This is a genomic window from Escherichia sp. MOD1-EC7003 (assembly GCF_002965065.1).
GTDB lineage: Bacteria > Pseudomonadota > Gammaproteobacteria > Enterobacterales > Enterobacteriaceae > Escherichia.
This window is the reverse complement of sequence record NZ_PTRE01000012.1, coordinates 1-57,671: the sequence shown is the minus strand read 5'-3', so window position 1 is coordinate 57,671 and position 57,671 is coordinate 1. Positions and strand designations below refer to the sequence as shown.

Below are 57,671 nucleotides of genomic sequence, written 5' to 3'. Positions count from 1 at the left end.
CCGCGTTATGAACAGCGTCGCTTCGATGCCGTACAGGGCAAACAACTGGTGCTCTCGCCGGATGCGCGCGACGGTTCGCTGAAAGTGCATCAGGATATGGAACTGTACCGCTGGGCGCTGGTGAAAGATGAGCAGTCGGTGCATCAGATTGCCGCTGAGCGCCGCGTCTGGATCCAGGTGGTGAAAGGCGATGTCACTATTAACGGCGTGAAAGCCTCGACCAGCGATGGTCTGGCTATCTGGGATGAGCAGGCAATTTCCATCCACGCTGACAGCGACAGCGAAGTGTTATTGTTCGATCTGCCGCCGGTTTAACACCCAACGCCATCTTTGAAGACTGCTTTTTTGCAGGCTTCCTCGCTCGCTCCGGTCGCGTGCTGATGTTCGCTTCCGGGGTTTGCCGCGTCGTTAGCAAATGCGATTTAATGGTCTAATAATTGTCAACAAGCACCGTTTTCTCCGGGAAGGTTCTGATGCGTCCGTGTTAAACTAAGAGAATCTATCTCTTTTGTACCTTCAGGACGATGAAAAAGAAAAGACCCGTACTTCAGGATGTGGCTGATCGTGTCGGCGTGACCAAAATGACGGTCAGCCGTTTTTTACGCAACCCGGAGCAGGTTTCCGTCGCTCTACGCGGCAAGATTGCCGCCGCTCTTGATGAACTGGGCTATATTCCCAATCGTGCGCCCGATATCCTTTCAAACGCCACCAGCCGGGCGATTGGCGTCCTGTTACCTTCTCTCACCAACCAGGTTTTCGCGGAAGTATTACGCGGAATCGAAAGCGTCACTGACGCGCAAGGTTATCAGACGATGCTGGCGCACTACGGTTATAAACCGGAAATGGAGCAAGAACGTCTCGAGTCGATGCTCTCCTGGAATATTGATGGCCTGATCCTCACCGAACGTACCCATACGCCGCGTACATTAAAGATGATTGAAGTGGCGGGGATCCCGGTAGTGGAGTTGATGGACAGCAAGTCGCCGTGCCTTGATATCGCCGTCGGGTTTGATAACTTTGAAGCGGCACGCCAGATGACCACCGCCATTATTGCTCGCGGGCATCACCATATTGCCTATCTCGGCGCACGTCTCGACGAACGTACTATCATCAAACAGAAGGGATACGAGCAGGCGATGTTGGATGCAGGCCTGGTGCCGTATAGCGTGATGGTTGAGCAATCTTCTTCTTACTCTTCCGGTATTGAACTGATTCGCCAGGCGCGGCGGGAATATCCGCAGCTGGATGGCGTGTTCTGTACTAATGATGACCTGGCGGTCGGCGCGGCGTTTGAATGTCAGCGTCTGGGGTTAAAAGTTCCTGACGATATGGCGATTGCCGGTTTCCACGGTCATGACATTGGCCAGGTGATGGAGCCACGACTGGCAAGCGTGCTGACGCCGCGTGAGCGGATGGGCAGTATTGGCGCTGAACGCCTGTTGGCGCGTATTCGTGGCGAATCTGTGACACCGAAAATGTTAGATTTAGGTTTCACCTTGTCACCGGGTGGATCTATTTAAGCCCACAAATTTGAAGTAGCTCACACTTATACACTTAAGGCACGGATGGATATTGCTTCTGATATTGTCCGGCTGGACAATGTTACCCATAACAGTTACCCGTAACATTTGTAATTTTTGTATTGTGGGGGCACCACTTTGAGCACGACTAACCATGATCACCACATTTACGTTCTGATGGGCGTATCGGGCAGCGGCAAATCTGCGGTCGCCAGTGAAGTGGCGCATCAACTTCATGCCGCGTTTCTTGATGGCGATTTCCTCCATCCGCGCTGCAATATCGAAAAAATGGCTTCCGGCCAACCGCTGAATGACGACGATCGCAAACCGTGGTTACAGGCGCTGAACGACGCCGCGTTTGCTATGCAGCGTACCAATAAAGTGTCGCTGATTGTCTGTTCCGCACTGAAAAAACACTATCGCGACCTGCTACGCGTGGGTAATCCGAATCTCTCTTTCATCTACCTGAAAGGCGATTTTGATGTGATTGAAAGCCGCCTGAAAGCGCGTAAAGGCCATTTCTTTAAAACCCAAATGCTGGTGACGCAGTTTGAAACGCTGCAGGAGCCGGGTGCGGATGAAACCGATGTATTGGTGGTGGATATCGATCAACCGCTGGAAGGTGTTGTGGCAAGCACCATTGAGGTTATTAATAAAGGCAATAAGTCGTGACTACATTAACGCTTGTTTTAACAGCTGTAGGGTCTGTTTTACTGTTGCTGTTTTTAGTCATGAAGGCGCGTATGCACGCTTTTCTGGCTTTGATGGTGGTGTCTATGGGGGCTGGCCTTTTTTCCGGTATGCCGCTCGATAAAATCGCAGAGACGATGGAAAAAGGGATGGGAGGCACCCTCGGCTTCCTGGCGGTGGTTGTCGCCCTGGGGGCCATGTTTGGCAAGATCTTACATGAAACCGGCGCAGTCGATCAGATTGCCGTCAAAATGCTCAAGTCTTTCGGTCACAGCCGCGTGCATTATGCCATCGGCCTTGCGGGGCTGGTCTGTGCACTACCGCTGTTCTTTGAAGTGGCGATTGTTTTGCTGATTAGCGTTGCTTTCTCAATGGCGCGCCACACCGGTACGAACCTGGTGAAGCTGGTAATCCCATTATTCGCAGGTGTGGCGGCAGCGGCAGCGTTCCTGGTGCCGGGGCCAGCGCCAATGCTGCTGGCATCGCAGATGAACGCCGACTTTGGCTGGATGATCCTGATTGGCTTGTGTGCGGCAATTCCGGGAATGATTATTGCCGGGCCGCTGTGGGGTAATTTCATCAGTCGCTATGTGGAGCTGCATATTCCTGACGACATCAGCGAACCGCATCTCGGCGAAGGCAAAATGCCGTCCTTCGGATTCAGCCTGTCGCTGATCCTGCTGCCGCTGGTGCTGGTGGGGTTGAAAACTATTGCCGCGCGTTTTGTGCCGGAAGGGTCTACCGCTTACGAATGGTTTGAATTTGTCGGTCATCCGTTTACCGCGATTCTGGTTGCTTGTCTGGTCGCAGTTTATGGTCTGGCGATGCGTCAGGGTATGCCAAAAGACAAAGTGATGGAGATTTGCGGTCACGCGCTGCAACCGGCGGGGATCATTCTGCTGGTAATTGGTGCAGGCGGCGTGTTCAAACAGGTGCTGGTTGACTCCGGCGTAGGTCCGGCACTTGGCGAAGCGTTAACCGGCATGGGCCTGCCGATTGCCATCACCTGCTTCGTGCTGGCAGCTGCAGTGCGCATCATTCAGGGGTCTGCCACCGTTGCCTGTTTAACGGCTGTGGGACTGGTAATGCCGGTTATTGAACAGTTGAACTACTCTGGTGCGCAAATGGCAGCGCTGTCGATTTGTATCGCCGGTGGTTCGATTGTTGTCAGCCACGTTAACGACGCCGGTTTCTGGTTGTTCGGTAAATTTACTGGCGCGACCGAAGCCGAAACGCTGAAAACCTGGACCATGATGGAAACCATCCTCGGCACTGTCGGTGCCATCGTTGGGATGATTGCGTTCCAGCTGTTGAGTTAAATTTATTCGCCCGGTAGTTCTGACGCGACCGGGCTCTTTTCGAAAAATGCTCCTCGTTACCCCTTCATCCACATTCGAATGCCGTCGAGGAACATCTGGGTTGCCATCATCACCAGAATCAATCCCATCAGGCGTTCAAGTGCGTTCACCCCTTTCTCTCCCAGCAGACGCAAGAACAGCGAAGACTGTAGCAGGATGACAAAGGTGCCGCCCCAGGCCAGCAGCAGAGCAATCACCAGATGTCCCATCTGATTGGGGTACTGATGCGACAGCAACATCAGTGTGGCGAGAATAGTTGGCCCGGCGACCAGCGGAATTGCCAACGGCACGATAAACGGCTCTTCACCTGCCGGAAGCCCGCTACTGTTTCCCGAGGCGCTGGGAAAAATCATCTTAATGGCGATCAGAAACAGAATGATACCGCCAGAAATGGAGACGGTTTCTGCCCGCAGATTAAGAAATGCCAGAATTTTTTCACCCGCAAACAGGAACACCAGCATCACCAGGAGAGCAATAAGCAACTCTCGCACCATGATTGCCCGCCGTCTTTTCGGTTCAGTATGTTTCAGTACGGACATGAAAATAGGTAGGTTTCCGAGCGGATCCATAATCAGGATCAATAAAACTGCTGCAGAAATGATTTCATTCATAACTCAAATTCCCTGATAATTGCCGCGGACTTTCTGCGTGCTAACAAAGCAGGATAAGTCGCATTACTGATGGCTTCGCTATCATTGATTAATTTCACTTGCGACTTTGGCTGCTTTTTGTATGGTGAAAGATGTGCCAAGAGGAGACCGGCACATTTATACAGCACACATCTTTGCAGGAAAAAACGCTTATGAAAAATGTTGGTTTTATCGGCTGGCGCGGTATGGTCGGCTCCGTTCTCATGCAACGCATGGTTGAAGAGCGCGACTTTGACGCCATTCGCCCTGTCTTCTTTTCTACTTCTCAACTTGGTCAGGCTGCGCCGTCTTTTGGCGGAATCACTGGCACACTTCAGGATGCCTTTGATCTGGAGGCGCTAAAGGCCCTCGATATCATTGTGACCTGTCAGGGCGGCGATTATACCAACGAAATCTATCCAAAGCTTCGTGAAAGCGGTTGGCAAGGTTACTGGATTGACGCAGCATCATCTCTGCGCATGAAAGATGACGCCATCATCATTCTTGACCCCGTCAATCAGGACGTCATTACCGACGGATTAAATAATGGCATCAGGACTTTTGTTGGCGGTAACTGTACCGTAAGCCTGATGTTGATGTCGTTGGGGGGGTTATTCGCCAATGATCTTGTTGATTGGGTGTCCGTTGCAACCTACCAGGCCGCTTCCGGCGGTGGTGCGCGACATATGCGTGAGTTATTAACCCAGATGGGCCATCTGTATGGCCATGTGGCAGATGAACTCGCGACCCCGTCCTCTGCTATTCTCGATATCGAGCGCAAAGTCACAGCCTTAACCCGTAGCGGTGAGCTGCCGGTGGATAACTTTGGCGTCCCGCTGGCGGGTAGCCTGATTCCGTGGATCGACAAACAGCTCGATAACGGTCAGAGCCGCGAAGAGTGGAAAGGGCAGGCAGAAACCAACAAGATCCTCAACACCTCTTCCGTCATTCCGGTAGATGGTTTATGTGTGCGTGTCGGGGCATTGCGCTGCCACAGCCAGGCATTCACGATTAAACTGAAAAAAGATGTGTCTATTCCGACCGTGGAAGAACTGCTGGCTGCACACAATCCGTGGGCGAAAGTGGTTCCGAACGATCGGGAAATGACGATGCGTGAGCTAACCCCAGCTGCCGTTACCGGCACGCTGACCACGCCGGTAGGCCGCCTGCGTAAGCTGAATATGGGACCAGAGTTCCTGTCTGCTTTTACCGTGGGCGACCAGTTGCTGTGGGGTGCCGCAGAGCCGCTACGTCGGATGCTTCGTCAACTGGCGTAATCTTTATTCATTAAATCTGGGGCGCGATGCCGCCCCTGTTAGTGCGTAATACAGGAGTAAGCGCAGATGTTTCATGATTTACCGGGAGTTAAATAGAGCATTGGCTATTCTTTAAGGGTGGCTGAATACAAGCGTATTCACAGCCTTACCTGAAGTGAGGACGACGCAGAGAGGATGCTTAGAGTGCTGCGCCGTTCAGGTCAAAAAAATGTCACAACCAGAAGTCAAGAATTCAGTTGGATGGGGTGACACAATAAAACAGGAAGACAAGCATGTCCGATCGTATCGATAGAGACGTGATTAACGCGCTAATTGCAGGCCACTTTGCGGATCCTTTTTCCGTACTGGGAATGCATAAAACCGCCGCGGGACTGGAAGTCCGTGCCCTTTTACCCGACGCTACCGATGTGTGGGTGATTGAAACGAAAACCGGGCGCAAACTCGCAAAACTGGAGTGTCTCGACTCACGTGGATTCTTTAGCGGTGTCATTCCGCGACGTAAGAATTTTTTCCGCTATCAGTTGGCTGTTGTCTGGCATGGTCAGCAAAATCTGATTGATGATCCTTACCGTTTTGGTCCGTTAATCCAGGAAATGGACGCCTGGTTATTATCTGAAGGTACTCACCTGCGCCCGTATGAAACCTTGGGCGCACATGCAGATACTATGGATGGCGTCACCGGTACGCGTTTTTCTGTCTGGGCTCCAAACGCCCGTCGGGTCTCGGTGGTTGGGCAATTCAACTACTGGGATGGCCGTCGGCACCCGATGCGCCTGCGTAAAGAGAGCGGCATCTGGGAACTGTTTATCCCTGGGGCGCATAACGGTCAGCTTTATAAATACGAGATGCTTGATGCCAATGGCAACTTGCGTCTGAAGTCCGACCCTTATGCCTTCGAAGCGCAAATGCGCCCGGAAACCGCGTCTCTAATTTGCGGGCTGCCGGAAAAGGTTGTACAGACTGAAGAGCGCAAAAAAGCGAATCAGTTTGATGCGCCGATCTCTATTTACGAAGTTCACCTTGGCTCCTGGCGTCGTCACACTGACAACAACTTCTGGTTGAGCTACCGCGAGCTGGCCGATCAACTGGTGCCTTATGCTAAATGGATGGGCTTTACCCACCTCGAACTGCTGCCCATTAACGAGCATCCGTTCGATGGCAGTTGGGGTTATCAGCCAACCGGCCTGTATGCACCGACCCGCCGTTTTGGTACCCGCGACGACTTCCGTTATTTCATAGATGCCGCACACGCAGCTGGTCTGAACGTGATTCTCGACTGGGTGCCAGGCCACTTCCCGACCGATGACTTTGCGCTTGCCGAATTTGATGGCACGAACTTGTATGAACACAGCGATCCGCGCGAAGGCTATCATCAGGACTGGAATACGCTGATCTACAACTATGGTCGCCGTGAAGTCAGTAACTTCCTCGTCGGTAACGCGCTTTACTGGATCGAGCGTTTTGGTATTGATGCACTGCGCGTCGATGCGGTGGCGTCGATGATTTATCGTGACTACAGCCGCAAAGAGGGTGAGTGGATCCCGAACGAATTTGGCGGGCGCGAGAATCTTGAAGCGATTGAATTCTTGCGTAATACCAACCGTATTCTTGGTGAGCAGGTTTCCGGTGCAGTGACAATGGCTGAGGAGTCTACCGATTTCCCTGGCGTTTCTCGTCCGCAGGATATGGACGGTCTGGGCTTCTGGTACAAGTGGAACCTCGGCTGGATGCATGACACCCTGGACTATATGAAACTCGACCCGATTTATCGTCAGTATCATCACGATAAACTCACCTTCGGGATACTCTACAACTACACTGAAAACTTCGTCCTGCCGTTGTCGCATGACGAAGTGGTCCACGGTAAAAAATCGATTCTCGACAGAATGCCTGGCGATGCATGGCAGAAATTCGCTAACCTGCGCGCCTACTATGGCTGGATGTGGGCATTCCCGGGCAAGAAACTGCTGTTCATGGGGAACGAATTTGCCCAGGGCCGCGAGTGGAACCATGACGCCAGCCTCGACTGGCATCTGTTGGAAGGCGGCGATAACTGGCACCACGGTGTCCAGCGTCTGGTGCGCGATCTGAACCATACCTACCGCCACCATAAAGCGATGCATGAACTGGATTTTGACCCGTACGGCTTTGAATGGCTGGTGGTGGATGACAAAGAGCGCTCGGTGCTGATCTTTGTGCGTCGCGATAAAGAGGGTAACGAAATCATCGTTGCCAGTAACTTTACGCCGGTGCCGCGTCATGATTATCGCTTCGGCATTAACCAGCCGGGCAAATGGCGTGAAATCCTCAATACCGATTCCATGCACTATCACGGCAGTAATGCAGGCAATGGCGGCGCGGTACACAGTGATGAGATTGCCAGCCACGGTCGTCAGCATTCACTAAGCCTGACGCTACCACCGCTGGCCACTATCTGGCTGGTTCGGGAGGCAGAATGACACGACTCGCCATTGGCAAACCCGCTCCCCTCGGCGCGCATTACGACGGTCAGGGCGTCAACTTTACACTTTTTTCCGCTCATGCCGAGCGGGTAGAGCTGTGTGTCTTTGACGCCAATAGCCAGGAACATCGCTATGACTTGCCAGGGCACAGCGGTGACATTTGGCACGGTTATCTGCCGGATGCGCGCCCGGGTTTGCGTTATGGTTATCGCGTTCATGGCCCCTGGCAACCCGCCGAGGGGCATCGCTTTAACCCGGCGAAGTTGTTGATTGATCCTTGCGCGCGGCAAATTGACGGGGAGTTTAAAGATAACCCGCTGCTGCACGCCGGTCATAATGAACCTGACTATCGCGACAACGCCGCCATTGCGCCAAAATGCGTAGTGGTGGTTGATCACTATGACTGGGAAGATGATGCCCCGCCGCGCACGCCGTGGGGCAGCACCATCATTTATGAAGCCCATGTTAAAGGATTAACGTACCTGCACCCGGAGATCCCGGTCGAGATCCGTGGCACTTATAAAGCCCTCGGGCATCCGGTGATGATCAACTATTTGAAACAATTGGGCATTACCGCGCTGGAACTGCTGCCAGTGGCGCAGTTTGCCAGTGAACCACGTCTGCAACGCATGGGGCTAAGTAACTACTGGGGTTACAACCCGGTGGCGATGTTTGCGCTGCATCCGGCGTATGCCTGCTTGCCAGAAACGGCGCTGGATGAGTTTCGCGATGCAATCAAAGCACTGCATAAAGCGGGTATCGAAGTCATTCTTGATATCGTGCTCAACCATAGTGCGGAACTGGACCTCGACGGCCCGTTATTCTCGCTGCGTGGGATCGACAACCGTAGCTATTATTGGATAAGAGAAGACGGCGATTATCACAACTGGACCGGTTGCGGCAACACGCTCAATTTGAGTCATCCGGCGGTGGTGGATTATGCCTGCGCCTGCCTGCGTTATTGGGTAAAAACCTGCCACGTCGATGGTTTCCGCTTTGATCTGGCGGCAGTCATGGGCCGTACGCCAGAGTTCCGTCAGGATGCGCCGTTGTTTACCGCTATCCAGAACTGCCCGGTGCTCTCGCAGGTGAAGTTAATTGCTGAACCGTGGGATATCGCTCCTGGTGGTTATCAGGTGGGAAATTTCCCGCCGCTGTTTGCCGAGTGGAACGATCATTTCCGCGATGCTGCCCGTCGTTTCTGGCTTCATTATGATTTGCCTCTGGGGACGTTTGCCGGGCGTTTTGCTGCCTCCAGCGATGTTTTTAAACGTAATGGTCGTCTGCCGAGTGCCGCGATTAATCTCGTCACCGCGCATGACGGTTTTACGCTTCGCGACTGCGTTTGCTTCAACCATAAACATAATGAAGCAAACGGAGAAGAAAATCGCGACGGGACCAACAACAATTACAGTAACAATCATGGTAAAGAAGGGTTAGGCGGTACTCTTGACCTGGTTGAACGGCGTCGCGACAGCATTCACGCCCTGTTAACAACGTTGTTGCTCTCCCAGGGTACGCCGATGTTACTGGCTGGTGACGAACATGGTCACAGCCAGCATGGCAATAACAATGCCTACTGTCAGGATAACCAATTAACCTGGTTGGACTGGTCGCAGGCAAGCAGTGGTTTAGCCGCATTTACCGCCGCGTTAATCCATCTGCGCAAGCGCATTCCCGCTTTGGTGGAGAATCGCTGGTGGGAAGAAGGCGACGGCAATGTCCGTTGGCTAAATCGATATGCTCAACCTTTAAGCACGGATGAGTGGCAAAACGGGCCGAAACAGCTGCAAATTCTGCTCTCGGATCGCTTTTTGATCGCAATTAACGCCACGCTTGAGGTAACAGAGATTGTTTTACCTGTTGGGGAGTGGCACGCCATTCCCCCATTCGCTGGAGAGGATAACCCAGTGATTACGGCTGTCTGGCAGGGACCTGCACACGGATTGTGTGTGTTCCAGAGATGATAAAAAAGGAGTTAGTCATGGTTAGTTTAGAGAAGAACGATCACTTAATGTTGGCGCGCCAGCTGCCATTGAAATCTGTTGCCCTGATACTGGCGGGAGGACGTGGTACCCGCCTGAAGGATTTAACCAATAAGCGAGCAAAACCGGCCGTACACTTCGGCGGTAAGTTCCGCATTATCGACTTTGCGCTGTCTAACTGCATCAACTCCGGGATCCGTCGTATGGGCGTGATCACCCAGTACCAGTCCCACACTCTGGTGCAGCACATTCAGCGCGGCTGGTCATTCTTCAATGAAGAAATGAACGAGTTTGTCGATCTGCTGCCAGCACAGCAGAGAATGAAAGGGGAAAACTGGTATCGCGGTACCGCAGATGCGGTCACCCAAAACCTCGACATTATCCGCCGTTATAAAGCGGAATACGTGGTGATCCTGGCGGGCGACCATATCTACAAGCAAGACTACTCGCGTATGCTTATCGACCACGTCGAAAAAGGTGCTCGTTGCACCGTTGCTTGTATGCCAGTACCGATTGAAGAAGCCTCCGCATTTGGCGTTATGGCGGTTGATGAGAACGATAAAATTATCGAATTCGTTGAAAAAACTGCTAACCCGCCATCAATGCCGAACGATCCGAGCAAATCTCTGGCGAGTATGGGTATCTACGTCTTTGACGCCGACTATCTGTATGAACTGCTGGAAGAAGACGATCGCGATGAGAACTCCAGCCACGACTTTGGCAAAGATTTGATTCCCAAGATCACCGAAGCCGGTCTGGCCTATGCGCACCCGTTCCCACTCTCTTGCGTACAATCCGACCCGGATGCCGAGCCGTACTGGCGCGATGTGGGTACGCTGGAAGCTTACTGGAAAGCGAACCTCGATCTGGCCTCTGTGGTGCCGGAACTGGATATGTACGATCGCAATTGGCCAATTCGCACCTACAATGAATCATTACCGCCAGCGAAATTCGTGCAGGATCGCTCCGGTAGCCACGGGATGACCCTTAACTCACTGGTATCCGGCGGTTGTGTGATCTCCGGTTCGGTGGTGGTGCAGTCCGTTCTGTTCTCGCGCGTTCGCGTGAATTCATTCTGCAACATTGATTCCGCCGTATTGTTACCGGAAGTATGGGTTGGCCGCTCGTGCCGTCTGCGCCGCTGTGTGATCGATCGCGCTTGTGTTATTCCGGAAGGCATGGTGATTGGTGAAAACGCAGAGGAAGATGCACGTCGTTTCTATCGTTCAGAAGAAGGCATCGTGCTGGTAACGCGCGAAATGCTACGGAAGTTAGGGCATAAACAGGAGCGATAATGCAGGTTTTACATGTATGTTCAGAGATGTTCCCGCTGCTTAAAACCGGCGGTCTGGCTGATGTTATTGGGGCATTACCCGCAGCACAAATCGCAGATGGCGTTGACGCTCGCGTACTGTTGCCTGCATTTCCCGATATTCGCCGTGGCGTGACCGATGCGCAGGTGGTATCCCGTCGGGATACCTTCGCAGGGCATATCACGCTGTTGTTCGGTCATTACAACGGGGTTGGCATTTACCTGATTGACGCGCCGCATCTCTATGATCGTCCGGGAAGCCCGTATCACGATACCAACTTATTTGCCTATACCGACAACGTATTGCGTTTTGCGCTACTGGGGTGGGTTGGGGCAGAAATGGCCAGCGGGCTTGACCCATTCTGGCGCCCTGATGTGGTGCATGCGCACGACTGGCATGCGGGCCTTGCGCCTGCGTATCTGGCGGCGCGCGGGCGTCCGGCGAAGTCGGTGTTTACTGTGCACAACCTGGCCTATCAAGGCATGTTTTATGCACATCACATGAATGACATCCAATTGCCATGGTCATTCTTTAATATTCATGGTCTGGAATTCAACGGACAAATCTCTTTCCTGAAGGCTGGTCTGTACTATGCCGATCACATTACGGCGGTCAGTCCAACTTACGCTCGCGAGATCACTGAACCGCAGTTTGCCTACGGTATGGAAGGTCTGTTGCAACAGCGTCACCGCGAAGGACGTCTTTCCGGCGTACTGAACGGCGTGGATGAGAAAATCTGGAGTCCAGAGACGGACTTACTGTTGGCCTCGCGTTACACCCGCGATACGTTGGAAGATAAAGCGGAAAATAAGCGCCAGTTACAAATCGCAATGGGGCTTAAGGTTGACGATAAAGTACCGCTTTTTGCAGTGGTGAGCCGTCTGACCAGCCAGAAAGGCCTCGATCTGGTGCTGGAGGCCTTACCGGGCCTTCTGGAGCAGGGCGGGCAGCTGGCGCTACTCGGCGCGGGCGATCCGGTGTTGCAGGAAGGTTTCCTTGCGGCGGCAGCGGAATACCCCGGACAAGTGGGCGTTCAGATTGGCTATCACGAAGCATTTTCGCATCGCATTATGGGCGGCGCGGACGTCATTCTGGTGCCCAGCCGTTTTGAACCGTGCGGCTTAACGCAACTTTATGGATTGAAGTACGGTACGCTGCCGTTAGTGCGGCGCACCGGAGGGCTTGCTGATACGGTTTCTGACTGTTCTCTTGAGAACCTTGCAGATGGCGTCGCCAGTGGGTTTGTCTTTGAAGATAGTAATGCCTGGTCGCTGTTACGGGCTATCCGACGTGCTTTTGTTCTGTGGTCCCGTCCTTCACTATGGCGGTTTGTGCAACGTCAGGCTATGGCAATGGATTTTAGCTGGCAGGTCGCGGCGAAGTCGTACCGTGAGCTTTACTATCGCTTGAAATAGTTTCAGGAAATGCCTATATGAATGCTCCGTTTACATATTCATCGCCCACGCTTAGCGTAGAAGCTCTTAAGCACTCTATCGCTTACAAGCTAATGTTTACGCTTGGAAAGGACCCGGTCGTCGCCAATAAACATGAATGGCTGAACGCAACGTTATTTGCTGTGCGCGATCGTCTCGTGGAGCGCTGGTTACGTTCGAACCGTGCCCAGCTATCGCAAGAAACTCGACAGGTTTACTACCTGTCGATGGAATTTCTGATTGGCCGCACGCTCTCGAATGCGATGCTGTCTTTGGGGATTTATGAAGATGTGCAAAAAGCTCTGGAAGACATGGGGTTGGATCTCGAAGAGCTGATTGATGAAGAAAATGATCCAGGCCTTGGTAACGGTGGCCTGGGACGTCTGGCGGCTTGCTTCCTCGATTCTCTGGCGACGTTAGGGTTGCCGGGGCGCGGTTACGGCATTCGCTATGACTACGGTATGTTCAAGCAGAACATCGTTAACGGTAGCCAGAAAGAGTCGCCAGACTACTGGCTGGAATACGGTAACCCGTGGGAATTCAAACGCCACAACACGCGCTATAAAGTCCGTTTTGGCGGTCGTATTCAGCAGGAAGGTAAAAAAACGCGCTGGATCGAAACCGAAGAGATACTGGGAGTGGCATACGATCAGATTATCCCAGGTTACGACACCGACGCGACCAACACGCTGCGTTTGTGGAGTGCGCAAGCCAGTAGCGAAATTAACCTCGGTAAATTCAACCAGGGCGACTACTTCGCGGCAGTGGAGGATAAAAACCACTCCGAGAACGTATCTCGCGTACTGTATCCGGACGACTCCACCTACTCCGGGCGTGAACTGCGTCTGCGTCAGGAATACTTCCTGGTTTCCTCGACCATTCAGGACATTTTAAGCCGCCATTATCAATTGCATAAAACCTACGATAACCTGGCAGATAAAATTGCGATTCACCTCAACGACACCCATCCGGTGCTGTCGATTCCAGAACTGATGCGCCTGCTGATTGATGAGCACCAATTTAGCTGGGACGACGCCTTTGAAGTGTGCTGTAAGGTTTTCTCCTACACCAATCACACACTGATGAGTGAGGCGCTGGAAACCTGGCCGGTGGATATGCTGGGTAAAATTCTGCCTCGTCACCTGCAGATCATCTTTGAAATCAACGACTATTTCCTGAAAACCTTGCAGGAACAGTATCCGAACGATACCGATCTGCTGGGACGGGCGTCGATCATTGATGAATCCAACGGTCGTCGTGTGCGTATGGCCTGGCTGGCGGTTGTGGTGAGCCACAAAGTTAACGGTGTATCGGAATTGCACTCTAACCTGATGGTGCAATCGTTGTTTGCCGACTTTGCGAAAATCTTCCCGGGTCGTTTCACCAACGTGACTAATGGTGTGACCCCGCGTCGCTGGCTGGCAGTAGCGAACCCGTCGCTTTCTGGTGTACTGGATGAACACCTTGGCCGTAACTGGCGTACAGACCTTAGCCTGCTTAATGAGCTGCAACAACACTGTGATTTCCCAATGGTTAATCACGCTGTGCATCAGGCGAAGCTGGAGAACAAAAAGCGTCTGGCAGAGTATATCGCCCAGCAGCTGAATGTGGTGGTGAATCCGAAGGCACTGTTCGATGTGCAAATCAAACGTATTCACGAATACAAACGTCAATTGATGAATGTATTGCACGTGATCACCCGCTATAACCGCATCAAGGCCAACCCGGATGCGAAGTGGGTACCGCGCGTGACTATTTTTGGCGGTAAGGCGGCTTCGGCTTATTACATGGCGAAGCACATTATCCATTTGATCAATGACGTAGCGAAAGTGATCAACAACGATCCGCAGATTGGCGACAAGCTGAAAGTGGTGTTCATCCCGAACTACAGCGTTAGCCTGGCGCAGCTGATCATTCCGGCGGCTGATCTATCTGAACAGATTTCGCTGGCGGGGACGGAAGCCTCCGGCACTAGTAACATGAAGTTTGCGCTTAACGGCGCGCTGACTATCGGTACGCTGGACGGTGCGAATGTCGAGATGCTGGAGCATGTCGGTGCTGACAATATCTTTATCTTTGGTAACACAGCGGAAGAAGTGGAAGAACTGCGTCGTCAGGGCTACAAACCGCGTGAATACTACGAGAAAGATGAGGAACTGCATCAGGTGCTGACGCAAATCGGCAGCGGTGTATTTAGTCCGGAAGATCCGGGTCGCTATCGCGATTTGGTTGATTCGTTGATCAACTTTGGCGATCACTACCAGGTACTGGCTGATTATCGCAGCTATGTAGATTGTCAGGATAAAGTCGACGAACTCTACGAGCGTCAGGAAGAGTGGACCGCAAAAGCGATGCTGAACATCGCCAATATGGGCTACTTCTCTTCTGACCGTACTATTAAAGAGTACGCCGAGCATATCTGGCATATTGATCCAGTGAGATTGTAAGTTCACTAATAAATAGAACGGGGCCAAAGGGTCCCGTTTTTTTTCGCCATTATTTCGGAAAAATGTCCAGAAGGGGCGAGGATACTGGAGGAGTATAATTTCGCCATTCAGAAAGAATGGAAAGAATAATGCAAAACAGAAAATGGATTTTGACCTCGCTGGTAATGACTTTTTTCGGCATCCCCATACTGGCGCAGGTTTTAGCGGCGGTTACTGCCATGCTGGGTGTCGGGCTTGCCGCTATTCTTGATGTTTGCAATTTACTCGTTACACCAACAAGTTATCTTCCACTCAACATCTTCATGCAGGCGCTGGGCGCTATGGTGATGTTTTTCTCTGGTCGAGTATGGGCGGGCGATAGTGCACCAGAAAAAAGAGAAATAGCCATCTGGCGACAATGTCTTTTTTTAGTACCCGCATTATTAACCCTGGTTGGCTGGATAATCGCGCTACATCTGGCAGATTATCAATTTCGCCAGATGGGATCGGGCTGGTTAGCAAACCTTATGCTTCCCTGGCTGGGCGTTTTGTTAGTCTCATTAGTGGGTGGTGAGTACTGGTGGGTGGTCATTATTCCCGTTGGCGCACATATCAGTTTTTCGCTGGGATACGCCTGGCCGACCAGATATCCTTTAACCGGTACGTTTGGGCTACGTTGCCGTAATTCCCTCCTGTTTATACTTCTCTTATTGGGAGGTGTTGCTGGCTATCAGGTTTATTTATATAAACAGCTTAATCCTGGCGTCGGTGTTCGCGAAAATATTAATACCCGGGCCATGCGACCCGATAAACTCAATAACCAACTGACGCCACTGCGTGGCAAACCACAAATTCAGTTCACGCAAAACTGGCCGCGACTTGATGGCGCTACGGCGGCGTACCCAATTTATGCCTCTGCATTTTATGCATTAAGCGTTATACCGGAAGATTTCCACACCTGGGAATATCTGCATAACTCCCGCACGCCAGAAGCGTATAACAAAATCATTAAGGGCGATGTCGATATTATTTTCGTGGCGCAACCCTCCGGTGGGCAGAAAAAACGCGCAAAGGAATCGGGCGTCACTTTGAACTATACCCCTTTCGCCCGTGAAGCATTTGTTTTCATCGTCAATGCGGATAACCCGGTTAATTCCCTGACAGAACAACAGGTGCGTGACATCTTCAGCGGTGCAATTACCAACTGGCGCACGGTTGGCGGTAATGATCAGGAGATCCAGACCTGGCAACGCCCGGAAGATTCGGGTAGTCAGACAGTGATGCAATCACGAGTAATGAAAAATGTACGCATGATCTCGCCGCAGGAAACAGAAGTTGCAAGCGTGATGGAGGGAATGATTAACGTCGTTGCCGAATACCGTAATACAAATAACTCAATTGGTTACACCTTCCGTTATTACGCCACGCAAATGAACGCTGACAAGAATATAAAATTTTTAGCGATTAACGGTATTGCGCCGACTACGGAAAACATTCGCAACGGTAAATATCCGTATATCATCGATGCATTTATGGTAACGCGGGAAAATATTATGTCAGAAACACAAAAATTGGTTGACTGGTTTTTAATTCCACAAGGTCAACAATTAGTACAAGATGTGGGATATGTGCCGCTGTATAAAACGTTATCAGATATTAAAAAATAAAGCAAATAGTGGGGGTAGGTATGAAGGTCAATATTATGCTTTTCGTTGCCCGGATGTGGAGAATCAAGTAACAGGATCATCAACTGCTATTTTGTTGAGATTCCAATATTTCTACATGGCATAAGTGAATGTGTAAAAGGATTTCATATGAAATTAATATTTAAAACTGATAATTTCTTCTTTATAAAGCTAGTTTCGGTATTTTCGCTTTTACTAATGAGTACTTCCTTGCATGCTAAAAATCCATGTGAAGGGCTTAACGGTGATTTGCCCGCGGCACAATTAATACCACTAAAGAAAAATATAGCCAGACAATTAAATTCAGAAATGGAGCAGATAGTCGAAGTCAATAAAATTGAAATATTGTCTTTCGATACTTTACATGAATGGTCAGTTGTTGGTGTCGCTACCGGAGTATCTGATGACGCATTGTTAATTTATAAGGGAAATATTACTAATACTGATTATGTGGCTTTATTCGCTGGTGCTGTAAGCGTTGACGATGACATGATTAAATGGATTAACCAGCAAGCCCCAGGGATTCCAGACTCGTTGGCACAATGTTTCGCGTGGGGAGCTGCATATGGTGGCGTGGTGATTGATAATTAAAGGACAACCAAATGGAATTAGTTGATACATTATTTGCAAGCCTTGCCGGTACTGATCCCTTTACGGGGGTGGATATTACAATTGCTAAATGCAAATCTGCATACTGGGATGAAGGCATTGTTCCACAGCTCATTAACCAGGTCCTGGACGAAGGGGAAAAGTTCGTTGGTGCTGCCGGTCTTGAGGGATTGCTTCGATATGATGTCACATTAAATATTGGCTTAACGTCCAGCAATGTATGGCCGGGATTTTCCCTCGATACCGCCACGATCAGTCGTCTTTGTGCCTGTGGTGCTGATTTTGGATTTGACCCCTATATCAGTGATGTACCAGATGTTCAATGTGACCTGAACACGACAAATGACTTCACCGTTCATTTTACGGCGATGTTAAACCCGGATGAGCGGGTGATCATAGCAAAGCGTCCGCTTAAGAAATGCAACTCATGGATTGAGGATGTTTATATTTCTCAGGTTTTCAAAGAAGCCTTGAAATTTCATAATAATAACAGCTTACAAGGATTTCGAGATAAGCAGGTGGAACTGAAACTCTACGTTCGTCATTACAGCGTGGAAAACTGTGCTGAAGAAAGCTGTCGAGATTGTAATTTTTGCACCCGTCCCAGCTTTTCCCTCTCGCGTAGCGCTATTATTCGCCTGAATGCAGCGAATGCTCGTTTTGTTTATCAACCATTTACACGCGACCAGCGGGCGAGGGGATAATTATGCAACCCAGCTCCGCCATGCAGGCATTAATTGAGCAGATTTATCATATTTTTCGTCGTTATCCAGTGCCATCGAGATTTCATGTTTGTTGTCCTTACTGCTTTAGCGAAGAAAAGCAACAAGCCTTAAGAGTGGTTTCACTGCGTGCCTTGATGCCATTATGTCCATTTCCGGTTACTGGCCGACAGTGGTTGCGCTGGCTGCTTGTGTTATCACATTGAGTTTTCTGGGGGAGATACTGCTCTCAATCCCGCTTATGAACAGGCGTATTTCCCTTTTGGAATTACAAATTTGGTTATCGGCTGAATATACGCTTGTTTTCTGTGCAATGGTGGGTGTTGGTTGGCAATTTGCGCGCAGAACGCCACCTGAACTGAAAAGCAGACTGCATTGTTGGCTGGTATTTGCACCAGTTTATTTCTGGTTGCTTCTGTGGAATATCATTTTCTATATCGGGCCAGCGCAAATTGCTTTGCTGGAAAATATGCGCAATTTCTTTCTGACAGTTGTCTGGCTCCCACTGAATTTTTCGCCACTTTGGTCCCAACCGTGGACCGACTTTGTCGGTCCGATAAGTGCCCAGCTTGGGTTTGCGTTAGGATATTACTGCCATTGGTGCAGCAAAAATAGAAGCCAGAGGCTGAAGTGGGGTGAGTGGGGAACGTGCCTGAGTTTTGTTACGCTGGGTATGATGGCTCGGGCTTTGCGGTAATTCCCTGAATCAAAAAGTCGGTCAGATTATTGACAAAGTGCGCTTTGTTCATGCCGGATGCGGCGTAAACGCCTTATCCGGCCTACAAGACCATGCAAATTCAATATATTGCATAAACCAGGTAGGCCTGATAAGCGTAGCGCATCAGGCAATTTTTGTGTTTGTCATCAGTCTCAGGCCAGATTGAAATCTGACCTGACCACCTTACATTAATTTACGACGCCAGCGACAACTTTTGCTGCGTATACTCCCCCAGCCACTGACTCACACGGGATTGTTGATCCGCATTCAGCCACATTCCCTGTTTTGTTCTGCGCCACAGGGCATCGTCGGCACGGCGTACCCATTCGTGGTCGACCAGATATTTCAGCTCCGCTTCGTAGAATTCATGCCCGAAATCTTCCCCGAGCTCGCCTATTGCCCCCGTATTGTCAAGCAGCAGCTCACTGTTGCTGCCGTAAGTGCGCGCGTAATGACGTGCCAGCGATTCGGTCAGGAACGGGTAACGGCGGCGCAGGCTGGCGGCGTAATCGTCGCGGTCGCCTTCGATGGCTCCACCCGGTAGCACGCTCTCTTTGGTCCATGCCGGGCCAATGCCCTGATAATACGGCGTTAGTTTTTCCAGCGCGTGCTCTGCCAGTTTGCGGTAGGTGGTCAGTTTGCCGCCGAAGACCGACAACAGCGGCGCTTTACCGTTTTCGTCGTGAATATCAAGCGTGTAATCGCGGGTGATCGCCTGCGGTGAGTCAGATTCGTCATCGCACAATGGGCGTACACCGGAATAAGTCCAGACGATATCGTCACGGCTTAACTGCTTTTTAAAGTGCGTGTTATACACTTTCAGCAGGTAATTGATCTCACTCTCTTCAATCTTCACCGCTTTCGGATCGCCTTTGTACTCCACATCGGTGGTGCCGATGATGGAAAACTCATCCATCCACGGGATCACAAAGACAATACGTTTATCTTCGTTTTGCAGAATGTAGGCCTGCTTTTGGGTATGCACGCGCGGCACCACAATATGGCTGCCTTTGATCAGGCGAATGCCATAAGGCGAAGGCAGATGCATCCCGTCGTCGAAAAATTGTTTCACCCACGGACCGGTGGCGTTCACTAGGCCGCGTGCCTGCCAGCTGTATTTTTTGCCGGTGTCGATATCTTCCGCTTCCACAATCCACAGGCCGTTTTCGCGGCGAGCAGAAGTAGCACGAGTGCGGGTAAGCACTTCACCGCCTTTACGCACCACCATCTGGGCGTTGGCGAGCACCAGACGGGCGTCGTCTACCCAACAGTCGGAATATTCGAAACCGCGCGTTATTTCTGGTTTTAACACCGAATTTGCGCCAAAACGCAAACCGGTTGATCCCGGCAGGCTGGTGCGTTTACCCAGATGATCGTACATAAACAGACCAATCCGAATCATCCACGCCGGGCGCAGATGCGGACGATGCGGCAGGCGAAAACGCATCGGGAAGGCGATATGTGGGGCCATTTTCAGCAGCACTTCACGTTCAGCCAGCGCCTCGCTGACCAGGCGGAATTCATAGTGTTCAAGGTAGCGCAGGCCACCGTGAATGAGTTTGGAACTGGCAGAAGAGGTCGCACATGCGAGATCCTGCGCCTCCAGCATCAGCACGGATAAACCGCGTCCAGCGGCGTCTGCCGCGATACCAGCACCATTGATGCCGCCACCTATCACAATCAGATCTTTGGTTTCCATGCTGCCCTCATTCACTTTCGTTAAAGCTCATAAATGTTCGTTATCGAACATATTAGCAAAGAATTGCGTTTTGGGTAACATCGAAAAAACATTTTAGAGTGATATGTATAACATTATGGCGTTTATCTGCCGCTTCGACGTAAACTGTGCGGTAAATTTGCCCACTTGTTTGTAAAGAAAGAGAGATGCATGGATCAGTTCGAATGTATTAACGTTACCGATGCACACCAGAAGTTGCAGGAAAAAGAGGCGGTGCTGGTCGATATTCGCGATCCACAGAGTTTCGCTATGGGGCATGCGGCGCAGGCTTTCCATTTGACTAACGACACGCTTGGCGCGTTTATGCGTAGCCATGACTTCGATACGCCGCTGATGGTGATGTGTTATCACGGTAATAGCAGCAAAGGCGCGGCGCAGTATCTGCTGCAACAGGGCTACGATGTGGTCTATAGCATTGATGGCGGCTTTGAAGCCTGGCAGCGTCAGTTTCCCGTAGAGGTGGCGTACGGCGCGTAACGCTTTATACTGTCCCCTTTTGTGTGGAATAAGCGACAGCAACGATGTTGATGATTACCTCTTTTGCTAACCCCCGCGTGGCTCAGGCGTTTGTTGATTATATGGCGACGCAGGGTGTTATCCTCACGATTCAACAACATAACCAAAGCGATGTCTGGCTGGCAGATGAGTCCCAGGCTGAACGCGTGCGGGCAGAGCTGGCGCGTTTTCTCGAAAACCCGGCAGATCCGCGTTATCTGGCGGCCAGCTGGCAGGCGGGCCATACCGGCAGTGGCCTGCATTATCGCCGTTATCCTTTCTTTGCTGCCTTGCGTGAACGTGCAGGTCCGGTAACCTGGGTGATGATGATCGCCTGCGTGGTGGTGTTTATCGCCATGCAAATTCTCGGCGATCAGGAAGTGATGTTATGGCTGGCCTGGCCATTCGATCCAACACTGAAATTTGAGTTCTGGCGTTACTTCACCCACGCGTTAATGCACTTCTCGCTGATGCATATCCTCTTTAACCTGCTCTGGTGGTGGTATCTCGGCGGCGCGGTGGAAAAACGCCTCGGCAGCGGTAAGCTCATTGTCATTACTCTCATTAGCGCCCTGTTAAGCGGCTATGTGCAGCAAAAATTCAGTGGGCCGTGGTTTGGCGGGCTTTCGGGCGTGGTGTATGCGCTGATGGGCTATGTCTGGCTGCGTGGCGAACGCGATCCACAAAGTGGTATTTACCTGCAACGTGGGTTAATTATCTTTGCACTGATCTGGATTGTCGCCGGTTGGTTTGATTTGTTTGGGATGTCGATGGCGAACGGAGCACACATCGCCGGGTTAGCCGTGGGTTTAGCGATGGCTTTTGTTGATTCGCTCAATGCGCGAAAACGAAAATAATTCCAGGGATTTATAAATGAAACAAACACAGCGTCACAACGGTATTATCGAACTGGTTAAACAGCAGGGCTATGTCAGCACCGAGGAGCTGGTGGAGCACTTCTCCGTCAGTCCGCAGACTATTCGCCGCGACCTCAACGAGCTGGCAGTGCAAAACCTGATTCTGCGCCATCATGGCGGCGCGGCGCTGCCTTCCAGTTCGGTTAACACACCGTGGCACGATCGCAAGGCCACCCAGACCGAAGAAAAAGAGCGTATTGCCCGCAGAGTGGCAGAGCAAATCCCCAATGGCTCAACGCTGTTTATCGATATCGGCACCACGCCGGAAGCGGTGGCGCACGCGCTGCTTAATCACAGCAATTTGCGCGTTGTCACCAACAATCTCAACGTCGCTAACACGTTGATGGTAAAAGAAGATTTTCGCATCATTCTCGCCGGTGGCGAATTACGCAGCCGCGATGGTGGGATCATTGGCGAAGCAACGCTCGATTTTATCTCTCAGTTCCGTCTGGACTTTGGCATTTTGGGGATCAGCGGCATCGACAGCGACGGCTCGCTGCTGGAGTTCGATTACCACGAAGTTCGCACCAAGCGCGCCATTATTGAGAACTCGCGCTACGTTATGCTGGTTGTCGATCACTCGAAATTTGGCCGTAACGCAATGGTCAATATGGGGAGTATCAGTATGGTTGATGCCGTCTACACCGATGCCCCGCCGCCAGCGGGCGTGATGCAGATGCTGACGGACCATCATATTCAACTGGAACTGTGCTGATCCTGCACTGTTTCCCACGACAGACCAAAACGTGCCAGGTATTTGCGTAGCCGATCCGCGTCGTTGACGCTGGCTTTGCCCTGGCGCGAAACATCAAAAAGCTGTCGTCCGGCAGCCGAAAGCGACTTTGCCTGGCGGCAGATAGCGATAACGTGTTCCAGTTGCAGTCGATCAAAGAGGTCGATATTTTCCGCTTCAGCGCCCAGCAGCTGCGTAAGCACGGAAGGGCGGTTTTCCTGCCAGTTATAGCGCAGACGGTTTATCTCATCTTCAACCACTTCCCGAGTGATGCGTCCGCTAGTGGCAAAAGTTGCCATCCGCGTGACGCTGGCAGAAAGTTCGCGAAAGTTACCGCGCCATGTTGCCTGGGGAGATGTCGCAAAGGCCAGCCAGGCGCGCCGAGCTTCGGTGTTAAAACGCACGCTGTCGCCGGTGAGTGAGGCGTGGCGCTCCACTTCATAATCCAGGTTAGGTTCAATATCTTCCTGGCGCTGGCGTAGACCGGGCAGGGTGAAGGTCCAGAGATTAATCCGTGCGTACAGGTCTTCGCGAAATTTGCCTTCGGCAACCAGCTGGCGCACATCGCGCACCGTTCCGGCGATAAGCTGAAAATCGCTGCTCACCTGGCGATCGCTGCCAAACGGGTAAAAGCTTTTCTCTTCAATGGCTTTCAGCAGCATTGCCTGTTCGTCTGCGCCCAGTTCGCCAATCTCATCAAGAAACAACATCCCGCCGTTGGCGCTGCGTAATAATCCTTCACGAGATTCCCGTGCTCCGGTAAACGCACCTTTTACATGACCAAACAGCGCGGACATGGCGGTATCGCCGCGCAGGGTGGCGCAGTTCACCTCAACAAACGCACCGCTAAACTGATGCCGCGCCTGTTTTAATTCAAAGATGCGTCGCGCCAGAAATGACTTACCTGCGCCGGTCGGGCCGTTAAGCAGGATTGGCGCACGGGATTTAATCGCCACTTTTTCAATCTGTTCAATCATGCGGTTGAAGTGTGGGTTACGCGTGGCAATGCCGGATTTGAGGAAATCGAGCGTTTGTTGGCGTTCTTCGGCAAAGCGGCTGGCGATGGCGTTATAACGGCTTAGATCGAGATCGATAATCGTCACTTCACCTGCGCCGCGCGGTTGTTCTTTTTTGCGCGGAGGTGAAGATTGTATCAGCCGGGCGGGCAGGTAACGGGCTTCTGCCAGCAGAAACCAGCAAATTTGCGCCACGTGGGTGCCGGTAGTGATGTGAATTAAATAGTCTTCTTTTTCTGGTTGAAACGCGTAACCACGGGCAAAATCATGCAGGCAGGCGTAAACCTCTTCAAAATCCCACGGGTTATGCAGTTCAATCTCAACGCCCACCACTTCCGTTTCCGGCGAAACGTTGGCGATATCGCGTTTAAGCGTTTCAAACAGCGGGCGTGAACGGGCGTCGTGCAACAATTCCAGCCGATCGATGACCAACGATTCTTGCTGGCATAAACAGAGTGTCGGACGCCATTTCGACCAGCGTTGGCTACCGCGCCCGGCATAATCCAGCACGGTTCCGACAAAACCAAAAGCCACCGTTTTGCGCATCTTATAGATATCCTTATAAAAGACGATATTTAATTATCGGCAAATTGGTTTTGTGGGAAATCTCCGTTTACGGACTGGAATATTTTATCTATTTAAAAACAATGAATTAAAAAATTAACCTGCTTATTTAATTTTCTGGCACGACGGTTGCAATTATCGGAACATACCAACGAAAAGAGAAAAACAAAATGAATTACGAATTACTGACCACTGAAAATGCCCCGGTAAAAATGTGGACCAAAGGCGTACCGGTAGAAGCCGATGCGCGTCAGCAACTTATTAATACGGCGAAGATGCCGTTTATTTTCAAACATATTGCGGTAATGCCTGATGTACACTTGGGTAAAGGTTCCACCATTGGTAGCGTGATCCCAACCAAAGGGGCGATTATTCCGGCTGCGGTCGGCGTGGATATCGGTTGTGGAATGAACGCGCTGCGTACCGCGTTAACGGCAGCGGATCTGCCGAAAAATCTGGCAGAACTGCGTCTGGCAATTGAATCTGGCGTGCCGCACGGGCGTTCCAATAGTCGTAGCCGTCGTGATAAAGGCTCATGGGAAAATCCACCTGCTAACGTCGATGCTAAATGGGCTGAGCTGGAAGCTGGTTATCAGTGGCTAACACAAAAATATCCGCGTTTCCTGAACACCAATAACTACAAACACCTGGGAACGTTGGGAACGGGTAACCACTTTATTGAAATCTGTCTTGATGAGTCGGACCAGGTGTGGATTATGCTGCACTCCGGTTCACGCGGGATCGGTAACGCTATCGGGACTTACTTTATCGAGCTTGCGCAAAAAGAGATGCAGGAACAGCTTGAGACGTTGCCGTCGCGTGATCTGGCATACTTTATGGAAGGTACGGAATACTTTGATGATTACCTGAAAGCCGTGGCCTGGGCGCAGCTTTTTGCCAGCCTTAACCGCGATGCGATGATGGAAAACGTGGTAACGGCGTTGCAGAGCATTACGCAGAAAGCGGTAAGACAGCCGCAAACGCTGGAGATGGAAGAGATCAACTGTCACCACAACTATGTGCAAAAAGAACAGCACTTTGGCGAAGAGATCTATGTGACGCGTAAAGGTGCGGTGTCTGCACGTGCTGGCCAATATGGAATTATTCCAGGTTCGATGGGAGCGAAAAGCTTTATCGTCCGTGGGCTGGGAAATGAAGAGTCGTTCTGTTCGTGCAGCCACGGTGCCGGGCGGGTAATGAGCCGTACGAAAGCGAAAAAACTGTTCAGCGTGGAAGATCAAATTCGTGCCACCGCGCATGTGGAATGCCGTAAAGATGCCGAAGTGATCGACGAAATCCCGATGGCGTATAAAGATATTGATGCGGTGATGGCGGCACAACGCGATCTGGTGGACGTTATCTACACCCTGCGTCAGGTGGTGTGCGTAAAAGGATAAATGATGAAAAGGATGATTGAGCTGGATGGCGCACAGGGCGAAGGCGGCGGGCAGATCCTGCGCTCGGCGCTGAGTCTGTCGATGATAACCGGGCAGCCATTTACCATCACCGACATTCGTGCCGGGCGGGCGAAACCGGGGCTATTGCGCCAGCATCTGACCGCAGTAAAGGCGGCGACGGAAATTTGCGGAGTAACGGTGGAAGGCGCGGAGCTGGGGTCGCAGCGTCTGCTCTTCCGGCCCGGCACCGTGCGCGGCGGCGATTACCGCTTTGCTATTGGTAGCGCCGGAAGTTGTATGCTGGTGCTGCAAACGGTGCTGCCCGCGCTGTGGTTTGCCGATGGGCCAGCGCGTGTTGAAGTGAGCGGTGGCACCGATAACCCGTCGGCGCCGCCTGCGGATTTTATCTGCCGGGTGCTGGAGCCGCTGCTGGCGAAAATGGGAATTCATCAACAAACCACATTGTTACGCCACGGTTTTTATCCTGTCGGAGGCGGGGTGGTGGCAACGGAAGTCTCGCCCGTGGCATTGTTTAACACCTTGCAACTTGGCGAGCGCGGAAACATTGTGCGGATGCGTGGAGAGGTGCTATTAGCTGGCGTGCCGCGCCATGTCGCTGAACGTGAAATCGCTACACTGGCGGGGAGTTTTTCCCTGCATGAACAGACAATTCATAACCTGCCGCGTGACCAGGGGCCGGGTAATACCGTCTCGCTTGAAGTCGAAAGTGACAACATTACCGAACGCTTTTTCGTCGTCGGTGAAAAGCGCGTCAGTGCCGAGGTGGTCGCGGCACAGTTAGTGAAAGAGGTGAAACGCTACCTGACAAGCCCGGCAGCGGTGGGGGAATATCTCGCTGACCAACTGGTGCTACCGATGGCGCTGGTGGGCGCGGGGGAATTTGCGGTCGCTCATCCCTCATGCCATCTGCTGACCAATATTACGGTGGTGGAGCGTTTCTTGCCGGTGCGGTTTAGTCTGATAGAAACAGATGGCGTAACGCGGGTGATGATAACCAAACTCACTGATTAAACCCCCTGCCGGATCAGACTCATCAGTGTGACTATCCGGTAGAGGTAAATTACTCCAGAGTAATGGGTCAGTGCCTGAAATTAATACGACCGCAGGCAACAATACTGGCGCATTACTCCGGGAGCCAAATTACGTTGAATACTGCCCGTAGAAAGGCCGTAATAGCCGACTACCTGGCGGGTATTGGCAGTACAGAATAAAGAGTGTACATAAAAACGCTATACAAACTCACACCCCATACCCCATCATCTTCAACAGTTTCTGCGCGTGCTGCACGGCGGCCTGACGGTGGGCGACACCGAGTTTCTGATACAGATTGCGGATATGCGTCTTGATGGTGGTCGCCGCCACTTCCAGCTCGCCCGCAATTTGCTCGTTGCTGTAACCGGAGTAAATCAGCCCCAGTACTTGCCATTCACGTTGCGTCAGCGGACTGGTGCGGATCAGTTCTGGCACTTCAGGATGATTTAGCAGACGTTCAACGAAATTCTCATCAAAATGGGCGAATTTATGCCGGTGATGTTGATTAATTTCCCGCAGAATACGCTGTGCGCGATGCTGTTCCAGTTCTGGCAGCGTATTAAGCTGAATCAGCTGGCGCAGTTGTTGTGCCATCGCTTCGCCTTCGATGACAAAATGACTGATAAATCCGGTGCGATTCGCCAGTTTTAATGCGTCCAGCAACACGCGCTGGGCGTCGCTTTTACGTCCGGCCTGCCAGTACAGTTGATTGAGCAGTAACAGGTTGCGGTTGAGATCGCTCATTAATCGTAGACTGCGGGCGTTTTCATTGAGTTCTTCAAGGACAATTTCCGCAGGTTCAAACTCGCCCAGCAAGATTTGGGCACGGGCAATGTTGCGCCATTGACCTTGCAGGAAGTGGTTGTTCGCAAACTCCGGTTTAGCCGTATGACGCAACCAGTTGGCAGCGGCGGCTTTGTCGCCGGTCATTTGCCAGTAAATCACCCGGACTTTGTTGGCGTTAGAGATCCAGTCGCTGTGATATTTGCCATTCCCCAGCAGGTTTTCCAGACGGCTCAGTTGGCTACGGGCGTTATCTAAATCACCACGGGCCAGCGAACATTGAATCAACATTGCCAGACACTGAAGCTGCTGCTGTGGCTGATAAGACGACAAGACTTCAATCCCGCTACGCGCCGACGCTTCGGCTTCATCCAGCCGTGCCCAGGCCCATAACAGCTGTGCTCGGATACGCACCAGAAACTCATGCATTGGCAACTGTTCCAGATGCTGCTCGTGGATCAGCTGGAACGCTTTTTCCTGCGTTTCCCACGCGGTTTGCAGGAATCCTTGAGCAAACAGAATTTCACTTTGCTGGATTAAACTCCACAAGGCGTAGTGCCAGATATCGTGCTGGTGTGCCATCTGTTCGGTTTGCTGCATTAACGCCAGTGAGCGGGTCAATTCGCCTTTGCAGTGCAACACTTCACCCAGCACCGAGGTTGCTACAATGCGGCTATAGAACCAGCCTGGAGGTAGTTCTTCCAGTGCCAGTTTTGCCAGCCGTTCCGCTTCATCCGGATTGCCATCGTTAATCGCCACCTGGGCGCGCAGAGCGTTAAATTCTGCGTGCATGGTGCCTTCTCTGATGTCCTTGATTTCATGTTCAGCGCGAGCCAGCAGGGTGTTAACTTCGCCGTAGCGATGCTGGCTTTGCATCAGCCACGCCTGCAATAACACCAACTGCGGATTTTCCAGCAAACTGTCCCACGGCAGGGCTTTAAGCGATTCTTCCAGCAGCGAAAGTTCGCTGTGGTTGAACAAATGCCAGGCGTGATTACGTAGAATATCGCGCAGCATCAGCGCATCGCCCGCCGCCAGCGCATGATGAATCGCTTCGCTGGGGAATCCCTGGGCCATCCAGCTTTCAGCGGCAGCTCGGTGGATTTCCGGCAGTTTCGCTGCCAGTTCCCACTGGCAGCGCTGGCGCAGGAAGTTGCCAAACAACGGGTGATAGCAGAACCACTCACCGGTATCATCCATCCGCTGTAAAAACAGCCCCTGACGCTCAATCTCTTCAAGGCGCATTTGCCCGTTTTCTTCGCCGGTCACACGGGTGATGAGTGCATCATTCATTGAGCGCAAAATGGCGCTTTTCAACAGAAAATGGCGCGTTGCGAGATCGACGTTATCCAAAACCTCATCAACCAGATAATCCGAAAGATGACTGGCATTGATTCCCGCCAGGCGGCGTGCCGACTTATGGGCTGAGTGGGTATTCTGCCGGGCAGAGAGGGCGATTAACTGCAGTGCCGTCGCCCAACCGGAAACGTCATCGCAAATCCGACTGCTTTCTGCAGCTTCAATCGGCGATGGCAGACGGCAATCAAAAAACAGCTTCGCTTCCTGATGAGTAAACGCCAGTTGCTGACTGCCAATTTCCAGCAGTTGGTCACGAACACGCAGATTGGCAATGCCCAGTTGCGGAAGGTTACGTGACAGCACCACCAGGGTGAGATTTTCTGGTTGATGGCGAATAAAGAAGCGCATTGACTCGTGGATCGCCGGGTTAGTGATCATATGATAGTCATCGATGACCAGATAAAGTGGGCTATGCCATTGCGCCAGCTCAATGAAAAGCTGGGCGAAGAGTGACGTCAGGCTGGCATATTGCCGTTTTTGCGCCATCGTCTCACATATCGCACAGTGACCGTTGGTTGCCTGCTGCACGGCGGCAATGAGATAGCTGGCGAAACGCTCTTGCTGGTTATCGCCTTCATCCAGCGAGTACCAGCCGATGTCGTTTTTGCCTGCCGCCCACTGGGAAATGAGCGTGGTCTTTCCGTAGCCCGCAGGACTCGTGATCAGCGCCAGCCGGAAGTTGTTCGCGCCGGAAAGTTTAGCCAGCAGGCGTTCACGAACCACGGTATGGTCGAGCCGAACCGGACGACTTAATTTTGACGGAATCAGCATAGTTAATCACTTCACTGTGGAAAATGAGGAAATATTATTTTTTTGTGCTTCGTAATTAATGGTTATAAGGTTGGTCAGAAACCTTTCTAATGCAAGCGATGACGTTTTTTTATGTGTCTGAATTTGCACTGTGTCACAATTACAAATCTTTATTAATAATTCACCTAAAAAGAGGAAATTAATAAATCAATACCCTAAATAATTCGAGTTGCAGGAAGGCGGCAAGTGAGAGAATCCCGATGAGCTTACATAAGTAAGTGATTCGGGTGAACGAACGTAGCCAACGCACATGCAACTTGAAGTATGACGGGGATATTAAGAATGAGATGAAACACGCCGGATATTTTACCTATGAAACTGTTTTACTCCTTTACGTAATTTATAGAGTTATCTTCCGCTTTTTGAAAATACGCAACGGCCATTTTTTGCACTTAGAGACAGATTTTCTGCGCTGTATGGTATTGATTTGCTGCTAATCCTGTGATTTGCACTAGCTTTAAGTGGTCGAGATCACATTTCCTTGCTCATCCCCGCAACTCCTCCCTGCCTAATCCCTCGCAGGATGAGGAAGGTCAACATCGAGCCTGGCAAACTAGCGATAACGTGTGTTGAAAATCTAAGAAAAGTGGGACACCTATGTCACAACCTATTTTTAACAATAAGCAATTTCAGGAAGCGCTTTCACGTCAGTGGCAGCGTTATGGCTTAAATTCTGCGGCTGAAATGACTCCTCGCCAGTGGTGGCTGGCAGTGAGTGAAGCACTGGCAGAAATGCTGCGTGCTCAGCCATTCGCCAAACCGGTGGCGAATCAGCGACATGTTAACTACATCTCAATGGAGTTTTTGATTGGTCGCCTGACGGGTAATAACCTGTTGAATCTCGGCTGGTATCAGGATGTACAGGATTCGTTGAAAGCTTATGACATCAACCTGACTGACCTGCTGGAAGAAGAGATTGACCCGGCGCTGGGTAACGGTGGTCTGGGGCGTCTGGCGGCGTGCTTCCTCGACTCAATGGCAACTGTCGGTCAGTCTGCGACAGGTTACGGTCTTAACTATCAATATGGCTTGTTCCGCCAGTCTTTTGTCGATGGCAAACAGGTTGAAGCGCCGGATGACTGGCATCGCGGTAACTACCCGTGGTTCTGCCACAATGAAGCGCTGGATGTGCAGGTAGGAATTGGCGGTAAAGTGACGAAAGACGGACGCTGGGAACCGGAATTTACCATTACCGGTCAAGCGTGGGATCTCCCCGTTGTCGGCTATCGTAATGGCGTGGCGCAGCCGCTGCGTCTGTGGCAGGCGACCCATGCGCATCCGTTTGATCTGACAAAATTTAACGACGGTGATTTCCTGCGTGCCGAACAACAAGGCATCAATGCGGAAAAACTGACCAAAGTTCTCTATCCAAACGACAACCATACTGCCGGTAAAAAGCTGCGCCTGATGCAGCAATACTTCCAGTGTGCTTGTTCGGTAGCGGATATTTTGCGTCGCCATCATCTGGCGGGGCGTAAACTGCACGAGCTGGCAGATTACGAAGTTATTCAGCTGAACGATACCCATCCAACTATCGCGATTCCAGAACTGCTACGCGTGCTGATCGATGAGCACCAGATGAGCTGGGATGACGCCTGGGCCATCACCAGCAAAACTTTCGCTTACACCAACCATACCCTGATGCCAGAAGCGCTGGAACGCTGGGATGTGAAACTGGTGAAAGGTTTACTGCCGCGCCACATGCAGATTATTAACGAAATTAATACTCGTTTTAAAACGCGGGTGGAGAAAACCTGGCCGGGCGATGAAAAAGTGTGGGCCAAACTGGCGGTGGTGCACGACAAACAAGTGCATATGGCGAACCTGTGTGTGGTTGGCGGTTTCGCGGTGAACGGTGTCGCGGCGCTGCACTCGGATCTGGTCGTGAAAGATCTGTTCCCGGAATATCACCAGCTGTGGCCGAACAAATTCCATAACGTCACTAACGGCATTACCCCACGTCGCTGGATCAAACAATGTAACCCGGCACTGGCGGCTCTGTTGGATAAATCACTGAAAAAAGAGTGGGCTAACGATCTTGACCAACTGATCAATCTGGAAAAATTCGCTGATGACGCAAAATTCCGTCAGCAATATCGCGAGATCAAACAGGCGAATAAAGTTCGCCTGGCAGAGTTTGTGAAAGCGCGTACCGGTATTGAAATCAACCCACAGGCACTGTTTGACGTACAGATTAAACGGCTGCATGAGTACAAACGTCAGCATCTGAATCTGCTGCATATTCTGGCGCTATACCAAGAGATCCGCGAGAACCCGCAAGTCGATCGCGTGCCGCGCGTGTTCCTGTTCGGCGCGAAGGCTGCGCCGGGCTACTACCTGGCGAAGAACATTATCTTTGCGATCAATAAAGTGGCTGACGCGATCAACAACGATCCGCAAGTTGGCGACAAACTGAAGGTGGTCTTCCTGCCGGATTATTGTGTTTCTGCAGCGGAAATGCTGATCCCGGCTGCGGATATCTCCGAACAGATTTCCACCGCAGGTAAAGAAGCTTCTGGTACTGGCAATATGAAACTGGCGCTCAATGGCGCGCTCACTGTCGGTACGCTGGATGGCGCGAACGTGGAGATAGCCGAGAAGGTAGGCGAAGAGAATATCTTTATTTTTGGTCATACCGTGGAACAAGTGAAGGCAATTCTGGCCAAAGGCTACGACCCGGTGAAATGGCGGAAGAAAGATAAGGTACTGGACGCCGTATTGAAAGAGCTTGAAAGCGGTAAATACAGCGACGGCGATAAGCATGCCTTCGACCAGATGCTGCACAGTATCGGCAAACAGGGCGGCGATCCGTATCTGGTGATGGCAGATTTCGCAGCCTATGTAGAGGCACAAAAGCAGGTGGATGTACTGTACTGCGACCAGGAGGCCTGGACTCGCGCGGCGATCCTCAATACCGCCCGCTGCGGTATGTTTAGCTCAGATCGCTCTATTCGCGATTATCAGGCTCGTATCTGGCAGGCAAAACGCTAAGGAAGCTCGATGGAAAGCAAACGTCTGGATAATGCCGCGCTGGCGGCGGGGATTAGCCCCAATTACATTAATGCCCACGGTAAACCGCAGTCGATTAGTGCCGAAACCAAACGGCGTTTGCTTGACGCGATGCATCAACGTACCGCCACGAAAGTGGCGATAACGCCAGTCCCGAATGTCATGGTTTATACCAGCGGCAAAAAAATGCCGATGGCGGTAGAGGGCAGCGGCGAATATAGCTGGCTGCTGACTACCGAAGAAGGAGCGCAGTACAAAGGCCATGTAACGGGGGGCAAAGCATTCAATCTACCGACGAAGCTGCCGGAAGGTTATCACACGTTAACACTTACCCAGGACGACCAGCGCGTGCATTGCCGGGTGATTGTCGCCCCGAAACGCTGTTACGAACCGCAGGCGTTGCTGAATAAACAAAAGCTGTGGGGGGCCTGCGTTCAGCTTTATACGCTGCGATCGGAAAAAAACTGGGGGATTGGGGATTTTGGCGATCTCAAAGCGATGCTGGTGGACGTGGCAAAACGTGGCGGGTCTTTCATTGGTCTGAACCCGATTCATGCGCTCTATCCGGCAAATCCGGAAAGTGCCAGCCCGTATAGCCCGTCTTCTCGCCGCTGGCTGAATGTGGTTTATATCGACGTTAACGCCGTCGAAGATTTTCATCTTAGCGAAGAGGCTCAGGTCTGGTGGCAGATGCCGACTACACAACAGACGCTGCAGCAGGCGCGGGATGCCGACTGGGTCGATTACTCCACGGTTACTGCCCTAAAAATGACGGCATTGCGAATGGCGTGGAAAGGTTTCGCGCAACGTGATGATGAGCAGATGGCCGCGTTTCGCCAGTTTGTTGCAGAGCAAGGCGACAGTTTGTTCTGGCAAGCGGCGTTTGACGCGCTACATGCCCGGCAAGTGAAAGAGGACGAAATGCGCTGGGGCTGGCCAGCATGGCCGCAGGCGTATCAGAACGTGGATTCACCAGAAGTGCATCAGTTCTGCGAAGAACATCGTAATGACGTCGATTTTTATCTCTGGTTGCAGTGGCTGGCTTACAGCCAGTTTGCCGCCTGCTGGGAGATAAGCCAGGGCTATGAAATGCCGATTGGCTTGTATCGTGACCTGGCTGTCGGTGTAGCGGAAGGTGGGTCGGAAACCTGGTGCGACCGTGAACTGTATTGCCTGAAAGCGTCGGTTGGCGCACCGCCGGATATCCTCGGCCCGTTGGGGCAGAACTGGGGATTGCCGCCGATGGACCCGCATATCATTACCGCGCGCGCCTATGAACCTTTTATCGAGTTACTGCGCGCGAATATGCAAAACTGCGGTGCATTGCGAATTGACCATGTGATGTCGATGCTGCGTTTGTGGTGGATACCCTATGGCGAAACGGCAGATCAGGGCGCGTATGTTCACTATCCGGTGGATGATCTGCTCTCGATTCTGGCACTCGAAAGTAAACGTCATCGCTGCATGGTGATTGGTGAAGATCTCGGTACTGTTCCGGTAGAGATTGTCGGTAAGCTGCGCAGCAGCGGTGTCTATTCCTACAAAGTGCTCTATTTCGAAAACGACCACGAGAAGACGTTCCGTGCGCCGAAAACGTATCCGGAGCAGTCGATGGCGGTTGCGGCGACACACGACCTGCCAACGCTGCGTGGTTACTGGGAGAGCGGGGACTTAACGCTGGGCAAAACGTTGGGGCTGTATCCGGATGAAGTGGTACTACGCGGTCTGTATCAGGATCGCGAACTGGCGAAGCAAGGGCTGCTGGATGCACTGCATAAATATGGTTGCCTGCCAAAACGTGCCGGGCATAAGGCATCGTTGATGTCGATGACGCCGACGCTTAATCGTGGTTTGCAACGTTACATCGCTGACAGTAACAGTGCCCTGTTAGGGCTACAGCCGGAAGACTGGTTGGATATGGCAGATCCAGTGAATATCCCTGGCACCAGTTACCAGTATAAAAACTGGCGGCGCAAGCTTTCCGCAACGCTTGAGTCGATGTTTGCCGATGATGAGGTGAACAGGTTGTTGAAGGATTTGGACAGGCGGCGCAGAGCGGCAGCGAAGAAATAATCGTGGTAATGCCTGGTACGAGTTGCCAGGCTTTTTTTCAAGGAAAGATTTTATGGACATGTCAGTCAAAGTAGACCTTGAAGATAAAATAAAAGAAAAATATACAATTGGTTATTATGAATTTGATGAAATAAATAATTGTTTTTGGGGTGATGCAGAAATCGAATTGTATCTCTATGAAATAGATACAGATATCTGGCGAAGTTGTGATGTATGGTACTCGATGTTTTTGCGTATCACGGAAGGCATAAAGCCCGCCGGGAAGAATATGAGGTGTGTCCGCAGCGGTAAGGATCTGGCCGCATAACTGGCTGAACGTTGCCGTGGCCGTATGGAGCTGCTGTAGCAAGGCGTTATTGCAGGTTGCACGATTAGCGTAATCAAAGATCAGAGGAAGTAACGTGATATCATAGCCATTTTTGTGACAATAAGAATTAAAATAAAAATGAGCGTGGGTGCGAACGTCCACTGCCTTTACCAGCGATATCTCTGACGCTGGCGCGTTTACCGCGGGAGGTGACGCTTCTTTTTCGGGAGCTGGAACCGTTAATAAAAAGAAAAATAAAAAAACAATTACGCTGATTAATGTGACGAAAATACCATACCGCTGGTAAACGTGAGCCACAAGCGCCAGAGAACAGGCTGCCTGAATAACCGCAATCCACCTGAGAATACTCATGCTTCGATATTTTGCTATCATTCCAGTCACCAACAGTGCAGCGTAAAAAAACAAGGCAACACCGAAGGAAAGATAATAAAAAGGGAAGATCAATATCAGAGACAAAATAAGATAAAACGCCATTGTACCTCCCTGTTTCTCAGCCTCTTCGGGAAAGTAACCCGGTGCCCCTGAGAATGTAAAAATGGCTGCGTAAGCAACCATTCAGACGGTTGACAATGTGCGCTTTGTTCATGCCGGATGCGGCGTGAACGCCTTATCCGGCCTACAAAACATGCAATTTCAATAGATTGCAGAGATTATGTAGGCCTGATAAGCGCAGCGCATCAGGCAATTTTGCGTTTGTCATCATTCTGTTATCAGTAGTAAGAGTGCTCGCCGCGCTGGTGTTCGGTGAGATCGCGTACACCTTTCAGCTCAGGGAATTCGTTCAGCAGCTGCTTCTCGATCCCTTCTTTCAGCGTCACATCGACCATGGAACAACCGTTACAGCCGCCGCCAAATTGCAGAATGGCGTAACCGTCTTCGGTGATTTCCATCAGCGAAACACGACCACCGTGACCAGCAAGCTGTGGGTTGATCTGCGACTGCAGCATATATTCCACGCGCTCCATCAGCGGCGCATCGTCAGCCACTTTACGCATTTTGGCGTTAGGTGCTTTCAGCGTCAGCTGAGAACCCAACTGGTCGGTAACAAAGTCGATCTCTGCATCTTCCAGATATGGTGCGCTTAACTCATCAACATACGCGGTCAGCAGGTCAAATTTCAGGGCGGTGTCGGTGGCTTCCACAGCGTCCGGTGGACAATAAGAAACGCCACATTCAGCGTTAGGCGTGCCAGGGTTAATCACAAATACGCGGATTTGTGTCCCTTCTTCCTGATTTGCCAGCAATTTGGCAAAGTGCGCTTGTGCAGCATCGGAAATTCGGATCATAGTAATGGCCTAATAGTTGACTATTTTAGTTGGTTATAATACGCCCATCATCGAGGCTCTACAAGGTTCGACAAAGGCACCAGACCTGGACAGTCGCCGCACCATTGCGTAAAAGCAACTGAGCAATCTCTGCGACGGTACTTCCGGTGGTAACGACATCATCCACAATCACCATATGGCGACCTTGCACAGGCAATTCAAGGCGAAAAGCATTTTTCAGGTTGCGCTTGCGCAGCCGGGCGCTAAGAAAATGCTGGGTCGCAGTAGCCCGTGTACGTGTGACGGCTTCGCTATCCCATTGGCAGTGCAACCAGTGTGATAACGGCTGACACAGCAAATCGCTCTGATTAAATCCCCGCCGCCAGTGACGCCGCTGCCATAACGGAACGCTGATGATGCGATCCGGCAATTGCAAGCCGGTGGTGCGACGAGCGTGTAAGACTTCTAATAGTAACAGACGTGACAGGGCGCTGGCGATTTCACTGCGCCGGGAAAACTTAAGCTGGTGGATAAGCGGACTTAACGGCGGCGCATAGTCGGCGACGGTGACCAGTCTTTGCCAGGGCGGCGGTTTTTGCAGGCAACGACCGCAGGGAAGATGTGAGTGTGTGGCAGGCAATCCACATTGTGGGCATAACGTTTTATCTGTACGGGCGGCGTGTGAGCAGACCGAACAAATCCCCCAATGACTTAGCGCCAGCGGCATTTGGCATAGCCAGCATAATCCCGGTACTGTTAGCATATGTTCATCCTTGTAAGTAAAAAGAGAACAATAGCGGATGAATAACATCTGGTGGCAGACCAAAGGTCAGGGGAATGTTCATCTTGTGCTGCTGCACGGATGGGGACTGAATGCCGAAGTGTGGCGTTGCATTGACGAGGAACTTAGCTCGCATTTTACACTGCATCTTGTTGATCTGCCCGGCTTCGGGCGCAGCCAGGGGTTTGGTGCGATGTCACTTGCTGATATGGCCGAAGTCGTGCTGCGACAAGCGCCGGACAACGCGATCTGGTTAGGCTGGAGTCTCGGTGGACTGGTGGCAAGCCAGATTGCGATAACCCATCCTGAGCGTGTTCAGGCGCTGGTCACCGTGGCGTCGTCGCCGTGTTTTAGTGTTCGTGACGAGTGGCCGGGGATAAAACCGGACGTGCTGGCGGGATTTCAGCAGCAGCTGAGCGATGATTTTCAGCGTACGGTGGAGCGGTTCCTGGCGTTACAAACCATGGGTACTGAAACGGCCCGCCAGGATGCGCGGGCGTTGAAGAAAACTGTTCTGGCGTTACCGATGCCGGAGGTTGAGGTGCTCAATGGTGGGCTGGAAATTCTGAAAACGGTTGATCTTCGCCAGCTGCTGCAAAACGTACCCATGCCGTTTTTGCGATTGTATGGTTATCTCGATGGTCTGGTGCCGCGCAAAGTGGTGCCGATGCTGGATAAACTCTGGCCGCATAGTGAGTCGTACATTTTCGCCAAAGCGGCCCATGCGCCGTTTATTTCGCATCCGGACGAGTTTTGTCACCTGCTGGTGGCGTTGAAACAAGGTTAACGCAACGCCCACCACTCATGCAGACAGGCTTTGCCTTCCGGGCAGCTTTTACAACTGCCAGAGAGGCAGCCGTCAGCTTCTTCCTGAATCCGCACGGCTTTACCCATACTTTCCAGCTGTTGCAGCATGGCGTTAATCATTGGCTGCGGGGTATTCAGCGTCTGGCTTATCTGGGCCGCTTCCATACGGCCCCGTAACGCCAGTAAATCGCGTACCTGAATAAGTGAAGCCATTAATGGCAATCACCGGTGGTGCTGGCTGCGCAGCAACTGCTTACTGATTTGCGCGTTGCCAGCAGTTCGATATCCACCCGGCTGCGCGCGCGGCGCAGCAGACCGATAACCACGATGTTAAACAGGATAACCGCCAGAATGCACACCAGGCTGTAAGTTGGGTGCTGACTGTAGCTGGCGACCTGATAGAACAATGTTGCCAGCGAGTAAGCGATATTCAGCCCCCACAGGATGGAGAAGGCCATCCAGCCACGGCTTGATTCACGGGCGATGGCGCCCATCACCGAGATGCACGGTACATACAGCAGGACGAAAATCAGGTAGCTGTATGCGGCGGCTGCACTACCGAATTTCTGATCCATCACGCCCATCGCCCCAGTCCCCATTTCGCCGTCGCCTTTGCTCGCTTCAATGGGGTTCATCAGTACGCTAAGGCTGAAGGTGTCTTTCAGGCTCTGCCAGGTTTCATCTACCGCACTGAACAGCTCTTCACCGAGGTTAAATTCCGCTGGATTGAACTCTTCGTCCTGAATATTTTCTGCGGTGTAGAGGGTGTTGAGTGTACCCACCACCACTTCTTTCGCCATTGCGCCCGTAAACAGGCCAACCGTTGCCTGCCAGTTATCTTCATGCACTCCAATCGGCTTGAAGACAGGGGTGATCACCCGGCTGACGGAAGCCAGCGCCGAGTCGTTGATGTTATCGACAATTTTCCCACTCAGAGAGAAGCTGTTGAATGCGCTCAGGAAAATGCTGACGATAATAATCACTTTACCCGCACGCAGAACGAAGCCTTTCAGGCGCTGCCAGGTCTGGATAATCAGGCTTTTAACGTGTGGCACGTGATAGACAGGCAATTCCATGACAAACGGCGTAGCTTCACCGCGCATGATGGTGTACTTGAGCATCAGGCCAGTCAGCACCGCCATCACGATACCCAGCATATACAGCGAGAAGACCGCCAGCGCGCCGTTCTGCCCGAAGAAGGCAGCTGCAAATACTGCAAAGATAGCCAGACGCGCGCCGCAGGACATAAACGGTGCCATCATGATGGTCATCAGGCGTTCACGCGGTGCATCAAGCGTACGTGCGCCCATTACCGACGGTACGTTACAACCGAAACCGACAATCAGTGGTACAAAGGATTTCCCCGGCAAGCCCAGCGCCTGCATCAGGCGGTCCATCACAAACGCCGCACGTGCCATATACCCGGAGTCCTCGAGGAAGGAGAGGAACAGGTACATCATGCCGATCTGCGGCACCAGTGGCAGAACGGTGTTAATACCGCCACCCAGGCCCTGGGCGAGGAAGATAGTCAGCCAGTCCGGGAAGTGGAGCGTGTAGCCAATCCACTGAATACCATGCACAAAGAGTGCCACGGAACCGACGTCAAACAGCGGCTGTAATTCCCCGCCGATGTTGATAGCCAGCAGGAACATCAGGTACATCACAAAGAGGAAAATCGGCAGGCCGAGGAAACGGTTGAGCACGATTTTATCTACCGCAGTGGTGAAACGGCTGGGTTCTGCCGTCAGGGTGTTGCTTACGACATCACAGATGGCAGCAATGCACTGGTAACGCGCATCGGCAATATGCAGCGCCGGATCGTCCATCGCATTACGCAGACGGGCGAGGGCGGCATCAAGATGCTGCGACGCTTCACCGGCGTAGGCGCGGCTGTAGATATCGCCTTCCAGCATTTGCAGGCCCAGCCAACGACGTTGTTTGAGCGGGATGTCGGAAGGCATCACGTTTGCCAGTGAATCTGCTTCGTTGAGCAGCGGCTGTGCGTAATGCACCAGTTCCACATTCTCGTTAGCTTTATAGCGATCAATCGCCAGCTTGAGCGCTTCAATACCCCGACCACGGGTTGAAACCAGCGGGATCACCGGGCAGCCAAGACGCGCCGACAGCGCATCAATTTCAATGCGAATATTTTGCTTCTCGGCAATGTCGAGCATGTTCAACGCCACGATGCAGGGAATGCCGAGTTCCAGCAGTTGCAGCGTCAGGTACAGGTTACGCTCAAGGTTTGACGCATCCACCACGTTAATCAGCAGGTCGGCATCTCCACTCAAAATATAGTGGCAGGCGATTTGCTCATCGAGCGAGGTCTGCGATGAGATGGTGGTCAGAGAATAGGTGCCGGGCAGGTCCACCAGCGTGACCTGATGATCGGTGGTGGAGAATTGCCCTTCTTTACGTTCGACGGTAACACCAGCCCAGTTACCTACACGCTGACGTGCGCCAGTGAGCTGGTTAAATAACGTTGTCTTGCCAGAATTTGGATTACCAATTAAGCCAATGGTTAATTTTTTCATTGTTGTTATCACCGTATTAACAGGAAGCTGCTTCCACTTCTAATAAGGCCAGATCTTTTTTGCGTAATACCAGGCTCACACGACGGGTTTCGATATGAATGGGGTCACCGAGTGGAGCGACGCGCACCACATTAAAAGAGGAGCCAGGTAACATGCCTAGAGAAAGCAGTTTTTGGCGGTATGCCGGACTGATTTCACGGGAAAAGCCAGTGATTTTCCACGTAGTATCTGGAGTGTATTGCATAGGTGCCTACTTGTTTCTCATTAACTGGATAACTACCTCATGGGGCGTTTGACAGCGACATGAGACCAGATGATTTGCCAACGAAGGAGAGATTAAATAATCAACAGAACAATGATAATGAGAATGGTTTTTATCAGCAATACTTAAAATGTGTGCGAATGTTGGTTTGAATAATAATCTGACTCAATGTTGATGTGGCTCAAGGTTATATCGCAGCGAAAATATAATTCGAATAGCGAATTATTCGGACTGGTTAAGGTTTCAACTGTTAACAGTGTGATAAATATTAAGGAGTATATTGTGAGTTTTGCTGTGGAATAAAAATGCCAGAGATATTCTCCGGCATTTTTATGTCACGTTAGGCGTTCGTTGCCAGATGCGGCATGAATGCCTTATCTGGCCTACGATTTCGTGCAAATTCGAACCGTAGGCCAGTCCGGGCGTTTAACGTTTTTTACCCATTGCTGCCGCCAGCGCATCCATCATCGCGCTGTTACCGGTAGGCTGCGCTTCACGACCGCGCGGTTTTGCTGCTGGGCGGTTGTTTTGCGGGCGATCGCTACTGCCGCTGCGACGGGCATTGCTTTCACCTGGCTGCTCGTCCAGACGCATGGTCAGGGCGATACGTTTACGCTGAAGATCCACTTCCAGCACTTTCACCTTCACAATGTCGCCTGCTTTCACCACGGTATGCGGATCTTCCACAAACTTGTTCGACAATGAAGAGATGTGAACCAGGCCGTCCTGATGCACGCCAATATCGACAAACGCGCCAAAGTTGGTGACGTTGGTCACCGCGCCTTCGAGGATCATACCCGGTTGCAGGTCGTTCATTGTCTCGACGCCATCGGCAAACTGAGCGGTTTTAAATTCCGGACGCGGATCGCGCCCCGGTTTTTCCAACTCTTTGATGATGTCGGTTACCGTCGGCACACCGAATTTTTCATCGGTAAAGTCAGACGCTTTCAGGTTACGCAGCTCGCTGCTGTTACCCATCAGATCTTTCAGTGCCTGCTGCGTCGCCGCCAGAATGCGTTCCACGACCGGATAGGCTTCCGGGTGAACGGTAGAGGCGTCCAGTGGGTTATCGCCGTGGTTAATACGCAGGAAGCCTGCGCACTGTTCGAAGGCTTTTGGCCCCAGCCGGCTGACTTTCAGCAGTTGCTGGCGATTCTGGAATTGACCGTTCTCATCGCGCCAGGCAACAATGTTTTGTGCCATCATGCGCGTCAGGCCCGCCACGCGAGTTAACAGCGGAACAGAAGCGGTGTTGAGATCAACACCGACGGCGTTTACGCAGTCTTCCACTACTGCATCCAGTTTGCGGGCCAGTTGTGTCTGGCTGACGTCATGCTGATACTGACCCACGCCGATAGATTTCGGATCGATTTTCACCAGCTCTGCCAGCGGGTCCTGCAAGCGACGAGCGATAGATACCGCGCCACGCAGCGAAACATCAAGGTCCGGGAACTCTTGCGACGCCAGTTCGGAAGCGGAGTAAACCGATGCGCCAGCTTCGCTGACGATCACTTTCTGCGCGGTCACTTTAGGGAACTGCTTCTGGACATCGAGATAGAAACGTTCGGTTTCGCGGGAAGCCGTACCGTTACCGATCGCCACCAGTTCAACGTTATGTTTTTCACACAGGGCAGCAACGGTCATCGCTGCTTTTGCGGCTTGTCCGGTATGTGGATAAATGGTATCGGTTGCCACCAGTTTGCCCGTTGCATCGACCACCGCCACTTTTACCCCAGTACGCAGACCTGGATCGAGGCCCATCGTCGCACGCAGCCCGGCGGGGGCCGCCATCAGCAGATCGTGCAGGTTACGGGCAAAGACGTTAATCGCTTCATCTTCCGCACGTTCGCGCACGGTGCCCATCAGTTCGGTTTCCAGATGCATCAGCACCTTGATGCGCCACGTCCAGCTCACCACGCCTTTGCGCCAGCTATCCGCCGGGGCATTGTTCAGGCGCAGGCCGAGATGATCCATGATGATTTGCTCGCAGTAGCTCTCTTTCGGTGGCTCGTCGAACTGCGGATCGGCATTCAGCGAAAGCTGGAGTATGCCTTCGTTACGACCACGGAACATCGCCAGTGCGCGGTGAGAAGGCACCGTTGACAGCGGTTCGTGATGATCGAAATAGTCGCGGAATTTCGCCCCTTCCTCTTCTTTACCGTTCACCACGGTCGAAACCAGATGCGCGTTCTTCCACAAATAATCACGCACTTTCGCCAGCAGCGCGGCATCTTCGGCAAACCGTTCCATCAGGATATAGCGCGCGCCGTCCAGCGCGGCTTTGGTATCTGCCACGCCTTTATCGGCATCAACATATTGTGCAGCGGCGACTTCTGGCGTGTGTGACGGATCGCTCCACAGCAGGTCAGCCAATGGCTCAAGCCCTGCTTCAATGGCGATTTGCCCGCGGGTGCGGCGTTTAGGTTTGTAGGGCAGGTAGAGGTCTTCGAGTTCGGTTTTGCTTAGGGTGGCGTTGATGGCATTCGCCAGATCATCGGTGAGTTTACCTTGCTCGGAAATGGACTTGAGGATCGCCTGACGTCTCTCTTCCAGCTCGCGCAGATAGCTCAGACGCGTTTCCAGATTACGCAGCTGCGTGTCATCCAGACCGCCAGTGATTTCCTTACGATAACGTGCGATAAACGGCACGGTATTCCCTTCGTCAAGCAGGCGAACGGCAGCGTCAACCTGTTCCGGGCGCGCCTGGATTTCACCCGCAATAATGCGGCAGAACGAATCATTCATCATGGTTTGAGTTCATCTTTTCGGATCAAAAATCAGGGGATAGTTATACGGACTGGCTGGCAAAAATGCCAGCCATCGGCAGGAGGTTAAGACTCTTCCTTACGGTTTCACGTACTCGATGGTATTAACATACCAGCTCGCTTCCCCCGCAGGGGTATTCACCACAGCCAGATCGCCCACCTCTTTTTTCAGCAATGCGCGGGCCATCGGGGAATCGATAGAGATGTAATCTTTACGGCCAAAAATTTCATCGTAGCCGACAATACGGAAACGGTGAGTCACGCCATCGTCGTTTTCAATCTCCACCCACGCGCCAAAAAAGACTTTGCCTTCCTGCTGCGGGGAGTAATCGACGATTTTTAGATTTTCCATGCACTTAGTGAGATAGCGCACGCGACGGTCGATTTCACGCAGGCGCTTTTTATTATACTGATAGTCAGCATTTTCGCTGCGGTCGCCCAGACTTGCAGCCCAGGTCACTTTCTTTGTGACCTCCGGGCGTTCTTCACGCCAGAGATAATTTAGCTCTTGTTTGAGTTTTTCATACCCTTCCCGGGTAATCAGGGGCGTTTTCATCTCGTTGATTTCCCTTTGTCTGTTTGATAATGCGCACATTGGGTATAACGTGATCATATCAACAGAATCAATAATGTTTCGCCGAATAAATTGTATACTTAAGCTGCTGTTTAATATGCTTTGTAACAATTTAGGCTGAAATTCATACCAGATTTAGCTGGTGACGAACGTAAGCTTTTTTAAGAATACACGCTTACAAATTGTTGCGAACCTTTGGGAGTACAAACAATGCAAGAGAACTACAAGATTCTGGTGGTCGATGACGACATGCGTCTGCGTGCGCTGCTGGAACGTTATCTCACCGAACAAGGCTTCCAGGTTCGAAGCGTCGCTAATGCAGAACAGATGGATCGCCTGCTGACTCGTGAATCTTTCCATCTTATGGTACTGGATTTGATGTTACCTGGTGAAGATGGCTTGTCGATTTGCCGACGTCTTCGTAGCCAGAGCAACCCGATGCCGATCATTATGGTGACGGCGAAAGGGGAAGAAGTGGACCGTATCGTTGGCCTGGAGATTGGCGCTGACGACTACATTCCAAAACCGTTTAACCCGCGTGAGCTGCTGGCCCGCATTCGTGCGGTGCTGCGTCGTCAGGCGAACGAGCTGCCAGGCGCACCGTCACAGGAAGAGGCGGTAATTGCTTTTGGTAAGTTCAAACTTAACCTCGGTACGCGCGAAATGTTCCGCGAAGATGAGCCGATGCCGCTCACCAGCGGTGAGTTTGCGGTACTGAAGGCACTGGTCAGCCATCCGCGTGAGCCGCTCTCCCGCGATAAGCTGATGAACCTTGCCCGTGGTCGTGAATATTCCGCAATGGAGCGTTCCATCGACGTGCAGATCTCGCGTCTGCGCCGCATGGTGGAAGAAGATCCGGCGCATCCACGCTACATTCAGACCGTCTGGGGTTTAGGCTACGTTTTTGTACCGGACGGTTCTAAAGCATGAGGCGATTGCGCTTCTCGCCACGAAGTTCATTTGCCCGTACGTTATTGCTCATCGTCACCTTGCTGTTCGCCAGCCTGGTGACGACTTATCTGGTGGTGTTGAACTTCGCGATTTTGCCGAGCCTCCAGCAGTTTAATAAAGTCCTCGCGTACGAAGTTCGCATGTTGATGACCGATAAACTGCAACTGGAGGACGGCACGCAGTTGGTTGTGCCTCCCGCTTTTCGTCGGGAGATCTACCGTGAGCTGGGGATCTCTCTCTATTCCAATGAAGCTGCCGAAGAGGCTGGGCTGCGTTGGGCGCAACACTATGAATTCTTAAGCCATCAGATGGCGCAGCAACTGGGCGGCCCGACGGAAGTGCGCGTTGAGGTCAACAAAAGTTCGCCTGTCGTCTGGCTGAAAACCTGGTTATCTCCCAATATCTGGGTACGCGTGCCGCTGACCGAAATTCATCAGGGCGATTTTTCTCCACTGTTTCGCTATACGTTGGCGATTATGCTACTGGCGATTGGTGGGGCATGGTTGTTTATTCGTATCCAGAATCGACCGTTAGTCGATCTCGAACATGCTGCTTTGCAGGTCGGTAAAGGGATTATTCCACCGCCGCTGCGTGAATATGGCGCTTCGGAGGTGCGTTCGGTTACCCGTGCTTTCAACCATATGGCGGCAGGCGTCAAGCAACTGGCAGATGACCGCACGCTGCTGATGGCAGGGGTAAGCCACGACTTGCGCACGCCGCTCACGCGTATTCGCCTGGCGACCGAGATGATGAGTGAGCAGGATAGTTACCTGGCAGAATCGATCAATAAAGATATCGAAGAGTGCAACGCCATCATTGAGCAGTTTATCGACTACTTGCGCACTGGTCAGGAGATGCCGATGGAACTGGCAGATCTTAATGCGGTGCTCGGTGAAGTGATTGCCGCCGAAAGTGGTTACGAGCGGGAAATTGAAACCGCGCTTTACCCCGGTAATATTGAAGTGAAAATGCACCCGCTGTCGATCAAACGCGCGGTGGCGAATATGGTGGTGAACGCCGCCCGCTATGGCAACGGCTGGATTAAAGTCAGTAGCGGCACGGAGCCGAATCGCGCCTGGTTCCAGGTGGAAGATGACGGTCCGGGTATTGCGCCGGAACAGCGTAAGCACCTGTTCCAACCGTTTGTCCGTGGTGACAGCGCCCGTACTATCAGCGGTACAGGGTTAGGACTGGCGATTGTGCAGCGCATTGTGGATAACCATAACGGGATGCTGGAACTTGGCACCAGCGAGCGGGGCGGGCTTTCCATTCGCGCCTGGCTGCCTGTACCGGTCACGCGGGCGCAGGGCACGACAAAAGAAGGGTAAAAAAACGGGAGGCGAAGGAGTCTCCTGTTTTTTGATAATAAATAAGAAAGGAATCATTATGCTTAGCTCGCAATTCGTCAGAGATGTCGTGCTGGAAGCCATTGTTTTTCAGGACAATGAAAGGATTAATACTGCGACTGAGCAACTTCTGTCAGCGAATAATCCACGCCACTATTTCGATATTCTTAATTTGCTATTAGTTACTTCTGGTCATTACCATCATCAGGAAGTGGCGATGGAACTCCAGCAAATTGGCGATCCGTCCACTATTCCTTATGTCAGGCAGGTCTTTGCTCAAGGATTTGATTACCTCGATTATACGTGCTCGGATTCTGGCGCTATTGCTAAATGGTTCAGCCACCTGCTGTGGAGAATTGGCACACCGGAGGCGCTGGCATTGATTCAGGAATACTCAAAACATCCTGATGAAGGGATTCGTCAAGAAATGCAATATCGGCTTCGACGTATTGCGCAAGTTCAATCTTGATAGGCCCTAAATAATTCGAGTCGCATGAAGGCGGCGATGGGCTATCTGGCAACACCGATAACTCGCGTAAATCAAAGGGAACAGCAAAAATGATCAAGGATCGTATCCAGGAGGCAGTAAACGCACGCCTTGTATTAGGTGATGAGCATTTTGTACCAGAGCCTCCTGTAAGCAAATTCGACGGACGGATCCCGACGCTGGAAAAAAATGTCTGGCGACAAGCCAGCCCACAGCTTCAGGCGCGTTTTACCTGTTGTGGTCGTTGGGTGAGCGCAACACATGGTACCTGGCTGAGTATTCAGGATATGGAAACGCTCTGGTCAGATGAGATTTCAGAGCAATTACTGGACGTAATGAAGTATAACGCACAAGCTTCGCGAGATAACTGGAACGATCATGCATGGGGGTTATTTCGCTCATCACGATTATCACTTTTTGCTGGAAGTGATTCAGGTTATGAAGCTATTTTTCTGCTGTGGCTGGATAATACAGATGAACCTGAACTTTGGGTTTATGATTGTAATGGTGAGTCGAGATATAAAAACCTTGATGATTATCTACTTGCTTATATCAACGACGATCTAAGCGCCAGTGAGCGTTCCTGGAGAGCGGAATAGTAGATGAAACATGAAAATAAAATGGAAAGCACTGAAAATTATATCTACCAACGGCAGTCATTTGGTCCTGAGACCGCACATTATCTCGGTACGGTACAAATTCAGTATACCCCATCAACATACAATACCGCCGTTAATCGATATTACCGCTACATAAAAAATCGATTTAAATGGTGTAACAGGATAATTTTTGTGGTTATTTTTCTGGAAGTCCTGTTGTTTATACCGCAATGGTTGAACTCTTATCATGAAGTTAAACTGACAGGTATAAACGTGTTAACTCTACTGGTCACGTTGTCTTATCTATGGGTAATGTTCCTGTTAATTGTCCGAAGAATTAAAGACTTCAAGCAAAAAACAGCACATGTCGCCTTCACAGAGTCAGCAAAGTATGCGTTTTATAAAGAAGGTATTGTTTTTTATGAATCGCATCAGCAGGGCATACTGCGCTGGGATGATTTTTATCATATTGATTATCAGGAGGATTATTTGTGGCTTTTTCTTCATTTACCAAAGAGTTTTTCCAGAGAAGAGACTAAAGAGCTTAGTGATATTTTTATTCCCGCCAGCGTGATAAAAGCACAGCCTGAACTGGATCGTTTTTTTCGCGAAACACTTCATTCCATGGATTATTTGTCTGCCCCGTTTAATTCAGACAGTAAATAAAAAATCCCCCAACCTTTCGGAAGGGGGATTTCAATTTTTAACTTATTTGATTACAGCTTCGGACCAGCTTCCACCAGTGCGGCACCTGCTGGGGTGTCGGTGTATTTATCGAAGTTATCGATAAACAGTTTCGCCAGAGTTTCAGCTTTTTCCTGCCACTGTTCCGGAGAGGCGTAGGTGTTACGCGGATCGAGGATCTTCGTGTCAACGCCCGGCAGTTCCGTTGGGATCGCCAGGTTAAACATCGGCAGAGTGAAGGTTTCTGCGTTATCCAGCGAACCGTTCAGGATAGCGTCGATAATGGCGCGGGTATCTTTAATGGAGATACGTTTGCCAGTGCCGTTCCAGCCTGTATTAACCAGATATGCCTGCGCGCCAGCCGCCTGCATACGTTTCACCAGCACTTCCGCGTACTGCGTTGGGTGCAGCGACAGGAATGCCGCGCCGAAGCAGGCAGAGAAGGTTGGCGTCGGTTCGGTGATGCCGCGCTCTGTACCGGCCAGTTTGGCGGTGAAGCCAGAGAGGAAGTGGTACTGAGTTTGATCGGCAGTCAGACGAGAAACCGGCGGCAGCACGCCAAAGGCATCGGCGGTCAGGAAGATAACTTTAGTTGCATGGCCCGCTTTGGAAACCGGCTTAACGATGTTTTCGATGTGATAGATCGGATAAGAAACGCGGGTGTTCTCGGTTTTTGAACCATCATCAAAGTCGATAGTGCCATCTTCACGTACGGTGACGTTTTCCAGCAGCGCATCGCGACGGATAGCGTTGTAGATTTCGGGTTCCGCTTCTTTCGACAGCTTGATAGTTTTCGCGTAGCAGCCGCCCTCGAAGTTAAACACGCCGTCATCATCCCAGCCGTGCTCGTCATCGCCAATCAGACGGCGTTTCGGGTCGGTGGAAAGGGTGGTTTTACCGGTGCCGGAAAGGCCGAAGAACACCGCAACATCACCTTTCTCGCCAACGTTGGCAGAGCAGTGCATGGAGGCAATGCCTTTCAGCGGCAGCAGGTAGTTCATCATTGAGAACATCCCTTTCTTCATTTCGCCGCCGTACCAGGTGCCGCCAATCAGCTGCATGCGCTCGGTCAGGTTAAACGCGACAAAGTTTTCAGAGTTCAGACCCTGTTCTTTCCACTGTGGGTTAGTGCACTTTGCGCCGTTCATGACGATAAAGTCAGGTTTGAAACCTTTTAGTTCTTCATCGCTCGGGCGAACAAACATGTTTTTGACGAAATGTGCCTGCCAGGCTACTTCAGTAATGAAGCGTACAGAAAGACGAGTATCCGGGTTAGCGCCACAGAAAGCGTCAACGACAAACAAGCGTTTGCCGGAAAGTTGTTTGGTCACCAGGCCCTTCAGATGTTGCCAGGTTTCCGGGGAGAGCGGTTTGTTGTCGTTTTTACCTTTACCTTTGTCGGACCACCAGAAGGTATCGCGAGTAGTATCGTCACGGACGATATACTTATCTTTTGGTGAACGACCGGTGAAGATCCCGGTATCGACGGCAACGGCGCCCAGATTAGTTAACACCCCGCGCTCATAACCAGTCAGGCTCGGATCGAGCTCTTCCTGATACAGCAGGTCGTAGCTTGGATTGTAAACGATATCATGTACGTCACTGATACCATAAGCCTCGAGTTCTTGCGGGGTCAAACCATTGTTAACACGCATTTCACTGCTCCTTAGCCAATATGTATTGCCTGAATAGTAAAGTCTTTTGGGGGGGATTAACCGCGACAAGGCTCATAGATTTACGTATCTGGAGAAATTCATATTTGACAAAAAACTCCGTGATTCCTGTCACGAAACGGTTGCTATTATCGCAGAAATAGCATTTTAGGTGTGGAAAATGTTCTTAAAAGGTTAAAATTTAGTTTATATGACGGCAATGTTGTGAGTGGAATCGCATTCCTGAATGTAATTGATGAAAATTCAATTGGTAAAGTATCGATTCACCACGCTAACTTTTTTTGATTATTTTCTGAGAAAAGCGAAATACTACTGCCCGGATGCGATAATTAACCCACCTTTTGATTCTGGATAACTAACATGGATAACGTTGAACTTTCACCGGCAACACGCTGGGGGATGATTGCTACAGGATTACTTCAGGGGCTGGTTTGCTACCTGCTGATCACCTGGCTTGCCGGAAAAAATCACTGCTGGATTGTTTATGGCGTGCCTGCGACCGTCGCGTTTTCATCCGTTTTACTCTTCTCCGTGATCTCCTTTAAACAGAAGCGCCTTTGGGGATGGCTGACGCTGGTGTTTATTGCCACGCTAGGGATGAGCGGCTGGCTGAAGTGGCAAACTGATGGCATGACCCCCTGGAGAGCTGAAAAGGCGCTTTGGGATTTTGGCTGCTATCTGCTGCTGATGGCAATGTTGTTGCTACCGTGGATACAACAAAGCCTTCGCATCCGCAATGACAGTACCCGCTATAGCTACTTTTACCAGTCAGTATGGCATAACGTATTTATATTACTGGTGATTTTTCTCGCTAATGGCCTGACATGGCTGGTACTTTTACTGTGGAGTGAGTTGTTTAAACTTGTTGGCATCACGTTTTTCAAAACGCTCTTTTTTGCAACCGACTGGTTTATTTATCTTACGTTAGGCCTAATTACCGCGCTGGCGGTGATCCTCGCGCGGACACAGTCACGTTTAATCGACTCTATTCCAAAGTTGTTCACGTTAATCGCCACGGGGTTGCTGCCGTTAGTATCATTGCTAACCTTGATGTTTATTATTACCCTGCCGTTTACGGGCCTGAGCGCGATTTCTCGCCACATCTCTGCCGCCGGATTGCTTTTGACGCTGGCCTTTTTGCAATTGATCTTAATGGCTATTGTCCGCGATCCGCAAAAAGCGTCTCTTCCCTGGACGGGGCCGTTGCGTTGCCTGATTAAAACAGCTCTGTTGGTTGCCCCGCTGTATGTATTCGTCGCTGCCTGGGCGTTATGGCTGCGGGTCGCTCAATACGGCTGGACTGTTGACCGCTTGCAGAGCGCGCTGGCGGTAGTGGTGTTACTGGTCTGGTCGCTGGGGTATTTTGTCAGTATCGTCTGGCGTAAAGGGCAAAATCCCCTTGTTTTTCAGGGCAAAGTGAACCTCGCGGTTTCGTTATTGGTACTGGCAATGCTGGTGCTTCTTAATTCGCCGGTGCTGGACGGTAAGCGTATTAGCGTGAACAGTCATATGGCGCGTTATCAGAGTGGCAAAAACACGCCAGACCAGGTAAGTATCTATATGCTTGAACAGAGCGGTCGCTATGGACGTGCGGCGCTTGAGTCGTTGAAAAGCGACGCAGAGTATATGAAAGACCCGAAACGCAGGAGGGGATTGCTGATGGTGTTTGAGGGAGTACAAGGTCTTCAGCAGCAGATATCGGAAAAAGCATTAGCCGATAATGTGTTAATTGCACCAGGTTCTGGCAAGCCGGATGCGACATTCTGGTCGGCTGTGATGAAAAATCGCTATAACGCAATGATATGTATTGAAAAAAATGCTTGCGTGTTGGTGGAGCAAGATCTGAATAGTGATGGTCAGGCAGAGCGGCTCCTGTTTGCCTTTAATGATGAAAGAGTCATTGTTTATGGCTTTGAGTCTGATAAAAAAGAATGGCAAGAGCTTACGATAAGTTTACTTCCGCGCGAAATAACAAAAGAAAAATTACTCACAGCTGTGAAGGAGGGAAAATTGGGGACGAAGCCTAAAGGGTGGCGCGATCTTACGGTGGATGGTGAAACGCTGGATTTGAATCTGAATGAGTGACAATGCGTATCTGATTTTTGTCAGATGAGGCGCTTTATCTAACCTACAATAACTTGCGATTTATACCGTAGGCCTGATAAGCGCAGCGCATCAGGCAATTTCGTCATGAAATCCGGCAGAGCTCTCTCTGCCGGACATACTCATTAATGAACCTGCGGATCTGCCGGAGACGCGTTGTTGCGAATTTCGGCAATATCCATCGCATTGAACAGATAGTGGTTACCGCAGTAATCACAATGCATATCAATTTCGCCTTCTTCTGCCAGAATTCTATCCACTTCTTCATCAGGCAGCGTTTTCAGCGCATCGGCGCAACGTTCACGCGAGCAGGTGCATTTGAATTCCACATCCTGCGGATCGTAAACCGTCACTTCTTCTTCGTGATACAAACGCCACAACACTTCGTTTGCCGGTAGAGTCAGCAGTTCTTCGGTTTTGATGGTTTCAGTTAGCGTCGCCAGGTGGTCAAAGTCGTCCTGCTGGGCATTTTGCGCAGGCATTACCTGCAACAACATACCGCCCGCAGCCGGTTTGCCGTCTACGTCGCCGGTGCGAATAAACAGGCGCGTCGGCAGTTGTTCAGAACGCATAAAGTAATCTTCCAGGCAGGCCGCCAGGGTATCACCTTCCAGACCCACCACGCCCTGATAGCGTTCGCCTTCGCTTGGGGTAATGGTGATCACTACGTAACCATTGCCGACCAGCGTTTTCAGGTCGGCATTTTCCGGAATTTCACCCTGCACGCGCGCCACACCACGCATCTGCTGGTTGTTATTACCGTTAATAACCGCCAGATTCATCGGGCCGTCGCCTTGCAGCTGTACGGTGATATCACCATCAAACTTCAGCGTAGCGGTTAACAGGCTGGTCGCAACCAGCAGTTCTGCCAGCACGTTTTTAACGGGCTGCGGATAATCGTGATTCTCAAGGATCTGTTGCAGGGTTTCCGAAACGGTTACCAGCTCGCCGCGCACGGCAAAGTTTTCAAACAGATAGCGATGTAATTGGTCATGTTGCGGCATAATCATCTCTCTTGCAGGTGACAGTTATTCACTGTCGCCATGTTTAAATCGTAACAGGTCGCGGCGCTCTTTTTTGTCCGGGCGTCGGTCCGGGTGCGGCATGGTTAAGGCATTAAGTTTGCGAGCCAGCGCCACTTTTTCGCGTTTCTCTACACTTTCCGCAGTCTCTTCATACAGCAAGGCTGCCTCGCTGGCGGGGCGACGCTGTTCAGTAATCGCCTTTACAATCACCGTTCGTTCGTCATTTCCCTGGCGCAGTGTGAGCGTGGCATTCAGCTCGACGATTTTGCTCGGCTTGCTGCGCTGCCCGTTGTAATGCACCTTACCGCCTTCAATCATTTCACGGGCCAGCGCGCGGGTTTTATAAAAACGGGCGGCCCATAGCCATTTATCCAGTCGAACCTCAATAGCAGGTTTCTCTTTCATGGCGCCTCCTTCACATTAGTGAGGGGATCAGGCGGCGGTAGTCATTCAGTGACGGATGGCGCTGATACTGTTTCTCGGCAATCCCGGAGTCAGGATTAGTCACGCCGAGGCAGTAACGAATACCAAATTGCGCGGCAGCATCGAGAATCGCTTCACTGTCATCAATAAACAGCGTTCTTTCAGCTTTCAGACCCGTAGCTTCGGCCACCGCATGCCATAACCGCTGATCCTCTTTCGGATAACCAAATGTGTGGGTGGAAAGTAATAAATCAAGGTGTGCGTCAAGACCGGTATGCTCAAGTTTTACCGCCAGGTTGTGCGGATGTGCATTGGTGAGCAAAATTCGCTGCTTACCGCTGGCTTTCAGTGCCTCAAGAAACGGAATGGTATCTTCACGCAGTACGGCGCGCGGTCCCATCTCGGTGGTCATCGCACAGATATCCAGGCCCAGTTGCTCACTCCAGTAATCAAGACAGTACCAGTTTAGCGTATGCTGCACGTCGTGATATTGCTGACGCATATATTCCATCGCTTCTTGTGGCGTGACCCCGTTTTTCGCGCCCCATGTTTCAGGCACCAGCTTTTGCCAGAAATAGTTATCGAAGGCGAGGTCGAGCAACGTGCCGTCCATATCCAGCAGAACGGTATCTACGTCTTGCCAGGCAATGTTGATATGCATGGGGAAGTCTCCAGAGTGAAGCAATTTGCGCGACAGGGTAGCATAACCTGCCGCGCAAACGTGTTATTCGATAAGGCTTTCTGAAGGGGGGATCAGTTGCGGATTCATGCAGCTTTCATAATAGGCCTGAATTTTCATCATGCGAGTGCGATGACGCTGGTAACGACGCCAGGCCTTTACGCAATTATAGATGGCGCTACCCAGCATCGTCAGTAGCAGTAGTGTGGTGCTGAGATAGCGCCACTGGCCGGAACTATCCGGGATCGGATGAAGGCCAATATGCTGTGTACCATTGGCGTCAGTGAAGATTTTTGTGACGATACCTTCGGCGTTAAATGGCGTATGCATCAGCATTTGTGCCAGTTTCTGGAAAGCGTTCCACTGTTCTTGCGGCGGGTAGTCGTAAAGTGATGCCGAAGGCCAGGGCTGATCAACAAAATCGCTGCCTTCGTCGCTGACAATCAGGAATCCACCGGGGGCCGGACTGTTTAGTGATTGTGCCGCTCGCGCCGTTTCGTGAGTGATAAACGGCGCGGTGGAGGTTGCCACCAGGTTATCCAGCGATTCCGCGCTTACTGGTCTTAATAACACATTCACGCCATCGAGTTTCCCGGCGTTGGCGCGTTTTACCAGCGCGTCCCAGTCTTTACTATTGCCGAGATTGACCAGCGCATTTTTCAGTCGCACACAGTCATCTTTGGCAGAACACAGGTCCGCTGTCTTCAGTACAATGTCGCCAAAATCATCTAGTAATACCATGCCGGATTTTTGAATCGCTGAACGTAATGAGGCGCTGACGCGAGATTCATCTTCCGGTTTAGGGTGCAGCTGGCGACTAACTGCTTCAGTCAATGCCGTCGCTTTGTTAACCAGTTCAGATTCTGGTAATGGCAATGAGCGGGCGTCGTTCCAGATGATCTGCGAGCAGTCAAAGGGTAAAAAAGGTGAATTGGTTTTCGCGCTCCAGGTTCCGGAAGTGCGAATATTACACATTCCCGTACCGCTAATACGCAATGTATCACCGACCCGCACGCCAGAGTCAGCCAGTTGTTTTACGCTGGTGGCTTCAATGGCCTGCGCGCCTTTCATCCACGAGAGGGTGAGTTTCAGCGGCATATCCAGCGGGATCCAGAATAACAGCATAAACAGCACCAGCAGCGAGCCCGCTGCGATAATCGTACTGCGCAGCCAGTGCTGTAACGGAAAGTTTTTCACTTCATCATGCAGCGAAAGATAACGTCCCTGACGTACCACGTGGCGGTCGAGATAGATATCGATATCGGTTTGTTGACCGAGGTCCTGGGCAATATAGGGCTGCCAGTGAGCGGGATAGACCAGGTCGATAATACCGAGTGAAATATTATTGATCTGTTCCTGATCGTTTTCGCCAAACAATCCCCAGCGGCGTGGTGTGCCGCGCAGACAATGAATTTCTCGCAGGGAGGATTTTGCCGGAGGGGCGAATAGCCCCCACAGACCTGCGCCCAGCAGCAGTAACGCGCCGCCAGCCAGCCAGGGAACAAATACATCCGGTGTCATCAGGCAGAAAAAGAACATCAGGAAGGAGGCGACAATCAGCAACGCTTCGCGCAGCCCGCGCGGACGACTCAGCGCATATTCTTCGTGCGTTTCTTTGCGAATATTGAGTAGCTCGATTTGCTCGCTCTCTTCCCCGCGAATCGACGCCTGCATTGACGGAACAGGTTGCATGGCATAGCCGCGAGTTTCCTGCATGTACTCCTGCAGCGTATGACCGTTGAGTGAAATAACCAGCGGCAGCGAATCGGTATGAATCAGTTCAACGGTATTTTCATCGTTGATGTACTGCTCCCAGAAAGGGGGCAGGTGGACTTCTACCGAATCGAGGTAGTAACGCCATTTATTCGGATCGTCGGTAGAGATGCCGTAACGCGTGATAGCGTGTGTCAGCATCATGACGTTGTTGCTTTCGGCATTCAGCGTCAGAGAGATTGGCGCTGCGCTGGCTCCCGTTGGGCCTGGCATCTGTAATACCTGCGTCAGGCTCTCAAGATAACTTTCAACGGCGCTACGTTCTTCAGGTGTGAGTTTGCGCGTTTGCGCATCTGCGAAAGCGTTGGTCCAGGGCAGTTGACGCCGCCTGGATCGCATTTTTATCTGCCATCCCGCAAGTAGTGAGCAGGCCAGCAAAGCAGCTAAAAAAATCACAATGGTGCTCATGCTTTCCCCATCTTACTTAGTCTGTCAGGCGTGGTCAGTCGCACCGGACACAATACATGATTCTGCGGTTGGCTATCGGCAAGCGTGGAGTTTAACTTGAGCATCATTAAGCACATCACAGTAACTGCTGATCATAGCAAACCCTCTGAAGGCGGAATATCAGCAAATTCCTGGAGTTATTTCAACCTATTGACTTTTAATTTGATTTGAAAACGATTATTTATTAAGTTACATAAATGTAAATAATATGCAATTCGCATTGCCGAAAGCGTATCCGATATCGCACAATAACCGCTGATTTCACAGCATAGATCCCACGATGAGCAAATCATTACAAAAACCCACCATTCTGAATGTTGAAACTGTAGCCCGTTCCCGACTGTTTACCGTCGAAAGTGTGGATCTGGAGTTCAGCAATGGCGTGCGGCGTGTTTATGAACGAATGCGTCCAACCAACCGGGAAGCGGTGATGATTGTGCCAATTGTGGACGATCACCTGATCCTGATCCGCGAATACGCAGTGGGAACTGAATCCTACGAATTAGGTTTTTCGAAAGGATTAATTGATCCGGGTGAAAGCGTCTACGAAGCGGCTAACCGCGAGCTAAAAGAAGAGGTGGGATTTGGTGCTAACGATCTGACTTTTTTGAAGAAGCTCAGCATGGCACCGTCTTACTTTTCCAGCAAAATGAATATCGTGGTTGCGCAAAATCTCTACCCGGAATCGCTGGAAGGCGATGAGCCAGAGCCGCTACCACAGGTGCGCTGGCCGCTGGCGCGTATGATGGATTTGCTGGAGGACCCTGACTTCAATGAAGCGCGTAATGTTAGCGCGCTGTTCCTTGTGCGCGAGTGGTTGAAGGGGCAGGGGCGGGTGTAAATACGTGAAGTTTGCCTGATGCGCTGCGTTTATCAGGCCTACATAATCTCTGCAATCTATTGAAACTGCCTGTTTTTGTAGGCCGGATAAGGCGTACACGCCGCATCCGGCATAAACAAAGTGCGCTTTGTCAGCAAACTTGCCTGATGCGCTGTGCTTATCAGGCCTACATAATCTCTGCAATCTATTGAAACTGCCTGTTTTTTGTAGGCCGGATAAGGCGTACACGCCGCATCCGGCATAAACAAAGTGCACTTTGTCAGCAAACTTGCCAGATGCGCTTATCAGGCCTACATAATCTCTGCAATCTATTGAAACTGCCTGTTTTTGTAGGCCGGATAAGGCGTACACGCCGCATCCGGCATAAACAAAGTGCACTTTGTCAGCAAATTTGCCTGATGCGCTGCGCTTATCAGGCCTACGTAATCTCTGCAATCTATTGAAATTGCCTGTTTTTGTAGGCCGGATAAGGCGTACACGCCGCATCCGGCATAAACAAAGTGCGCTTTGTCAGCAAACTTGCCTGATGCGCTGCGCTTATCAGGCCTAC

General features: G+C 51.3%; 45 protein-coding genes and 2 pseudogenes (1 of these 47 running past the window's edge). 29 read left to right on the top strand and 18 right to left on the bottom strand.

From position 1 onward, the window contains the following. From yhhW to gntU, 4 genes are all read left to right on the top strand, one after another. On the top strand, nt 1-315 hold the 3' end of the coding sequence (gene yhhW, locus A7090_RS01615; protein WP_105272764.1) for a quercetin 2,3-dioxygenase. Its footprint begins 381 nt before the window's first position; only the last 315 of its 696 coding nucleotides appear in the window; the start codon falls outside the window, past its left edge; it ends in the stop codon at nt 313-315. Between the two features lie 209 nt (nt 316-524). Next, nucleotides 525-1,520, top strand: a complete 996-nt coding sequence (gene gntR, locus A7090_RS01610; protein ID WP_105272763.1) for a gluconate operon transcriptional repressor GntR — start codon at nt 525-527, stop codon at nt 1,518-1,520. Between the two features lie 138 nt (nt 1,521-1,658). After that, entirely contained in the window at nt 1,659-2,192 is a 534-nt protein-coding gene (gene gntK, locus A7090_RS01605) for a gluconokinase (RefSeq protein ID WP_105272762.1), read from the top strand. Further along, the gene (gntU, locus tag A7090_RS01600; protein WP_105272761.1) at nt 2,189-3,529 is read left to right on the top strand and encodes a gluconate transporter; all 1,341 of its coding nucleotides are present in this window, start codon (nt 2,189-2,191) and stop codon (nt 3,527-3,529) included. Before gntK ends, gntU begins: the two co-directional genes overlap by 4 nt. A gap of 56 nt (nt 3,530-3,585) precedes the next feature. On the opposite strand, the gene yhgN is transcribed toward gntU, so the two are convergent. After that, on the bottom strand, nt 3,586-4,179 hold the full coding sequence (gene yhgN / locus A7090_RS01595; RefSeq protein WP_074526211.1) for an NAAT family transporter YhgN: 594 nt from the start codon (nt 4,177-4,179) through the stop codon (nt 3,586-3,588). A gap of 191 nt (nt 4,180-4,370) precedes the next feature. Between yhgN and asd the strand changes: the two genes are divergently transcribed. The 10 genes and pseudogenes from asd to A7090_RS01540 form a co-directional block, all read left to right on the top strand. Next, nucleotides 4,371-5,474, top strand: coding sequence for an aspartate-semialdehyde dehydrogenase (gene asd, locus A7090_RS01590; protein ID WP_105272760.1), 1,104 nt, complete (start codon nt 4,371-4,373; stop codon nt 5,472-5,474). A gap of 272 nt (nt 5,475-5,746) precedes the next feature. After that, a complete protein-coding gene (gene glgB / locus A7090_RS01585) occupies nt 5,747-7,933 on the top strand; it encodes a 1,4-alpha-glucan branching enzyme (RefSeq protein WP_105272759.1) in 2,187 nt (728 codons plus the stop codon). Next, nucleotides 7,930-9,903, top strand: a complete 1,974-nt coding sequence (gene glgX, locus A7090_RS01580; RefSeq protein WP_105272758.1) for a glycogen debranching protein GlgX — start codon at nt 7,930-7,932, stop codon at nt 9,901-9,903. Before glgB ends, glgX begins: the two co-directional genes overlap by 4 nt. A 17-nt stretch (nt 9,904-9,920) precedes the next feature. Beyond that, the gene (glgC, locus tag A7090_RS01575) at nt 9,921-11,216 is read left to right on the top strand and encodes a glucose-1-phosphate adenylyltransferase (RefSeq protein WP_105272757.1); all 1,296 of its coding nucleotides are present in this window, start codon (nt 9,921-9,923) and stop codon (nt 11,214-11,216) included. Beyond that, nucleotides 11,216-12,649 (top strand): glycogen synthase GlgA, encoded by a 1,434-nt coding sequence (gene glgA / locus A7090_RS01570; RefSeq protein WP_001197646.1) that lies wholly within the window; start codon nt 11,216-11,218, stop codon nt 12,647-12,649. Before glgC ends, glgA begins: the two co-directional genes overlap by 1 nt. Before the next feature lie 17 nt (nt 12,650-12,666). Continuing rightward, the gene (gene glgP / locus A7090_RS01565) at nt 12,667-15,114 is read left to right on the top strand and encodes a glycogen phosphorylase (RefSeq protein ID WP_105272756.1); all 2,448 of its coding nucleotides are present in this window, start codon (nt 12,667-12,669) and stop codon (nt 15,112-15,114) included. A 125-nt stretch (nt 15,115-15,239) separates the two neighbouring features. Then, on the top strand, nt 15,240-16,760 hold the full coding sequence (locus A7090_RS01560) for a PstS family phosphate ABC transporter substrate-binding protein (RefSeq protein ID WP_123056920.1): 1,521 nt from the start codon (nt 15,240-15,242) through the stop codon (nt 16,758-16,760). Between the two features lie 147 nt (nt 16,761-16,907). Further along, entirely contained in the window at nt 16,908-17,369 is a 462-nt protein-coding gene (locus A7090_RS01555; RefSeq protein WP_105272754.1) for a hypothetical protein, read from the top strand. Between the two features lie 11 nt (nt 17,370-17,380). Further along, nucleotides 17,381-18,091 (top strand): hypothetical protein, encoded by a 711-nt coding sequence (locus A7090_RS01550; protein WP_105272753.1) that lies wholly within the window; start codon nt 17,381-17,383, stop codon nt 18,089-18,091. A 181-nt stretch (nt 18,092-18,272) separates the two neighbouring features. Continuing rightward, nucleotides 18,273-18,806 (top strand): annotated as a pseudogene (locus A7090_RS01540) (hypothetical protein); the annotation flags it as partial. A gap of 214 nt (nt 18,807-19,020) precedes the next feature. Here A7090_RS01540 and glpD read toward each other — a convergent pair. Then, entirely contained in the window at nt 19,021-20,526 is a 1,506-nt protein-coding gene (glpD, locus tag A7090_RS01535) for a glycerol-3-phosphate dehydrogenase (RefSeq protein WP_105272751.1), read from the bottom strand. A gap of 189 nt (nt 20,527-20,715) precedes the next feature. Between glpD and glpE the strand changes: the two genes are divergently transcribed. From glpE to A7090_RS01520, 3 genes are read left to right on the top strand one after another with little or no spacing between them, the layout of a single operon-like run. Further along, nucleotides 20,716-21,042, top strand: a complete 327-nt coding sequence (glpE, locus tag A7090_RS01530; RefSeq protein WP_105272750.1) for a thiosulfate sulfurtransferase GlpE — start codon at nt 20,716-20,718, stop codon at nt 21,040-21,042. Nucleotides 21,043-21,086: 44 nt separating this feature from the next. Next, nucleotides 21,087-21,917: a rhomboid family intramembrane serine protease GlpG gene (gene glpG, locus A7090_RS01525; protein WP_000928723.1), complete on the top strand. Its 831-nt coding sequence runs from the start codon at nt 21,087-21,089 to the stop codon at nt 21,915-21,917. A 16-nt stretch (nt 21,918-21,933) separates the two neighbouring features. Beyond that, nucleotides 21,934-22,692: a DeoR/GlpR family transcriptional regulator gene (locus tag A7090_RS01520; RefSeq protein WP_105272749.1), complete on the top strand. Its 759-nt coding sequence runs from the start codon at nt 21,934-21,936 to the stop codon at nt 22,690-22,692. On the opposite strand, the gene rtcR is transcribed toward A7090_RS01520, so the two are convergent. Further along, nucleotides 22,674-24,272 carry a DNA-binding transcriptional regulator RtcR gene (gene rtcR, locus A7090_RS01515; protein WP_105272748.1) on the bottom strand — a complete coding sequence of 533 codons (1,599 nt, stop codon included), beginning with the start codon at nt 24,270-24,272 and terminating at the stop codon, nt 22,674-22,676. The genes A7090_RS01520 and rtcR overlap by 19 nt on opposite strands. A 188-nt stretch (nt 24,273-24,460) precedes the next feature. Here rtcR and rtcB point away from each other — a divergent pair, with 188 nt between their 5' ends. Both rtcB and rtcA read left to right on the top strand, forming a co-directional pair. Next, entirely contained in the window at nt 24,461-25,687 is a 1,227-nt protein-coding gene (rtcB, locus tag A7090_RS01510; RefSeq protein WP_105272747.1) for an RNA-splicing ligase RtcB, read from the top strand. Nucleotides 25,688-25,690: 3 nt separating this feature from the next. Further along, entirely contained in the window at nt 25,691-26,719 is a 1,029-nt protein-coding gene (gene rtcA / locus A7090_RS01505) for an RNA 3'-terminal phosphate cyclase (protein ID WP_105272746.1), read from the top strand. A gap of 104 nt (nt 26,720-26,823) precedes the next feature. Here the strand turns inward: rtcA and A7090_RS01500 are convergent. Together A7090_RS01500 and malT are read right to left on the bottom strand one after the other, a co-directional pair. Next, nucleotides 26,824-26,919, bottom strand: a pseudogene (locus tag A7090_RS01500) (GNAT family N-acetyltransferase); the annotation flags it as partial. Between the two features lie 28 nt (nt 26,920-26,947). Beyond that, on the bottom strand, nt 26,948-29,653 hold the full coding sequence (malT, locus tag A7090_RS01495; protein WP_105272745.1) for an HTH-type transcriptional regulator MalT: 2,706 nt from the start codon (nt 29,651-29,653) through the stop codon (nt 26,948-26,950). 636 nt (nt 29,654-30,289) lie between these two features. On the opposite strand from malT, the gene malP reads away from it, so the two are divergent. Further along, nucleotides 30,290-32,683, top strand: coding sequence for a maltodextrin phosphorylase (gene malP, locus A7090_RS01490; protein ID WP_105272744.1), 2,394 nt, complete (start codon nt 30,290-30,292; stop codon nt 32,681-32,683). A 9-nt stretch (nt 32,684-32,692) separates the two neighbouring features. Next, nucleotides 32,693-34,774: a 4-alpha-glucanotransferase gene (malQ, locus tag A7090_RS01485; protein ID WP_105272743.1), complete on the top strand. Its 2,082-nt coding sequence runs from the start codon at nt 32,693-32,695 to the stop codon at nt 34,772-34,774. Between the two features lie 61 nt (nt 34,775-34,835). Here the strand turns inward: malQ and A7090_RS25930 are convergent, their stop codons facing one another. The 3 genes from A7090_RS25930 to gntX form a co-directional block, all read right to left on the bottom strand. Next, on the bottom strand, nt 34,836-35,576 hold the full coding sequence (locus tag A7090_RS25930; protein WP_157941435.1) for a hypothetical protein: 741 nt from the start codon (nt 35,574-35,576) through the stop codon (nt 34,836-34,838). Between the two features lie 236 nt (nt 35,577-35,812). Continuing rightward, on the bottom strand, nt 35,813-36,388 hold the full coding sequence (gene nfuA / locus A7090_RS01475) for a Fe-S biogenesis protein NfuA (RefSeq protein ID WP_000619389.1): 576 nt from the start codon (nt 36,386-36,388) through the stop codon (nt 35,813-35,815). 58 nt (nt 36,389-36,446) lie between these two features. After that, nucleotides 36,447-37,130 (bottom strand): DNA utilization protein GntX, encoded by a 684-nt coding sequence (gene gntX / locus A7090_RS01470; protein ID WP_105272741.1) that lies wholly within the window; start codon nt 37,128-37,130, stop codon nt 36,447-36,449. 37 nt (nt 37,131-37,167) lie between these two features. Between gntX and bioH the strand changes: the two genes are divergently transcribed. After that, nucleotides 37,168-37,935 carry a pimeloyl-ACP methyl ester esterase BioH gene (bioH, locus tag A7090_RS01465; RefSeq protein ID WP_105272740.1) on the top strand — a complete coding sequence of 256 codons (768 nt, stop codon included), beginning with the start codon at nt 37,168-37,170 and terminating at the stop codon, nt 37,933-37,935. Here the strand turns inward: bioH and feoC are convergent. The 5 genes from feoC to greB form a co-directional block, all read right to left on the bottom strand. Then, nucleotides 37,932-38,168 carry a [Fe-S]-dependent transcriptional repressor FeoC gene (gene feoC / locus A7090_RS01460; RefSeq protein WP_105272739.1) on the bottom strand — a complete coding sequence of 79 codons (237 nt, stop codon included), beginning with the start codon at nt 38,166-38,168 and terminating at the stop codon, nt 37,932-37,934. The two genes, bioH and feoC, sit on opposite strands and share 4 nt — an antisense overlap. After that, nucleotides 38,168-40,489, bottom strand: a complete 2,322-nt coding sequence (gene feoB / locus A7090_RS01455) for a Fe(2+) transporter permease subunit FeoB (protein WP_105272738.1) — start codon at nt 40,487-40,489, stop codon at nt 38,168-38,170. Before feoB ends, feoC begins: the two co-directional genes overlap by 1 nt. A gap of 16 nt (nt 40,490-40,505) precedes the next feature. Next, on the bottom strand, nt 40,506-40,733 hold the full coding sequence (gene feoA, locus A7090_RS01450; RefSeq protein WP_105272737.1) for a ferrous iron transporter A: 228 nt from the start codon (nt 40,731-40,733) through the stop codon (nt 40,506-40,508). A 444-nt stretch (nt 40,734-41,177) separates the two neighbouring features. Then, entirely contained in the window at nt 41,178-43,499 is a 2,322-nt protein-coding gene (locus tag A7090_RS01440; RefSeq protein ID WP_105272736.1) for a Tex family protein, read from the bottom strand. 96 nt (nt 43,500-43,595) lie between these two features. After that, entirely contained in the window at nt 43,596-44,072 is a 477-nt protein-coding gene (gene greB, locus A7090_RS01435; protein WP_105272735.1) for a transcription elongation factor GreB, read from the bottom strand. A gap of 228 nt (nt 44,073-44,300) precedes the next feature. On the opposite strand from greB, the gene ompR reads away from it, so the two are divergent. From ompR to A7090_RS01405, 5 genes are all read left to right on the top strand, one after another. Next, nucleotides 44,301-45,020 carry an osmolarity response regulator transcription factor OmpR gene (gene ompR / locus A7090_RS01425; protein WP_001157751.1) on the top strand — a complete coding sequence of 240 codons (720 nt, stop codon included), beginning with the start codon at nt 44,301-44,303 and terminating at the stop codon, nt 45,018-45,020. Then, nucleotides 45,017-46,369: a two-component system sensor histidine kinase EnvZ gene (envZ, locus tag A7090_RS01420; protein ID WP_105272734.1), complete on the top strand. Its 1,353-nt coding sequence runs from the start codon at nt 45,017-45,019 to the stop codon at nt 46,367-46,369. Before ompR ends, envZ begins: the two co-directional genes overlap by 4 nt. Before the next feature lie 58 nt (nt 46,370-46,427). Continuing rightward, complete coding sequence (locus A7090_RS01415; RefSeq protein ID WP_105272733.1) at nt 46,428-46,856, top strand: hypothetical protein; 429 nt, start codon at nt 46,428-46,430, stop codon at nt 46,854-46,856. 89 nt (nt 46,857-46,945) lie between these two features. Beyond that, a complete protein-coding gene (locus A7090_RS01410; RefSeq protein WP_105272732.1) occupies nt 46,946-47,473 on the top strand; it encodes a hypothetical protein in 528 nt (175 codons plus the stop codon). A 3-nt stretch (nt 47,474-47,476) separates the two neighbouring features. Continuing rightward, on the top strand, nt 47,477-48,139 hold the full coding sequence (locus A7090_RS01405; RefSeq protein ID WP_241957260.1) for a hypothetical protein: 663 nt from the start codon (nt 47,477-47,479) through the stop codon (nt 48,137-48,139). 50 nt (nt 48,140-48,189) lie between these two features. On the opposite strand, the gene pckA is transcribed toward A7090_RS01405, so the two are convergent. Then, the gene (gene pckA, locus A7090_RS01400) at nt 48,190-49,812 is read right to left on the bottom strand and encodes a phosphoenolpyruvate carboxykinase (ATP) (RefSeq protein WP_105272731.1); all 1,623 of its coding nucleotides are present in this window, start codon (nt 49,810-49,812) and stop codon (nt 48,190-48,192) included. Nucleotides 49,813-50,190: 378 nt separating this feature from the next. Between pckA and A7090_RS01390 the strand changes: the two genes are divergently transcribed. Continuing rightward, nucleotides 50,191-51,915, top strand: a complete 1,725-nt coding sequence (locus tag A7090_RS01390) for a DUF4153 domain-containing protein (protein ID WP_105272729.1) — start codon at nt 50,191-50,193, stop codon at nt 51,913-51,915. Nucleotides 51,916-52,058: 143 nt separating this feature from the next. Here the strand turns inward: A7090_RS01390 and hslO are convergent, their stop codons facing one another. The 4 genes from hslO to igaA all read right to left on the bottom strand — a co-directional run bounded on the left by hslO (nt 52,059) and on the right by igaA (nt 56,241). Further along, nucleotides 52,059-52,937, bottom strand: a complete 879-nt coding sequence (gene hslO / locus A7090_RS01385) for an Hsp33 family molecular chaperone HslO (RefSeq protein ID WP_105272773.1) — start codon at nt 52,935-52,937, stop codon at nt 52,059-52,061. A 24-nt stretch (nt 52,938-52,961) separates the two neighbouring features. Continuing rightward, complete coding sequence (gene hslR, locus A7090_RS01380; protein ID WP_105272728.1) at nt 52,962-53,363, bottom strand: ribosome-associated heat shock protein Hsp15; 402 nt, start codon at nt 53,361-53,363, stop codon at nt 52,962-52,964. 10 nt (nt 53,364-53,373) lie between these two features. Then, a complete protein-coding gene (yrfG, locus tag A7090_RS01375) occupies nt 53,374-54,042 on the bottom strand; it encodes a GMP/IMP nucleotidase (RefSeq protein WP_001295168.1) in 669 nt (222 codons plus the stop codon). Between the two features lie 63 nt (nt 54,043-54,105). Beyond that, nucleotides 54,106-56,241 (bottom strand): intracellular growth attenuator protein IgaA, encoded by a 2,136-nt coding sequence (gene igaA, locus A7090_RS01370; RefSeq protein WP_105272727.1) that lies wholly within the window; start codon nt 56,239-56,241, stop codon nt 54,106-54,108. 319 nt (nt 56,242-56,560) lie between these two features. Between igaA and nudE the strand changes: the two genes are divergently transcribed. Further along, a complete protein-coding gene (nudE, locus tag A7090_RS01365; RefSeq protein ID WP_105272726.1) occupies nt 56,561-57,121 on the top strand; it encodes an ADP compounds hydrolase NudE in 561 nt (186 codons plus the stop codon). The last annotated feature ends 550 nt before the right edge of the window (nt 57,122-57,671 follow it).

Coding starts and splice junctions, on each gene's coding strand:
- gntR (WP_105272763.1), top strand. CDS start 525: ATGAAAAAGAAAAGACCCGTACTTCAGGATGTGGCTGATCGTGTCGGC.
- yhgN (WP_074526211.1), bottom strand. CDS start 4,179: ATGAATGAAATCATTTCTGCAGCAGTTTTATTGATCCTGATTATGGAT.
- asd (WP_105272760.1), top strand. CDS start 4,371: ATGAAAAATGTTGGTTTTATCGGCTGGCGCGGTATGGTCGGCTCCGTT.
- glgB (WP_105272759.1), top strand. CDS start 5,747: ATGTCCGATCGTATCGATAGAGACGTGATTAACGCGCTAATTGCAGGC.
- glgX (WP_105272758.1), top strand. CDS start 7,930: ATGACACGACTCGCCATTGGCAAACCCGCTCCCCTCGGCGCGCATTAC.
- glgC (WP_105272757.1), top strand. CDS start 9,921: ATGGTTAGTTTAGAGAAGAACGATCACTTAATGTTGGCGCGCCAGCTG.
- glgA (WP_001197646.1), top strand. CDS start 11,216: ATGCAGGTTTTACATGTATGTTCAGAGATGTTCCCGCTGCTTAAAACC.
- glgP (WP_105272756.1), top strand. CDS start 12,667: ATGAATGCTCCGTTTACATATTCATCGCCCACGCTTAGCGTAGAAGCT.
- A7090_RS01555 (WP_105272754.1), top strand. CDS start 16,908: ATGAAATTAATATTTAAAACTGATAATTTCTTCTTTATAAAGCTAGTT.
- A7090_RS01550 (WP_105272753.1), top strand. CDS start 17,381: ATGGAATTAGTTGATACATTATTTGCAAGCCTTGCCGGTACTGATCCC.
- glpD (WP_105272751.1), bottom strand. CDS start 20,526: ATGGAAACCAAAGATCTGATTGTGATAGGTGGCGGCATCAATGGTGCT.
- glpE (WP_105272750.1), top strand. CDS start 20,716: ATGGATCAGTTCGAATGTATTAACGTTACCGATGCACACCAGAAGTTG.
- glpG (WP_000928723.1), top strand. CDS start 21,087: ATGTTGATGATTACCTCTTTTGCTAACCCCCGCGTGGCTCAGGCGTTT.
- A7090_RS01520 (WP_105272749.1), top strand. CDS start 21,934: ATGAAACAAACACAGCGTCACAACGGTATTATCGAACTGGTTAAACAG.
- rtcR (WP_105272748.1), bottom strand. CDS start 24,272: ATGCGCAAAACGGTGGCTTTTGGTTTTGTCGGAACCGTGCTGGATTAT.
- rtcB (WP_105272747.1), top strand. CDS start 24,461: ATGAATTACGAATTACTGACCACTGAAAATGCCCCGGTAAAAATGTGG.
- rtcA (WP_105272746.1), top strand. CDS start 25,691: ATGAAAAGGATGATTGAGCTGGATGGCGCACAGGGCGAAGGCGGCGGG.
- malT (WP_105272745.1), bottom strand. CDS start 29,653: ATGCTGATTCCGTCAAAATTAAGTCGTCCGGTTCGGCTCGACCATACC.
- malP (WP_105272744.1), top strand. CDS start 30,290: ATGTCACAACCTATTTTTAACAATAAGCAATTTCAGGAAGCGCTTTCA.
- malQ (WP_105272743.1), top strand. CDS start 32,693: ATGGAAAGCAAACGTCTGGATAATGCCGCGCTGGCGGCGGGGATTAGC.
- A7090_RS25930 (WP_157941435.1), bottom strand. CDS start 35,576: ATGGCGTTTTATCTTATTTTGTCTCTGATATTGATCTTCCCTTTTTAT.
- nfuA (WP_000619389.1), bottom strand. CDS start 36,388: ATGATCCGAATTTCCGATGCTGCACAAGCGCACTTTGCCAAATTGCTG.
- gntX (WP_105272741.1), bottom strand. CDS start 37,130: ATGCTAACAGTACCGGGATTATGCTGGCTATGCCAAATGCCGCTGGCG.
- bioH (WP_105272740.1), top strand. CDS start 37,168: ATGAATAACATCTGGTGGCAGACCAAAGGTCAGGGGAATGTTCATCTT.
- feoC (WP_105272739.1), bottom strand. CDS start 38,168: ATGGCTTCACTTATTCAGGTACGCGATTTACTGGCGTTACGGGGCCGT.
- feoB (WP_105272738.1), bottom strand. CDS start 40,489: ATGAAAAAATTAACCATTGGCTTAATTGGTAATCCAAATTCTGGCAAG.
- feoA (WP_105272737.1), bottom strand. CDS start 40,733: ATGCAATACACTCCAGATACTACGTGGAAAATCACTGGCTTTTCCCGT.
- A7090_RS01440 (WP_105272736.1), bottom strand. CDS start 43,499: ATGATGAATGATTCGTTCTGCCGCATTATTGCGGGTGAAATCCAGGCG.
- greB (WP_105272735.1), bottom strand. CDS start 44,072: ATGAAAACGCCCCTGATTACCCGGGAAGGGTATGAAAAACTCAAACAA.
- ompR (WP_001157751.1), top strand. CDS start 44,301: ATGCAAGAGAACTACAAGATTCTGGTGGTCGATGACGACATGCGTCTG.
- envZ (WP_105272734.1), top strand. CDS start 45,017: ATGAGGCGATTGCGCTTCTCGCCACGAAGTTCATTTGCCCGTACGTTA.
- A7090_RS01415 (WP_105272733.1), top strand. CDS start 46,428: ATGCTTAGCTCGCAATTCGTCAGAGATGTCGTGCTGGAAGCCATTGTT.
- A7090_RS01410 (WP_105272732.1), top strand. CDS start 46,946: ATGATCAAGGATCGTATCCAGGAGGCAGTAAACGCACGCCTTGTATTA.
- A7090_RS01405 (WP_241957260.1), top strand. CDS start 47,477: ATGAAACATGAAAATAAAATGGAAAGCACTGAAAATTATATCTACCAA.
- pckA (WP_105272731.1), bottom strand. CDS start 49,812: ATGCGTGTTAACAATGGTTTGACCCCGCAAGAACTCGAGGCTTATGGT.
- A7090_RS01390 (WP_105272729.1), top strand. CDS start 50,191: ATGGATAACGTTGAACTTTCACCGGCAACACGCTGGGGGATGATTGCT.
- hslO (WP_105272773.1), bottom strand. CDS start 52,937: ATGCCGCAACATGACCAATTACATCGCTATCTGTTTGAAAACTTTGCC.
- hslR (WP_105272728.1), bottom strand. CDS start 53,363: ATGAAAGAGAAACCTGCTATTGAGGTTCGACTGGATAAATGGCTATGG.
- yrfG (WP_001295168.1), bottom strand. CDS start 54,042: ATGCATATCAACATTGCCTGGCAAGACGTAGATACCGTTCTGCTGGAT.
- igaA (WP_105272727.1), bottom strand. CDS start 56,241: ATGAGCACCATTGTGATTTTTTTAGCTGCTTTGCTGGCCTGCTCACTA.
- nudE (WP_105272726.1), top strand. CDS start 56,561: ATGAGCAAATCATTACAAAAACCCACCATTCTGAATGTTGAAACTGTA.